At 68.3% G+C, this 55832-nt stretch carries 54 protein-coding genes, 1 tRNA gene and 3 pseudogenes (2 of these 58 running past the window's edge); 23 read left to right on the forward strand and 35 right to left on the reverse strand.

Features of this window, described 5'->3' with window-relative positions; translation table 11 throughout:
* The 5 genes in view from ACYVI5_RS12805 to ACYVI5_RS12825 are tightly spaced (at most 44 nt apart) and all read right to left on the reverse strand, a layout consistent with a single transcriptional unit that may run on beyond the window.
* Positions 1–292 carry the 5' portion of a PTS sugar transporter subunit IIA gene (locus tag ACYVI5_RS12805; protein WP_460532563.1) on the reverse strand. It extends 176 nt beyond the left edge of the window, so only the first 292 of its 468 coding nucleotides appear in the window; the start codon lies at positions 290–292; its stop codon lies off the left edge, out of view.
* A complete protein-coding gene (locus ACYVI5_RS12810; protein ID WP_460580497.1) occupies positions 289–1908 on the reverse strand; it encodes a PTS mannitol transporter subunit IICB in 1620 nt (539 codons plus the stop codon). Before ACYVI5_RS12810 ends, ACYVI5_RS12805 begins: the two co-directional genes overlap by 4 nt.
* 44 nt (positions 1909–1952) lie before the next feature.
* The gene (ptsP, locus tag ACYVI5_RS12815) at positions 1953–3686 is read right to left on the reverse strand and encodes a phosphoenolpyruvate--protein phosphotransferase (protein ID WP_460580498.1); all 1734 of its coding nucleotides are present in this window, start codon (positions 3684–3686) and stop codon (positions 1953–1955) included.
* Entirely contained in the window at positions 3673–3942 is a 270-nt protein-coding gene (locus ACYVI5_RS12820) for an HPr family phosphocarrier protein (RefSeq protein ID WP_460580499.1), read from the reverse strand. Before ACYVI5_RS12820 ends, ptsP begins: the two co-directional genes overlap by 14 nt.
* Positions 3943–3979: 37 nt before the next feature.
* Positions 3980–4348, reverse strand: a complete 369-nt coding sequence (locus tag ACYVI5_RS12825) for a PTS sugar transporter subunit IIB (protein ID WP_460580500.1) — start codon at positions 4346–4348, stop codon at positions 3980–3982.
* 232 nt (positions 4349–4580) lie between these two features.
* On the opposite strand from ACYVI5_RS12825, the gene ACYVI5_RS12830 reads away from it, so the two are divergent.
* Complete coding sequence (locus ACYVI5_RS12830; protein ID WP_460580501.1) at positions 4581–6500, forward strand: BglG family transcription antiterminator; 1920 nt, start codon at positions 4581–4583, stop codon at positions 6498–6500.
* Positions 6501–6642: 142 nt separating this feature from the next.
* Here ACYVI5_RS12830 and ACYVI5_RS12835 read toward each other — a convergent pair whose 3' ends face one another.
* The 10 genes from ACYVI5_RS12835 to galU all read right to left on the reverse strand — a co-directional run bounded on the left by ACYVI5_RS12835 (position 6643) and on the right by galU (position 15775).
* Entirely contained in the window at positions 6643–6966 is a 324-nt protein-coding gene (locus ACYVI5_RS12835; protein WP_460580502.1) for a carboxymuconolactone decarboxylase family protein, read from the reverse strand.
* 19 nt (positions 6967–6985) lie between these two features.
* Positions 6986–7405 (reverse strand): cupin domain-containing protein, encoded by a 420-nt coding sequence (locus ACYVI5_RS12840; protein WP_460580503.1) that lies wholly within the window; start codon positions 7403–7405, stop codon positions 6986–6988.
* Between the two features lie 221 nt (positions 7406–7626).
* Positions 7627–7702: transfer RNA gene (locus ACYVI5_RS12845), tRNA-Ala, on the reverse strand.
* Positions 7703–7854: 152 nt separating this feature from the next.
* Positions 7855–10053, reverse strand: coding sequence for a hypothetical protein (locus ACYVI5_RS12850; RefSeq protein WP_460580504.1), 2199 nt, complete (start codon positions 10051–10053; stop codon positions 7855–7857).
* Between the two features lie 43 nt (positions 10054–10096).
* Positions 10097–10807, reverse strand: coding sequence for an AMP-binding protein (locus ACYVI5_RS12855; protein ID WP_460580505.1), 711 nt, complete (start codon positions 10805–10807; stop codon positions 10097–10099).
* 23 nt (positions 10808–10830) lie between these two features.
* Positions 10831–11448, reverse strand: coding sequence for a hypothetical protein (locus tag ACYVI5_RS12860; RefSeq protein WP_460580506.1), 618 nt, complete (start codon positions 11446–11448; stop codon positions 10831–10833).
* Positions 11448–12626, reverse strand: coding sequence for an OmpA family protein (locus ACYVI5_RS12865; RefSeq protein WP_460580507.1), 1179 nt, complete (start codon positions 12624–12626; stop codon positions 11448–11450). The genes ACYVI5_RS12860 and ACYVI5_RS12865 overlap by 1 nt, the downstream gene beginning before the upstream one ends.
* Before the next feature lie 184 nt (positions 12627–12810).
* Positions 12811–13932, reverse strand: a complete 1122-nt coding sequence (locus ACYVI5_RS12870; RefSeq protein WP_460580508.1) for a hypothetical protein — start codon at positions 13930–13932, stop codon at positions 12811–12813.
* A gap of 140 nt (positions 13933–14072) precedes the next feature.
* Positions 14073–14726 (reverse strand): GNAT family N-acetyltransferase, encoded by a 654-nt coding sequence (locus tag ACYVI5_RS12875; protein WP_460532527.1) that lies wholly within the window; start codon positions 14724–14726, stop codon positions 14073–14075.
* A 101-nt stretch (positions 14727–14827) separates the two neighbouring features.
* Positions 14828–15775: a UTP--glucose-1-phosphate uridylyltransferase gene (gene galU, locus ACYVI5_RS12880; protein WP_460580509.1), complete on the reverse strand. Its 948-nt coding sequence runs from the start codon at positions 15773–15775 to the stop codon at positions 14828–14830.
* Positions 15776–15854: 79 nt separating this feature from the next.
* On the opposite strand from galU, the gene ACYVI5_RS12885 reads away from it, so the two are divergent.
* From ACYVI5_RS12885 to mscL, 3 genes are all read left to right on the forward strand, one after another.
* Positions 15855–16436 (forward strand): 5-formyltetrahydrofolate cyclo-ligase, encoded by a 582-nt coding sequence (locus tag ACYVI5_RS12885; RefSeq protein WP_460580510.1) that lies wholly within the window; start codon positions 15855–15857, stop codon positions 16434–16436.
* A gap of 9 nt (positions 16437–16445) precedes the next feature.
* Positions 16446–16763, forward strand: a complete 318-nt coding sequence (locus tag ACYVI5_RS12890) for an FmdB family zinc ribbon protein (protein WP_460580511.1) — start codon at positions 16446–16448, stop codon at positions 16761–16763.
* A 69-nt stretch (positions 16764–16832) separates the two neighbouring features.
* Entirely contained in the window at positions 16833–17327 is a 495-nt protein-coding gene (gene mscL / locus ACYVI5_RS12895; RefSeq protein ID WP_460580512.1) for an MscL family protein, read from the forward strand.
* 125 nt (positions 17328–17452) lie between these two features.
* Here the strand turns inward: mscL and ACYVI5_RS12900 are convergent, their stop codons facing one another.
* Positions 17453–17671, reverse strand: coding sequence for a hypothetical protein (locus ACYVI5_RS12900; protein WP_460580513.1), 219 nt, complete (start codon positions 17669–17671; stop codon positions 17453–17455).
* A 22-nt stretch (positions 17672–17693) separates the two neighbouring features.
* Positions 17694–21434 (reverse strand): AAA family ATPase, encoded by a 3741-nt coding sequence (locus ACYVI5_RS12905; protein ID WP_460580514.1) that lies wholly within the window; start codon positions 21432–21434, stop codon positions 17694–17696.
* A gap of 246 nt (positions 21435–21680) precedes the next feature.
* Here ACYVI5_RS12905 and ACYVI5_RS12910 point away from each other — a divergent pair, with 246 nt between their 5' ends.
* Complete coding sequence (locus tag ACYVI5_RS12910; protein WP_460580515.1) at positions 21681–21935, forward strand: hypothetical protein; 255 nt, start codon at positions 21681–21683, stop codon at positions 21933–21935.
* Between the two features lie 4 nt (positions 21936–21939).
* Here ACYVI5_RS12910 and hutI read toward each other — a convergent pair whose 3' ends face one another.
* The 3 genes from hutI to hutH form a co-directional block, all read right to left on the reverse strand.
* A complete protein-coding gene (gene hutI / locus ACYVI5_RS12915; RefSeq protein WP_460580516.1) occupies positions 21940–23151 on the reverse strand; it encodes an amidohydrolase family protein in 1212 nt (403 codons plus the stop codon).
* A gap of 40 nt (positions 23152–23191) precedes the next feature.
* On the reverse strand, positions 23192–24877 hold the full coding sequence (locus ACYVI5_RS12920; protein WP_460580517.1) for a urocanate hydratase: 1686 nt from the start codon (positions 24875–24877) through the stop codon (positions 23192–23194).
* 169 nt (positions 24878–25046) lie between these two features.
* Entirely contained in the window at positions 25047–26609 is a 1563-nt protein-coding gene (gene hutH / locus ACYVI5_RS12925) for a histidine ammonia-lyase (RefSeq protein WP_460580518.1), read from the reverse strand.
* A gap of 101 nt (positions 26610–26710) precedes the next feature.
* Here hutH and ACYVI5_RS12930 point away from each other — a divergent pair, with 101 nt between their 5' ends.
* Positions 26711–27487 carry an IclR family transcriptional regulator gene (locus ACYVI5_RS12930; protein ID WP_460580519.1) on the forward strand — a complete coding sequence of 259 codons (777 nt, stop codon included), beginning with the start codon at positions 26711–26713 and terminating at the stop codon, positions 27485–27487.
* Positions 27488–27606: 119 nt separating this feature from the next.
* Here ACYVI5_RS12930 and ACYVI5_RS12935 read toward each other — a convergent pair whose 3' ends face one another.
* Positions 27607–28539 (reverse strand): arginase family protein, encoded by a 933-nt coding sequence (locus ACYVI5_RS12935; protein ID WP_460580520.1) that lies wholly within the window; start codon positions 28537–28539, stop codon positions 27607–27609.
* Positions 28540–28695: 156 nt separating this feature from the next.
* On the opposite strand from ACYVI5_RS12935, the gene ACYVI5_RS12940 reads away from it, so the two are divergent.
* Entirely contained in the window at positions 28696–29088 is a 393-nt protein-coding gene (locus ACYVI5_RS12940) for an ArsR/SmtB family transcription factor (RefSeq protein WP_460580521.1), read from the forward strand.
* A gap of 34 nt (positions 29089–29122) precedes the next feature.
* The gene (locus tag ACYVI5_RS12945) at positions 29123–29596 is read left to right on the forward strand and encodes an SRPBCC family protein (protein ID WP_460580522.1); all 474 of its coding nucleotides are present in this window, start codon (positions 29123–29125) and stop codon (positions 29594–29596) included.
* A gap of 55 nt (positions 29597–29651) precedes the next feature.
* On the opposite strand, the gene ACYVI5_RS12950 is transcribed toward ACYVI5_RS12945, so the two are convergent.
* The gene (locus ACYVI5_RS12950; RefSeq protein ID WP_460580523.1) at positions 29652–30311 is read right to left on the reverse strand and encodes a helix-turn-helix transcriptional regulator; all 660 of its coding nucleotides are present in this window, start codon (positions 30309–30311) and stop codon (positions 29652–29654) included.
* Between the two features lie 68 nt (positions 30312–30379).
* Between ACYVI5_RS12950 and folE the strand changes: the two genes are divergently transcribed.
* Complete coding sequence (folE, locus tag ACYVI5_RS12955) at positions 30380–31123, forward strand: GTP cyclohydrolase I (RefSeq protein ID WP_460580524.1); 744 nt, start codon at positions 30380–30382, stop codon at positions 31121–31123.
* Between the two features lie 42 nt (positions 31124–31165).
* On the forward strand, positions 31166–32395 hold the full coding sequence (locus ACYVI5_RS12960) for an NAD(P)/FAD-dependent oxidoreductase (RefSeq protein ID WP_460580525.1): 1230 nt from the start codon (positions 31166–31168) through the stop codon (positions 32393–32395).
* Between the two features lie 11 nt (positions 32396–32406).
* Here the strand turns inward: ACYVI5_RS12960 and ACYVI5_RS12965 are convergent, their stop codons facing one another.
* Both ACYVI5_RS12965 and ACYVI5_RS12970 read right to left on the reverse strand, forming a co-directional pair.
* Complete coding sequence (locus ACYVI5_RS12965) at positions 32407–33528, reverse strand: M24 family metallopeptidase (RefSeq protein ID WP_460580526.1); 1122 nt, start codon at positions 33526–33528, stop codon at positions 32407–32409.
* A 56-nt stretch (positions 33529–33584) separates the two neighbouring features.
* Complete coding sequence (locus ACYVI5_RS12970; protein WP_460580527.1) at positions 33585–34514, reverse strand: EamA family transporter; 930 nt, start codon at positions 34512–34514, stop codon at positions 33585–33587.
* Between the two features lie 313 nt (positions 34515–34827).
* Here ACYVI5_RS12970 and ACYVI5_RS12975 point away from each other — a divergent pair, with 313 nt between their 5' ends.
* Together ACYVI5_RS12975 and ACYVI5_RS12980 are read left to right on the forward strand one after the other, a co-directional pair.
* The gene (locus ACYVI5_RS12975; RefSeq protein ID WP_460580528.1) at positions 34828–35481 is read left to right on the forward strand and encodes a hypothetical protein; all 654 of its coding nucleotides are present in this window, start codon (positions 34828–34830) and stop codon (positions 35479–35481) included.
* Between the two features lie 391 nt (positions 35482–35872).
* Positions 35873–37252, forward strand: coding sequence for a glycosyltransferase 87 family protein (locus ACYVI5_RS12980; RefSeq protein ID WP_460580529.1), 1380 nt, complete (start codon positions 35873–35875; stop codon positions 37250–37252).
* Positions 37253–37337: 85 nt separating this feature from the next.
* Here the strand turns inward: ACYVI5_RS12980 and ACYVI5_RS12985 are convergent, their stop codons facing one another.
* A complete protein-coding gene (locus ACYVI5_RS12985) occupies positions 37338–38435 on the reverse strand; it encodes an NAD(P)H-dependent flavin oxidoreductase (protein WP_460580530.1) in 1098 nt (365 codons plus the stop codon).
* Positions 38436–38544: 109 nt separating this feature from the next.
* Between ACYVI5_RS12985 and ACYVI5_RS12990 the strand changes: the two genes are divergently transcribed.
* Positions 38545–38979, forward strand: coding sequence for a hypothetical protein (locus ACYVI5_RS12990; protein ID WP_460532461.1), 435 nt, complete (start codon positions 38545–38547; stop codon positions 38977–38979).
* 26 nt (positions 38980–39005) lie between these two features.
* Here ACYVI5_RS12990 and ACYVI5_RS12995 read toward each other — a convergent pair whose 3' ends face one another.
* The 5 genes and pseudogenes from ACYVI5_RS12995 to ACYVI5_RS13015 all read right to left on the reverse strand — a co-directional run bounded on the left by ACYVI5_RS12995 (position 39006) and on the right by ACYVI5_RS13015 (position 42738).
* On the reverse strand, positions 39006–39773 hold the full coding sequence (locus tag ACYVI5_RS12995; protein ID WP_460580531.1) for a helix-turn-helix transcriptional regulator: 768 nt from the start codon (positions 39771–39773) through the stop codon (positions 39006–39008).
* On the reverse strand, positions 39770–40309 hold the full coding sequence (locus ACYVI5_RS13000; protein WP_460580532.1) for a group III truncated hemoglobin: 540 nt from the start codon (positions 40307–40309) through the stop codon (positions 39770–39772). Before ACYVI5_RS13000 ends, ACYVI5_RS12995 begins: the two co-directional genes overlap by 4 nt.
* 38 nt (positions 40310–40347) lie before the next feature.
* Positions 40348–41043 (reverse strand): annotated as a pseudogene (locus ACYVI5_RS13005) (RraA family protein); the annotation flags it as partial.
* A 94-nt stretch (positions 41044–41137) separates the two neighbouring features.
* Positions 41138–41959, reverse strand: coding sequence for an HpcH/HpaI aldolase family protein (locus tag ACYVI5_RS13010; RefSeq protein ID WP_460580533.1), 822 nt, complete (start codon positions 41957–41959; stop codon positions 41138–41140).
* Complete coding sequence (locus ACYVI5_RS13015; RefSeq protein WP_460580534.1) at positions 41944–42738, reverse strand: 2-keto-4-pentenoate hydratase; 795 nt, start codon at positions 42736–42738, stop codon at positions 41944–41946. The genes ACYVI5_RS13010 and ACYVI5_RS13015 overlap by 16 nt, the downstream gene beginning before the upstream one ends.
* 177 nt (positions 42739–42915) lie before the next feature.
* On the opposite strand from ACYVI5_RS13015, the gene ACYVI5_RS13020 reads away from it, so the two are divergent.
* Positions 42916–43686 carry a GntR family transcriptional regulator gene (locus tag ACYVI5_RS13020; protein WP_460532411.1) on the forward strand — a complete coding sequence of 257 codons (771 nt, stop codon included), beginning with the start codon at positions 42916–42918 and terminating at the stop codon, positions 43684–43686.
* A gap of 36 nt (positions 43687–43722) precedes the next feature.
* On the opposite strand, the gene ACYVI5_RS13025 is transcribed toward ACYVI5_RS13020, so the two are convergent.
* From ACYVI5_RS13025 to ACYVI5_RS13035, 3 genes are read right to left on the reverse strand one after another with little or no spacing between them, the layout of a single operon-like run.
* On the reverse strand, positions 43723–43875 hold the full coding sequence (locus tag ACYVI5_RS13025; protein ID WP_460580535.1) for a hypothetical protein: 153 nt from the start codon (positions 43873–43875) through the stop codon (positions 43723–43725).
* A 9-nt stretch (positions 43876–43884) separates the two neighbouring features.
* Positions 43885–44253, reverse strand: coding sequence for a DUF5615 family PIN-like protein (locus tag ACYVI5_RS13030; protein ID WP_460580536.1), 369 nt, complete (start codon positions 44251–44253; stop codon positions 43885–43887).
* Positions 44250–44474 (reverse strand): DUF433 domain-containing protein, encoded by a 225-nt coding sequence (locus ACYVI5_RS13035; protein ID WP_460580537.1) that lies wholly within the window; start codon positions 44472–44474, stop codon positions 44250–44252. Before ACYVI5_RS13035 ends, ACYVI5_RS13030 begins: the two co-directional genes overlap by 4 nt.
* Before the next feature lie 111 nt (positions 44475–44585).
* On the opposite strand from ACYVI5_RS13035, the gene ACYVI5_RS13040 reads away from it, so the two are divergent.
* The 5 genes and pseudogenes from ACYVI5_RS13040 (at position 44586) to ACYVI5_RS13060 (ending at position 51166) form a co-directional block, all read left to right on the forward strand.
* Positions 44586–46016, forward strand: coding sequence for a DUF3375 domain-containing protein (locus ACYVI5_RS13040; RefSeq protein ID WP_460580538.1), 1431 nt, complete (start codon positions 44586–44588; stop codon positions 46014–46016).
* A complete protein-coding gene (locus ACYVI5_RS13045; RefSeq protein WP_460580539.1) occupies positions 46013–46648 on the forward strand; it encodes a DUF4194 domain-containing protein in 636 nt (211 codons plus the stop codon). The genes ACYVI5_RS13040 and ACYVI5_RS13045 overlap by 4 nt, the downstream gene beginning before the upstream one ends.
* Positions 46641–50009, forward strand: coding sequence for an ATP-binding protein (locus tag ACYVI5_RS13050; protein WP_460580540.1), 3369 nt, complete (start codon positions 46641–46643; stop codon positions 50007–50009). Before ACYVI5_RS13045 ends, ACYVI5_RS13050 begins: the two co-directional genes overlap by 8 nt.
* Before the next feature lie 44 nt (positions 50010–50053).
* Positions 50054–50569 (forward strand): annotated as a pseudogene (locus ACYVI5_RS13055) (DUF3322 domain-containing protein); the annotation flags it as partial.
* Between the two features lie 6 nt (positions 50570–50575).
* On the forward strand, positions 50576–51166 hold the full coding sequence (locus ACYVI5_RS13060; RefSeq protein ID WP_460580604.1) for a Wadjet anti-phage system protein JetD domain-containing protein: 591 nt from the start codon (positions 50576–50578) through the stop codon (positions 51164–51166).
* Positions 51167–51177: 11 nt separating this feature from the next.
* Here ACYVI5_RS13060 and ACYVI5_RS13065 read toward each other — a convergent pair whose 3' ends face one another.
* Positions 51178–52638 (reverse strand): sugar porter family MFS transporter, encoded by a 1461-nt coding sequence (locus tag ACYVI5_RS13065; RefSeq protein ID WP_460580541.1) that lies wholly within the window; start codon positions 52636–52638, stop codon positions 51178–51180.
* Between the two features lie 141 nt (positions 52639–52779).
* On the opposite strand from ACYVI5_RS13065, the gene ACYVI5_RS13070 reads away from it, so the two are divergent.
* The 4 genes and pseudogenes from ACYVI5_RS13070 (at position 52780) to ACYVI5_RS13085 (ending at position 55640) form a co-directional block, all read left to right on the forward strand.
* The gene (locus ACYVI5_RS13070; RefSeq protein ID WP_460580542.1) at positions 52780–53985 is read left to right on the forward strand and encodes a Gfo/Idh/MocA family protein; all 1206 of its coding nucleotides are present in this window, start codon (positions 52780–52782) and stop codon (positions 53983–53985) included.
* A pseudogene (locus ACYVI5_RS13075) lies at positions 53982–54988 on the forward strand (sugar phosphate isomerase/epimerase family protein). Before ACYVI5_RS13070 ends, ACYVI5_RS13075 begins: the two are co-directional and overlap by 4 nt.
* Before the next feature lie 32 nt (positions 54989–55020).
* On the forward strand, positions 55021–55251 hold the full coding sequence (locus ACYVI5_RS13080) for a type II toxin-antitoxin system Phd/YefM family antitoxin (RefSeq protein WP_460580543.1): 231 nt from the start codon (positions 55021–55023) through the stop codon (positions 55249–55251).
* Complete coding sequence (locus tag ACYVI5_RS13085) at positions 55251–55640, forward strand: type II toxin-antitoxin system VapC family toxin (RefSeq protein ID WP_460580544.1); 390 nt, start codon at positions 55251–55253, stop codon at positions 55638–55640. The genes ACYVI5_RS13080 and ACYVI5_RS13085 overlap by 1 nt, the downstream gene beginning before the upstream one ends.
* A 9-nt stretch (positions 55641–55649) precedes the next feature.
* Here ACYVI5_RS13085 and ACYVI5_RS13090 read toward each other — a convergent pair whose 3' ends face one another.
* Positions 55650–55832, reverse strand: partial view of a Gfo/Idh/MocA family protein gene (locus tag ACYVI5_RS13090; protein WP_460580545.1) — the final stretch only. The gene runs 972 nt beyond the window's last position; the window shows 183 of its 1155 coding nt (coding positions 973–1155); its start codon lies beyond the right edge, outside the window — the gene reads right to left on this strand; it ends in the stop codon at positions 55650–55652.

A 55832-nucleotide genomic window follows, 5' to 3' on the forward strand; every position in this document is an offset into this window, starting at 1 on the left:
CGAGCGCGAAGCGCACGTCGTCGCCGCCCCAGTCGATCGGATGCTCGTACCTCACGAACGCGAGCGCGGAGCGCACGATCTCGCCCTTCGCGTCGTTCGTGCCGTGCGGAATGGCCAGCAGGTTGCCCATGTACGTCGAGACGGTCTGCTCCCGCTGGAGCATGGCATCCAGGTATCCCTCGTGCACGGCGCCCGCCTGAACCAGCAGTCGGCCCACCTCACGTACAGCTTCGTCCCTAGTCGTCGCCGACCCGGCCGCCACGACGCTCTCCCGCGTCAGGATGTCGCTCATCGCTTCGCCGGCTCCATCTCGTCATCGTTCGGGGTGGATCCGCCCTCGGCGGCCGCCTGACTCTCGGCAACAAGCTGCACGACCTCGTCGTAGCGCGGGCTGTTCATGAAGTTGTCCACCGACACGTGGATCGAGCCGGGTGACTTCTCCCTGGCGCGATCGGTGAGCTCGCGCTGCGTGACCACGAGGTCCGCGTCGCCCTCCAGGTTGGCGATCGCCTCGTTGCGCACCCGCACATCGGTGATGCCGGCCTTCTTGAACTTGCTGCGCAGCACGGATGCGCCCATCGCGCTCGAACCCATGCCGGCGTCGCACGCGAACACGATGTTGCGCACCAGTCGCCTCGTCGCGTCGCCCTGAGCGTCGCCGGTGTCGGTCTCCGCCTCGTTGACGAGCGAGCCGAGCACGGAGCTCTTCTTGCCCTTGTTCGCCTCGGTCTGCGCGACCGCGGACGCGAAGGCATCCTCGTTGCCAGCGGCGAGGTCGCGCTTGCGCGTCGCCCGCAGCACCACGGAGGAGATCAGGAACGACACGGCGGTCGCGCCGAGCACGGCGAGCGTGACGCCGATCCAGTCGCCTCGTGCGGTCTGGATGAGGATGGCGATGATGCTTCCCGGCGATGCCGGCGCGACGAGTCCCGTGTGGAAGGCGACGTTGATCGCGACGCCGGTCATCCCGCCACCGATCGCGGCGAGCACGAGGATGGGCTTCATCAGCACGTAAGGGAAGTAGATCTCGTGGATGCCGCCCACGAACTCGATGAGGATGGCTCCCGGCGCGCTGGCCCGCGCGATGCCGAGGCCGAAGATCGAGTACGCGATGAGGATGCCGAGGCCCGGTCCCGGGTTCGTCTCCAGCAGGAACAGGATCGACTTGCCCGTGTCGTGCGCCTGCTGGATGCCCAGCGGGTCGAGCACGCCGTGGTTGATGGCGTTGTTGAGGAACAGCACCTTGCCCGGCTCGATGAGGATGCTCACCAGCGGCAGCAGATGCGCACCGACCAGCCAGTTCACTCCGGCGCCGAGCAGGTCGCTGAGCCACTCCACAAGCGGTGCGATGCCGAAGAACCCGGCGATCGCGAGCGCACCGCCGACGATGCCTGCGGAGAAGTTGTTCACCAGCATCTCGAACCCGGCCTTGATCTTGCCGTCCCAGATGCGGTCGAGGTGCTTCATCACGAAGGCACCGAGCGGGCCCATGATCATGGCGCCGATGAACATCGGGATGTTCGTACCCACGATCACGCCCATGGTTGCGATGGTGCCGACCACACCGCCGCGCACGCCGTAGACCATGCGGCCTCCGGTGTTGGCGATGAGTAGCGGCAGCAGGTAGGTGATCATCGGACCCACGAGGCCGACGTACTGCGTGAAGGTGTGGCCGTTGGCATCCTGCGCCAGCTGTGTCGCCGCGCCCTGCCAGCCGATGTCGGCCGCATTTCCGAAGCCGCCGAGTATGCCGCTGGGCGCCCAGCCGGTGGCGATGAAGAACGCCGTGATGAGTCCCCAGGCGATGAACGCCGGAATGTTCGGCATCACCATCCCGGAGAGGAAGGTGCCGAAGCGCTGCACGCGTACGCGGGCGCCCCTCGGTTTCGCGACTGACGTCGTCGTCATGATGGATTACTCCGATTCTTCAGGTGCTGCGGGGGCTTATGGCGTCAGGGTGCGATGGCGCGGACGGCGTCGCGCACTGCGCTCCTGGCGGAGTCTGCTGAGTCGGCGGCGAGCGCGAGCCCGGCCAGCCGCTGTGTCTGCTCGGACGTGAAGCGCCGCAAGGATGCCCGCACATCGGCGAGCGCCGTCGGCGCCATGGAGAGCGTGGTGACGCCGAGTCCGGTGAGCACCGCGGCGAGCATCGGGTCGGCGGCGGCCTCGCCGCACACACCGACCGGCTTGCCTGCCGTTCGTCCGGCTGAGCCGACCTCGCCGATGAGGCGCAAGACGGCGGGATGCCAGGGGCTCTGCAGCGCCGACACCGCGCCGAGCATCCGGTCGGCGGCGAGCGTGTACTGCGTGAGGTCGTTCGTGCCGATCGAGACGAAGTCGCACTCGGCGAGGATGCGATCGGCGATGAGCGCAGCGGACGGCACCTCGACCATGACTCCGGCCGTCTTCAGCCCGTGCTCGCGGGCCATGCGCGTGAAGTACGCGGCCTCCTCGGTCGTGGCGACCATGGGCGCCATCACCCAGAGGTCGGCGCCGGTCTGCGCTTGGGCGGCGGCGAGGGCCGCCAGCTGGTCGTGCAGCACGTTCTCGCGTGCTCGGAGCGCGCGAATGCCGCGTACGCCGAGCGCCGGGTTCTCTTCCGCGGTTTCGTTCAGGAACGGGAGGGGCTTGTCGGCGCCGGCATCCAGAACCCGTACCACGACCTTGGGCGATGCCGCGTCGCCGGAACGCTGCGCCGTGAACGCGCTCAGCAGCTTCACGTACTCGTCGCGCTGCTCGGCCACGCTCGGCGCCTGTTCGCGGCCGAGGAACAGGAACTCGGTGCGGAACAGTCCGACGCCCTCGGCACCGGCGGCGATCGCAGCGGCCGCGTCGCCGGAACCGAGGTTCACGAGCAACGGAACCGGCGTGCCGTCGGCGAGGCGACCCGGACCGGATGCCGCGGTGCGGGCATCCTGCAGCCGCTCCGCTCGTTGGCTCGCTGCTGCGCGCTCCGCAGTGTTCGGCTCCCGCACGACCGTGCCCGCCTCCGCGTCGACGATGACTGTGTCGCCGTCGGCGAGCTCCGTCGCGCCGGCGCAGCCGACGACCGCGACGATGCCCTTGTCCCTGGCGAGGATGGCGGTGTGCGAGGTGGGACCGCCGTCACTCGTCACGAGGGCGAGCACTCGGTCGAGGTCGAGTTCAGCCGTGTCGGCCGGCGAGAGGTCGCGGGCGACGAGCACGAACGGCTCGTCTGCGTCGGGGAGGCCGGGCACCTGAACGCCGAGCAGCTCGGCGATGAGCCGCTGAGCGAGGTCGTCGAGGTCGCCCGCACGTTCGGCGAAGTATCCGCCGAGCTCGATGAGCCGTGCCCGCAGTTCGTGGCACGCCTCGAACACGGCGCGCTCGGCGGCGAGCCCGCTCCGGATGCGCCGCTCGAGTTCGGCATCCAGGGTCTCGTCGCGCACGATCATGGCCTGCGCCTCGAGCACGTCGCCCGCGAGACCGCCGAGCTGCTCGGCACGGTCGTCGAGGTAGTCCGCGACGACCGTGACGGCTTCACGTGCGCGGCGCAGCTCGTCGTCTGCGGGAGCATCGGCCGGCTGCGGCAGGGGTTCGGCGATGGGGTCCGCGGCGCGAAGCACTCGGCCGACGACCACAGCCTGGCCGATGCCGACGCCCTGGAGCACACGCCCCGGCGTCGTGCTGGCATCCGGTCGGGTCGCGAGTTCAGGCGTTGTCATGGTCGAACACCAGAACTTCGGAGAGCGAGTCCAGCACGGCGGATGACTCCGGATGATCGCAGCTGAGCGTCACCGTGTCGCCGTGGTCGATGCCCAGCGCGATGACGGCGAAGATGCTCGACGCGTTCACCGGTTCCCCTGTGCCTTTCGCGATGCGTACCGGCATCCCGCTCGCCTCGACGGCCTTGACGAAGAGCTTCGCCGGCCGGGCGTGCAGCCCGTGCTGCGACCCGACCTGCACCGTGCGTTGCGCCATGTTCGTCTCTCTCCCCGTCGTGTTCGACTTGCTGTTCCTACTCGACCCGACTCGTGTCATCCGCGGCGGCCAGAGCGATATCCAGTGCTGCGTCGCCGGACCTGTCGCGGATCACCGACTCCGGCAGCAGCGCCGCCGCCACCCGAATCCGTGCCAGCTCTTCCGCGATGGCGTCGTACTGGTCGGCCAGGTGAGGTCCGACCAGCACGACGTCGGCGCCGACCGCGTCGTCGGCGAGCGCCGAGGTGCTCGATGCGGTCACGATGACGCGATGTCCGCGAGCGGCGGCGGCGGCACGCATCCACAGCGACACGAAGGTGCTCGATGCCCCCGCACCACAAATGACCAGCACCCTCAGCGGCTCCGTAATCTGCGTCGGCTCGCCGTCGCCCGACCTCGTCGTCATGACCCCATGCTCGCCCGGTCGCGGTCGCGGCGCCAGGATGCTTGCTTCCGCACTCCCGGAAGGTCGCGTCTTGTTTCCGCACCCCCGGAAATCCTCGTCCCGGTCGCGCACGCGCGAGCCCTGGCGTGCTTGACTCGGCGTCAGGTCCCGTGCGCTGCTTCGCCCGTTCGTCGATGTGCGCCGCCCCGAGGGATGCATCCGAAGTCCGTGCGATGGCGCGTGGAGGTGAGCCGTGATCAGCAGCAGGCAGGCGAAGCTGCTCGACTACCTCGCCCGTGTGGGCGACTGGGTGACGGCCGCAGAGCTCGCCGATCACGTCGGCGTCACGCCGCGTAGCATTCGCAGCTACGTCGGTGAGCTGAAGGACTCCCCCGACTCTCGCGATGTGGTCAGTTCGTCGGCGCAGGGCTACCGACTCAACACGGATGCCTACGCCGCCTACCGAGCGCGGCTCACGGGGGCCGATCGCGCGTCCGATACGCCGTCCGCTCGGGTGCGCCGGCTTCTTCGACGCCTGCTCGACGACGTCGACGGTCTCGATGTCTACTCCGAGGCAGAGGCAGCGTTCGTGAGCGAGTCGACCGTGGAGTCGGACCTCTCGCGTGTGCGCCGGGTGCTCGACGACAGCGGACTCTCCCTCTCGCGCCACGGAAGCGCCGTCGTGCTGCAGGGATCCGAGCTGGACCGGCGTCGCATGCTGAGCCGGCTCATCCGTCAGGAGTCCGACGAGGTGATCGTGAGCCTGACCCGCATCGAGAGCGAGTTCGGCCTGGCCGGCCTCTCCGGCTTCAAGCGCGACCTCTCCCGCGAGCTCGACCACCGCGGATACTTCGTCAACGAGTACGGCATCAACGACGTGCTCCTGCACGTCGCCATCGCCGTCCACCGGTCCTCCCGCGGCGGGAACCTGCCGCAGCGCGACGCCGTCGTCGACCCGGAGATCTCGGCCACCGCGGCGACGTTGGGACGGCTCGTCCCCCAGTACTTCGAGACCGAGCTCGACGACGAGGAGTACGACCAGCTCGCGATCCTGCTCGCGACTCGCGTGCTAGCGCCGGGCAACGACCGCAACGAGGCAGCCGTCGAAAGCTACCTGCGACCGGACGTGGTGAACACGGTGAGCACGATCCTTGCCGAGGCATCCGACCGCTACGCCATCGACCTGCGCGACGGTCCGTTCACCATGCGCCTCGCCCTGCACGTGCAGAACCTGCTGGCCAGGGCGAGCGAGCGCAACTACTCGCGCAACCCGCTCACCCGGTCGATCAAGACCACGTACGCGCTCATCTACGAGGTGGCCGTGTACGTCGCGTCGAAGTTGCAGCAGAGTGCCGGCATCCAGGTTACCGATGACGAGATCGCCTACATCGCCATGCACGTCGGAGCGCATCTCGAACAGCAGTCCAGGCGCACGGATGCCGTCACCTGCGCACTCATCTGCCCTGGCTACTACGACATCCACCGGCTCTTGCGAGAGCGCATCGAACGGGAGCTGGGCGACGACATCCTTGTGACCACCGTGGCGACCGGCGCCGACCCGGATTGGGAGTCACTCGGTACCGACCTCGTGCTCACGACCATTCCGCCGTCGACGCCGCGGAACGACGTCATCGTGATCGGCCCGTTCCTCACCCGTGCCGACGCGGATGCCGTGCGTGCGGCAGTCGCACGCATCCGCCGGCACCGCAGACGCGCCGGCATCAAGCGGGAGCTGCTCGAGTACTTCGACGAGTCCCTGTTCTTCCGCAACCTGTACGCCCCCGACGAGTTCGCCATGATCCGCCTGCTCGGCGAGCGGATGCGTGCCAAGGGCCTCGTCGACGACGCCTACGTCGAGGGCGCCGTGGAGCGCGAGCGGATGTCGTCAACCGCGTTCACCGACACCCTCGCGATCCCGCACGCGATGGCGATGACCGCGCCGGAGACCGCGATCGCGATCGTGGTCAACGACCAGGCGATGGACTGGGGCGATGCCAGGGTGAACGTGATCGCCTTCATCGCGTTCAACGCTCTGGAAAGGAGCGGGTTCCAGGCGGTGTTCGATCAGTTCGTCGAGGTGTTCAGCGACCGCGACGCGGTGCTGGCGATCACCCGCCGCTCGACCACGTTCGGCGCGTTCATCGACGAACTGGTGCACGTGTTCGACAGCTGACTTACGCACTGATCAGCGTGACGAGGTGCTCCAGACCAATGAAGTCATAGCCGAGTTCGGCCCACGATGGTGAGGAGACGGCGACCTCGTATCCCGGATGCGACAACGGCTCGGTGACCAGCAGATTCGGTCACCGGCATCCTTACGCGCCGGAGACGTCCTTGGCCATCCTGAACGCAGCCCACGCCTTGGGCCAGCCGGCGTAGAACGCCGCATGCGTCAGCACTTCGGCCATCTCCTCGGCGGTGACGCCGTTGCCCTTCGCGCGTTCGATGTGGTGCTGCAGCGAGCTGTCGAGCACACCGCTGGACATCAGCGCGGTTACCGTGACGATGCTGCGGATGCGCGGGGAGAGCTGCTCCTCGCGAGACCACACCTGTCCGAAGAGCACATCGTCGTTGAGGGCGGCGAACGTCGGGGCGAAGTCGCCGAGCGCGTCCCTGCCCGCTGTGACCTTTTCAGCCATGTGAAAGTTCTCCTCTCGCTTATCGCGGCAAAGTGCCGTACACCTCGTCGGTGACGGGCTCGAGCCATTCGTTGCTGACGCCGTCGCCAGGCGTGATGAACGCGAGGTGGGAGAACCACGAACCGGCCTTCGCGCCGTGCCAGTGCTTGGTGCCGGCGGGAACCCGGATCACCGATCCGGGCTCCATGCTGACGGGCTCTTCGCCCTCGGCCTGGTACCAGCCGCTGCCGGCGGTGCACAGCAGGATCTGGTCGCCGCCTCCGTCAGTGCCGTGATGGATGTGCCAGTTGTTGCGGCACCCGGGCTCGAACGACACGTTGCTCACCGGGACGCTCCCCGAAGCCAGCGGTGCCAGGTAGCTCTGCCCGACGAAGTACTTCGCGTAGGCGTCGTTCTTCTCCCCGAGCGGGAAGATCTGGTCGAAATTCGTGTCGCTCATGGCTTCAACGGTAGGTCGGTCTTCGCCGGCAGAGGGAGTCCCTGGCGGTACCACCATCGATCACGTGGTGAGTGATGAAGGCTGTATGGGTTGCGGCCGCTCGTGCCAGGGTTCGCCAACGACGGAGCAAGAGCCTCGGCGGGCGGATGAAACGTCAACCTAGGAACGGCACTACGAACAGCCGTTGACGTAAGACACGCTCGTCGGACTCGGTAAGTCTTTGGTGGAGCTACGGGGATTCGAACCCCGGACCTTCTCATTGCGAACGAGACGCGCTACCAACTGCGCCATAGCCCCTTGTGCGTATGAGACTTTAGCACGGAGCGACGACCCCGTCGGAATCGATCAGGGCCTTCGCAAGTGGGACCCGCGTGTCTCAGAACCTGCGGAGTTGGGCCCGAAGACGCACGCGTTGTGTGACACGGCCGGGACTCGCTGTGACGACTGAGTCAACCGAAAAGCTGCCAGGCCGCGAGGTGCACCGCCTGGGCGTCGTTCTCCTTGCCGTTACTCCCCGGCGCGGCCGATCCCAGCTCATCGGGCTGGCCACCGTAGCTCGCCTTCGTCACGGTCAGCTCCACTGTGCCGGCCGGGATGTCGACCTGCTCCAGCCACGCGAAGGGACCGGTCCAGTACGTCGTGTAGAGGCAGGCATCCGAACTGTTCTGCGACGACGGCGACGGGATGGGCAAGGTGGCCGCTGAGGCGCATTCGTAGGAGTAGACCTTCTTGCCATCTACTGAGATGTCGAACGCGACGAGCGAGCCGCCCGCGGTCTGCCACGCAGGTCCTCCGGTGAAAAGGGCGAACCCCTTTGCCGGCTTGCTCGTCTTCATCGCGAACGTCGCAGGCAGAGTCGTGGCGACGTACGGCTGAGCCGCCACCGGCACGGTTCCGCCCTGCAGGTTGGCACCGAACGTGCCTTTGGTGAGCACGGCGGCATCGCCGGACGGCGCGCGCACCTTCTTGCCCCGCGCTATATCGGTGAGCTGCGACCACCACCCCGGCTCGACGTCGACCGTGCTCCCGGAGGGGAGGAAGACGTAGGTGAGCAGGTCATCCAGTTGGATCCGCGCGATGCCGCCGTTGACCTGCACACTCGTGGGCACGCCCATCCCGTCCCAGACCTGGACGGTCCCCGATGCCGAGACCCGCAAGTCGACCGCCGCACGCTCCATACCATTGGTCGCCAGCACCACGACGTCGCGCTCTCGCCCTCGATAGTGCAGTCCCGCGAAGAGGCTGTCGCCCACTCCCCCCGTCGGGCCGAAGCTGAGCTTCGCCGGCGGATGCTCGCGAGTGCACGTGGTCCCGTGCAGCGCCTCCGACATGACGTGGAGGGCGTACCCGCCCGCACGGATGTTCCCCGTCGAGCCACCGTTGACCGAGTCGATCATGTAGGTGCTCAGGCCGGATCCGAAAGCGTCGAAGACGCGGAAGTCGTAGCTCTGCTCCTTCGGCCAGCCGTACGACTCGAACACGAGCCGGAGCACAGTGCGCTGCCGGGCATCCCTTCGCGGCTGGAGCACGCTGTACCCGCCGCCGTTGATGCCGGTTTCGGTGAGCCACAGGTCGAGCCCCGGCCTGCCCGAGGCCGCGAACTCACGGTCAAGCGCTCCGAACAGCTGCCGAAGGGCGACGATGTTCGACAGGTTCTTGTGCGAGTCCTCCAAGTGGTCGGTGACGGCATCCACGGGGCATGCGGCGAGGAACTGGCCGAGATCGCTCAGCGAGCTGGATGCCATGATTCCGGCCGAGTCGAATCCCATCACGTGCGCGGTCGGGTCGGCCTTCAGGATGGCCTGCCGGCACCGCGTCCAGTACGAGATAACCTCGGGCAGCTTCCAGCCGCCGTTTTCCGGCTCGTTGGTCGGGCACTCGTAATAGGCCCCGGAGTGACCGGCCGCTTTCAGCGTCGCGGCCAGATCGCCCCACTCCTGCGCGGTAGGGCTGGCCGTCGGGGCCTGCGCCTGCGGCTGCGGTGCGACCCAGACCCGGCGGGGACGCGCGGGATCCTGCGGTGATGCGAAGTACGGATCGCCTTTCAGCGCCGCGACAATGTCTGCCGACTTGCCCGGCTGGAACGAGTAGAGGTCGCGGTCGGGTGCGACGGCGAGCCAGGCGCCGATCTCCGGCGGGCTGGTCGGCATGGAGAGCTTCGTGGGCGGACACAGAACCAAGCTGCCGGTGGCGACACCGTGCCGCCCTGCGTTCGTGAGAACGGTGTAGTGTCCGGGCACGGCCTCGGCGCCACCCTTCCACACGCCGCCCCGGCAGACGGTGATCGACTTTTCGCCTGCCGACATGGATCCGTGAGCGACGCGAGCACCGTGAGCATCCAGTACCTGCCAGCTCGTCGCCCCGATCGGCTGGTCGAGCTTGAACGTGTTCATCTGGGTCGTGGACCCCGACAGCTTGATCGTCGGCTTGACGTAGTAGATGCCGCAGAACGCGGTCGCCTGAAGCGTCACGCCGGGACGCGAGGATGTTCCCTGCCGCACCGGCAGCGGATCCGCGGCGGGCGTCGCACCGTCGCCACGTGTCAACTGCGTCACCGTGAAGGCGGCCGCACCGACCACGATCACACCGCCCGCGCCGATCAGTGCCTGTCTGCGCGTGATCCGTCCGCGTTCGTCGTCGCCCGCCACTGTGGCATCCTCCCCTCAGAAGCTCCACGCGACCCGAACGCAGTCAGAACATGAGAATTACTCGAGCATACGCTGCACCAGCGGATACTTCTGGATCTTGCCCGCCGAGGGCGTGGCCCGTCGTGCCCGAGGTGAAGACGATGTCGGCGACATCGTCGGCACGGATGTCTGCGACGACGGCTTCCAGCCGGGCATCGTCCGCCTCCCGGGAGAGGCCGGGAACGGTCAGCGCGCCCGATCGCCATCCGTGCTCCGCGAGCACGATCGTGCGCAGCGCGGGTGCCTCCGTGCTGCGCACGCCGCTCTCCCATCCGGGGAAGCGTTCGTCGAAGACAGCGAGGAAGTTCGTCGCCACCGACGCGTCGATGCTGATGAGCACGCTCGCGCCGGACTGCCGCAGCCGTTGCACGATCTCGTCGCCCTTGTACGAGTAGTTCAGTGCGACCGCGATGGCCCCGGCGCGTGCGATCGCGAGCTTGACCACCGGGTAGTCCAGGCGGGTGTCCATCAGCATGGCGACGCGGTCGCCGAGTTGCACGCCGAGTTCGAGGAGGCCGACGGCAAGGCGGCGGGAGCGCTCCGCGACCTCCGCGTAGGTGAGGGTGCGGGCATCCGTGATCACATACGGACGGTGTGGATGCCTGCCTGCCGCCTCGTCGAACGCCGCAGGGAGCGAGCGGGGAACCCACAGGCCGAGCGAGCGTTCCAGTGCGTCACGTCGCCGAGCCACGTCATCCACGGTGATGGTGCCCATGGGCGCCAGGCTACGCCGGCCTGCTACTTCGAGCGCCCGACCTTGATGCCCTTGATGTCGGCGAATCCGGGCAGTGTGAGATCGACCGACTTCACCGAGCTCGGCAGCGGAGGCACTACGGCGTAGAGCAGCTCGCCTTCGCCATCGACCTGGCTCGGAAGGTCACTGCACAGGCAGGAGTTGTCTTCGCCGTTCCCCTGAATGGGCACATAGGTGTATGGCCGGTAGGTGATCTTCGCCCTCGGGTCGACCACGCCGAGCAACCGGGTGTCGAACAGCGGTGGATGCGAGAGCTGGATCGAGGTCGTGCTCACGGTCTGATGCGTCGCGCTCCCCAACCGCCACACGACGAGCGTCGCGTCCGACGTCGCACTCACCTGCAGCACCTGAGCGACGACCTTCGCCGGCTGATCGCCGGGGCCGTTGATCGTGCCGTTCGACGTGCCCAGCACGGGCAGGTCCTTGCCGTTCGCCATGATCTTCGCGATGGCATCCTTCACCGGCAGTTCTGTCGCGCCCGCGCTCGGCGTTGCTGACGTCGTGGACGACGGATGCGTGGGACCGGTGCACCCGCACAAGGCCAGAACCAACGCGGCGGCCGCTGCCACGACGACGACAGGACGTCGCTTCGACTGCTCCATCACTTGCCTGCCTTCGTGAACGTGATCGTGACGCGACGGTTCAGCTGCCGGCCCTCCGGAGTGCTGTTGTCGGCGACCGGATCCTGCTCGCCCATGCCGGAGGCCGTGAACGTGATCCCCGGCTTGGTGACGAGTTTCGACAGCGCCGTGAGCACGGACTGCGCCCGCGCCTGCGACAGGGTCAGGTTGGCGGCGTCGTCTCCGATGTCATCCGTGTATCCCACGATCGAGACGGTGCCCGTGCCTGCCTTCTGGAGCTTGGCCGCGACATCCGCCAGCAAGCTGTTCGCCTGCGGTGTGAGCGTCGACTCGTTGAAGGCGAAGAGCACGTTGGAGTCGACGGAGATCGACGAGATGTCGGGTGTCTCCTTCGTCGCCTTCTGCGGATTCGCGGTGTTCTGTACGAGCGATCGGATCGACTGTGCGGGATCCGCTGTCTTGATCGCGGATGTCGGCGGAAGCTTCGGCCATCCCTTTCCGAGCTGGATCTCCGTCGTGTCGAGACCGTGCTCCGGCCATCCAGAGGCGACCGTGGGCTGTGGTGGCTGCGTAGTCACGGGCACGTCGGGAATGAGCGTGCCGAAACCGAACTGGATCGTGACGTGGGTGAGGCTCTTCGGGAGAGGCGGCAGCACCGCCCATCCCACGAGGGGCGTCTTGGTCCCGGAGAGATCGGAGATGTCGCCGACCCGGCTGCACAGGCAGTCCCCTTGCCGGCGCGACAGCGGCATGTAGTACTTCAGGCCCTTCGTGTCCACGATGCCGACTGCCCAGGCCGCGAACGGGTCGTACGGCGTATGCAGGCCAACGCTCGGCATCACAGCGCCCGAGGTGTCGGCGGGACCGCCGACGCTGTAGAAGACGGCGGTACCTCCCGGCATGCGCACCACCGCGTGGATGGCGCCGTGAATGATGCCCTGCGTCGGATCGTGCGACGCGTGGTACTGGAACACGGCCTCGACCGGGACGGTCTTGGACGTGGCAGTGTCGCTCGCGGCCGCCCTCTCCGGGGTCGCCTCCGCGGGGGCGAGCATCATGGACACGCCGAGCACAACCGCGATCACCCCGGAGAGCAGCGCGGATGCCCGCGCCAGCATGGGGCCCGCCCGTCCCCTCGACCGGTCCGGACAGCGCGCGGCACGCTCCTGCCCCTCGGTGCGGTGTTCCCCCCTGGCCATGCCTTCGAGCCTAGGAACGGACGTGCGGTGCCCGGAATGGGGACCACTCCCCATGGCGCCGCGTCCGCGCACCTCTGCGGCGGCCGGACTCCTTCGCGCTACACCTATCGGCACCCGCTACACGAAAAAGCTGGCGCGGATGCCGATAGGTGTAGCGCCAGCGATGTCTCCGGCCGGGAGTGGCTCAGCCCACCGCGCGACGGCGCCGCAGCGCCTCGTCGAGATCAATGTGCTCGCTCTGCACGTCGTCGAGCACCCCCATGCGGGCGTACCGGCTCGGACCCGCCGGCTTCACGGATGCCTGTGCAGCTTCGTCGACGGATGCCGGCTCGCTGGTCCGAGGCTCCTGCACCGGCTCGGGGACGGGAAGCGTCGGAACGTGCGCCGCCGCGATCCGCGCCGCGCGCGCCTCGAGCTCGGCCCTGGCTGCGGCTCGGCGCAACGCGACGGCCGCATCCAGCGACGCCATCGCGGTCGCCGCACGCGATCCAGGCGACTGATACATCGGCTTCGGCAGCGGCTGCGGTGCCCAGCTCGCGTCGCGTTCCTCGACCGGCCCCGGCGCGACATCCGTCTCGACGTAGAGCGCGTGGTCGTAAAGCTCGGGGTTCTGGCGCACGACGGGCAGGTGCGAGCGTCGGGCCGCCTGATGGGCGGCCACCTGCTGCCCCAGCCGGCGCAGCACGGCGACGGCGCAGACCAGCAGCGCGGACGATGCCGCCAGGAGCCACCACGACTCCGCCGTCACCATCGAGTAGGCGCCGAATCCGATGCCGACCAGCGACGCGATCACCACGCCCGTGGTGGCCAGGCGCGTGCGACGCACGGCATGCGCGAACGCGCGCTCGCGCTCCTCGCGCGTCTGCTGCGCCGTGCGAGTCCGCGTTGAGGTGTGCGGACGGGCGACGGCCTTGCCCGCCGAACCAGCGGAGCCGCCACGCGATCCGAGGGAGGAGTCCCGCGCGGACGCCGTTCGCGACGGCTTCTCCGGCGCGATCGTGGCGGCCGACGCGGCCGCACGCGCTTCGGATGCCGCGTGGGCGCGGGCTGCGGCATCCGCTTTCGCGCGCACCTTCTTCAGAAGCTTCTGCTGGCGGGCGACCTCGCGGGCCGTGGCCTCGACGCGCACCTCCTCAGGCGCCTCGGCCGTTTCGGCCAGGATGCGCAGGGTCTGCTGCAGGCGCACGGCGTTGCGCTCGGCGTTGAGGTAGTCACGACGGCGGAGCCAGGTGGGCAGCAGGTAGGCGAGCCAGAGGGTCGCCGCAAGGGCGATCACGACCCCGCCGCTGAGCGTTCCGCCGTTCACGAGCTCGCTCCGCATGCCAGTGCCGACCCGCCCATGGGGCGGCCCTGTCCACGATCCCCCGGGTGCATGTGACTACGGTAGGCGTGCGACGGCATCCCTGGCCGTCGCGGCGGCCGTGTGTCCGCGAACTTGCCCGCGATTCAGTGGCCGCGGCCGACGAGGGGATGCGTCGCCGCCTCGAGATCCGCGGGTGGAATGGTGGCGGCATCCTGCGGCGCCTCCCCCGACTTCCAGCGCCGGAGAACGCCCTGCGGTATCTCCTCCACGACGAGCGCGAAGCAGAAGTGGTCGCGCCAGTCGCCGTTGATGTGGATGTACCTCCGGCGCAGCCCCTCGTACCGGAAGCCGAGCTTCTGCACGACGCGAAGAGACGGCGCGTTCTCCGGACGGATGCAGATCTCCATGCGGTGCAGCCCGAGCTGGAAGAAGCAGTAATCGGTCGCCAGTGCAACGCTCGTGGGCGTCACGCCCTTGCCCGCGAACCGCTGCGCGACCCAGTACCCGATGGTGGCCGAGGCAAGTGACCCGTAGGTGATCGACGACACGTTCAATTGGCCGGCCAGCTCACCGTCGTACTCCATGACGAACGGCAGCCCGTGACCGGCGCGAGACGACGCCTGCAGGGAACGGATGCTCGCCCGCGTGTCGAACACCGCCGGCCCGTGCGGGCTGGTGGCCTCCCACTGCCTCAGCCAGGTGCGGTTGTCGAGCAGTTCCTTCTCCAGCGCGCGCGAATCGCGCAGCCGGATCGGGCGGATGCCCACAGCACCCTCGCTGAGGCTGGGCACGTACACGGATGGTCGCCTTCGGTTCTCTCGCAGCCGAGTTCCCCGTTACAGCGGAGTCTCTCGACGGCTGGGCTTCGTCAGCTGAGCTTATTCGTTCGCGGGGCCGATCAAGCGCGGGAGGCGCGCTCGCCCACGCCGGGTTCCTCAAGCGTGTCGCCGTCGGCGGGCTCGTCGGCGAGCCCGGACGCGAACTCGCGCAGCCACGGGCGCAGCTTCGGGCCCAAGTCCTCACGGTCCACAGCAAGCTGCACGATGGACTTCAGGTAGTCGAGGCGGTCGCCCGTGTCGTAACGGCGACCACGGAACACGACACCGAACACGCCGGGACCGTCGGGTTCCGCCGCCAGCTCTTGCAGGGCATCCGTCAGCTGGATCTCGCCGCCCTTGCCCGGCTCAGTGTGCTCCAGCACGTCGAACACCTCCGGCTGCAGCACGTACCGGCCGATGATGGCGAGGTTCGATGGGGCATCCTCTGCGGAGGGCTTCTCCACCAGGCCGCGCACGCGCACCACGTCGTCTTCGTCCGTGGCGTCGACCGCAGCCGCACCGTAAAGGTGGATCTGCGACGGGTCCACCTCGAGCAGTGCGACGACAGTCGCCCCGCGCTGCTCTGCCACCTCGATCATGCGGGTGAGCAGAACGTCGCGGCTGTCGATGATGTCATCGCCCAGCAGCACCGCGAACGCCTGGCGGCCGACGTGCTTCTCTGCACGCAGCACCGCGTGCCCGAGCCCCTTCGGGTCGCCCTGCCGCACGTAGTGCATGTCGGCAAGCTCGGTCGAGTACATCACCCGGCGCAGCTTCTCCATGTCGCCCTTGGCCTGGAGCGTCGACTCGATCTCGGTCGCACGGTCGAAATGGTTCTCCAAGGGCGACTTGTTACGGCCCGTGACGAGCAGAACGTCGTTCAGTCCGGCCTCGACGGCCTCTTCCACCACGTACTGGATGGCGGGCTTGTCGACGACGGGCAGCATCTCCTTCGGCATCGCCTTGGTGGCCGGCAGGAACCGGGTGCCGAGACCGGCAGCGGGGATGACAGCTTTGGTGATGGCCATCTGCTCAGGGTATCTGCTGACTTCTGGCTGGGAAGAATCGTCAGCGTGCAGAACGATCCGGACCGTTAAGATGCCCGGTATGGCCTCCGACCCGAGCAGCGCCAAGCGCGCGCTCCGCGCCGACCTGCGGGAACGCCGGCAGAACCTCACCACCACGGAGCGCGAGAAGGCGGATGCCGGCGTCACGGCGAACCTGCAGCACCTCGTCGAGGAGTACGACACCAGCTCGCTCTCCTGCTACCTGTCCGGGCAGAACGAGCCGAACACGCGGCCATTCCTGAACTGGGCGTTCGCCGAGCACCTGCGCGTGCTGCTGCCGATCAGCCGCGAAGACGGCCTGCTGGACTGGACCGTCGACGACGGCGAATCCGAGACGCTGGGCATCCACGGCTGGCCTGAGGCCGTCGGCGAACTGCTCGGGCCGATAGCGATCAACGACGTCGATCTCATCATCGTGCCCGCCGCCGCAGTGGATGCCAGTGGCATGCGCATGGGCTGGGGCAAGGGCTACTTCGACAAAACCCTGGGCAGCATGGAAAAATGTCCCCCGGTGTATGCCGTGGTGTTCGACGGCGAGGTGCTCGACGAAGTGCCTCGCGAACGGCACGACGAACCGGTGACGGGCGCGGTCACCCCCACCCGCATCATCCGCTTTCGCTGAAAGAGATCCATGCCCACCTACTCGTACAAGTGCTCCGCATGCGGGCACACCTTCGACATCCACCAGTCGTTCAGCGACTCGGCCCTGACGACCTGCCCCGAGTGCGGCGGAGAGCTGCGCAAGGTCTTCGGATCGGTCGGCGTCACGTTCAAGGGCTCGGGCTTCTACCGAACCGATTCGCGGTCGGGCGCCTCGCAGTCCTCGCCGGCGAAGAAGGATGCCGGCGCGGACTCGAAACCCGCCACCTCAGAGAAGAAGAGCGACTCCAAGAGCTCCGAGAAGAAGAGCACCACGGCTAGCGCGCCGAGCGCAGGATCTGCGACCTGATCGGGCCCGAACCCCATACGATCTAACCGAATAGCGAGAGCCGGCCGACGACCCGAACGCCGGCGCACCATGGGGGGATCCAGCGTGCTCAAGGGCTTCAAAGAGTTCATCATGCGCGGCAATGTCATCGACCTTGCTGTCGCAGTCGTCATCGGTGCCGCGTTCACCGCAGTGGTGAACGCGATCGTCGCGGGGCTGATCAACCCGCTGGTCAGCGCGATCTTCAACTCGAAGTCGCTGGACAACGCGCTGAAGGTGGGAATACCGACTCTGTCGGGTGGCACGTCGTGGCTGACGTTCGGCGCGATCATCGGTGCGCTGATTCAGTTCCTCGCCGTCGCCGTCGTCGTGTACTTCGTGTTCGTCGTGCCGATGAACCACTTCCGCAAACTCGCGGAGTCCCGCCGCGGAGTGACCCCTGCAGAGGAGGAGAAGCTTCCCGCCGATGTGGAGCTGCTCACGCAGATCCGCGACCTGCTGGCAGCGCAGGCTGATGCCCAACTGGCCGCACCGAGGGCCGACGGCGGCACGGGCGGCCGCCACGCCAACGGCGCGACGGAGTAGCGACTCCGGGCCGGGCGGGCGCCTCGACGGCCAGGCAAGGAAGTTCCTGTCTCAGAGTGTCGTAGGGCCCCGCGATAACGACACATCGGGACAGGCAGTCGGCTCTACGTGCAGGTCGGCCGGCTTCAGCCGCGCGATCCGCCCGCGCCCCAGTGGGGCGGCAGGTCCTGTTTCAGCCTGTCGTCATTGGAGTCGGAGCGGTCACCCCATGCGCGGTCCGTGTCTTCGGACGCCCGCACCGGAGCATCCGCTCCCCCGCTGGCACGCGGCCCGGACTGCGGTGCCGGGTCGGCGCCGGGCGCGCCAGGACGCTGCACCCGTCGTCCCGTTCTGCGCTCAGTCACCCTTCCAGGGTAGGCGTTTCGCTCAGGCCTTCTCGTCGGGCTCGATCGCGCCGAGCAGTCGGCCGATGCGCTGCGCGACGGCCTCCGGATCGGCGAAGAGCTCGAAGCTGTGCACGCGCACGTAGTGCCAGCCAAGGCGTCGAAGCACCTCGGGCCGCAGCCGGAGCGATTCGCGCAGGCTGGCCGTGCCGAGCACGCGGTCCGTCTCGACCACGACGGCCTTGCCGCTGTACGACGCGGCGAGCGGCAGCGCTCCGCGGTGGCCGAGCTGCACGTTCATGCCGAGCCTCTCGAGCCGTGTAGCGAGGTCGATGAGCAGCGGCTCCGAGTCATCCGGAACGTCGTCGGCCGACGCCTCGATCTCCGCCGCCTCCTCGAGCACTTGCGCGAGCGCGACGATGCCGTGGCGCATACGCGACGGGTCGATGTCTTCGGGGCGGAAACACGAAACGATGTCCATCGCGCGCCGGGCGCGGGTCAGGCCGACGGCGAGCATCCGCTCGCCTCCCGGCTCGCCGAGCGCACCGAACGACGACAGCAGCCGGCCGTGCGGAGTGCGCCCGTAGCCGATCGAGAAGATGACGCGGTCGCGGCTCTGCGCCACCGCCTCCTCCAGAGTGACGACGGTGAACGGCTCGGGCCGGTCGCCGAGGATGAAGTCGGCCAGTTCCTGGCGCTTGGCGGATGCCGCCAGCACGGCGTGCTGCACCCGCACCGCATGCTTCGGGCTGGCCGTCACCACCATGAGCGACTCGCGCGAACGGTTCAGTGCGTGGTCCAGCACGAGCTCGGCCACGCGAGCGACCTCGGCGTCGACGCTTTCCACGGTTCCGGTGTCGCCGTCCGGCATGCCGTGGCCGCCGCGCACGTAGCTGAGGGTGAGGCTGGCGTGTCCGAGATAGCTGCCGGCCCACGGCAAGGACTCGATCTGCCCGCCGTAGAAGCGGCGGTTCACGAGCTCGGCGAGGTCATCGCCCACCGACCGGTAGCTGCGCGTCAGCGTGTACACCGGTAGCAGGTCGGCTAGCCGGGCCAGCGCAGACGAATCGTGCCAGGCATCCACGTCACGAGGTTCGGGTTCGACGGCGACCGGCTGGCCGGCATCCGTCACGGCGATGCGGAACGGCGACGGCGTCTGGGTCACCGGGTCGCCGAACGCCACGACCTGGCGGGCGCGACGAAGAGCGCCGATGTTCTCGGCGAGGGTGCAGGCTCCGGCATCCACCAGCACGACGGTGTCGAACGCCATCGACGGCGGCAGGGATGCCACGTCGTACGGTGAAGCGAGCCACACCGGCGCCAGCACGCGCCCGAGTTGCGGTGCCCGCTCGGCCAGCACGGCAGGGGTGACGGATCCGTTCTTCAGCATGCGGCGCAGGGCATCGGCCTGCTCCGCGTTGTCGGCCAGCGCGATCTTCCACTGCACTGCCAGCTGCGCGGCGAGCAGCTGGCCGGTCGCGGAGGCATGTGCCTGGTCGACGAGCCGGAAGTCCGCCTCGAGACGGTCCAGCACACGCGTGTTGGCACCCAGCAGTGCGCGGTCGTCGGCGAGCAGGGTCTCGAGCACGGACTGCCACCACGCCAGCTCGAGCTCGGCAGCCACGTTCTCGCTCGTGATGTGCCGGGCGGACATGTCCGAGAGCAGCGGGTCGAGCCTCAGCTCGCGCAGCCGGGTGAGGAGCGCGGTGCGCTCCTGCAGGTTGACCAGCACCTCGGACTCCACCGCGAGGCCGCCCAGCATCTGCGTGAGCTCTCCGAGCGGCATCAACGTGAGCGAGTCCTTCGTGCGCGCCCTGCCGAGCGGAACATCCAGGCTCATCAGGTCTTCCGAGACCTTCTGGTACGCGACCTGCACGTCGGCGACGCCGACCGGCACGCGGGGCGGGGCTCCGGCATCCGCGAATCGGTTCCACAGCTTGCGCTGCTGCTGGATGCGCCGCAGTGACTCGTTCAGGTCGGCTACGTGACCGCCGGGTCGCACGTACTCCAACGCGAGCTTGCGCAGGCGGCGCCTGGTCGCGCCCGACATCGTGGGGCTGTCGCGCCGGTTCGACGTTGCGGTGATCAGTTCGTCGAGCGGGCGATCGAAGACGGCGGGCAGGAACCGGTCGAGCGTCTCGCGCAGGTCGGCCAGCAGCCGCAGATAGATGCCGAGCTCGGCGATGTTCTCGAACGGCCGCAGCCTGGTGCCCTCGATGAGCGCGGTCGAGCGGTCGATGAGTCTCGGCACCTCGATGCTGCTCAGCCGTTTCGCGAGGGTATGTGCCGCCGTCGCCTCGGCGGTCGAATGGAAGTCTGCGCCGTACCACGGCGAATCGTTGGGCCCGTACCTGAACTCACCGAGCGCCGCCGCCTTGCGCAGGATCGTGGCCGCTTCTGTGCGGTCATGCGCGAGCGCGACGATGGATGCCCGATCGAGCCGTGCCTTCGTGCGCGGCGGCGAGGGCAGCAGAGCCAGCCGGGCGAGCTCGCCGAGCGCGTCCAGCACGCTGACGCCGAACGCCGGATCGGGTGACGTCAGCGCACCCCGGTAGTCCAGCAACACCCGACGCAGGCGCACGAGCGCGTCGTCCACCTCGGCGACGTTGGGCTTCGTGGTCTTCTCGTTGCGGGTGATGGACCGGATCAGGTCGCGGCGAACGGAACGGGTCGCCACGGCGGCGCCGCCCAGTCCGACCTGGTCGAGACGGTGGGCGATGGCATCCAGGCTGGACCGACGCGGACCGACCACGAGCACCCGGCGGTTGCGGGAGACGAGCGCGCCGATGGCATCCACGATCGTCTGCGTCGCGCCGGTGCCCGGCAGGGTCTTCACCACGATGGAGTTGCCGCTGGCCACCTGAGCGACGACGCCCTCCTGCTCGGGGTCGGCATCCAGCAGAAGGGTGTCGATCGAGGGTGGACGGTTGTCCTGGGGAACGACCTCAGCGGGAGAGAACGCCGACTCCACGCGGTCTTTCGCCGCGGGGTTGCCTGCGAGTGCGAGCAGTACGTCGTGCTCGAAGTCGCCGAGGTCTTCGGTCATGCTGTGCGCGACGTCGGCGAAAGACGACACGACCAGCCGCGGCTGCACCGTGAACGACTCGACGTGGCTGGTCAGCGAGCGCAGCCGGTCGATCACCGGCTGCGGCTTGAACACGCCGTTCGTCTCAGCGAGGGCGACGAAGGCCTCGGCGTCGAGCACGATGCGGAACTGGTCGTGCAGAGCGCGCTTCAGCTCCGGGTTGAGGAACGTCTTGCCCCGCAGCTTGAGCTCGAAGTCGCGGCCGTAGCGCCGGATGGCGACCGGCCGCAGCAGCACGGGCGCGTTGTACTCGTCTGCTCCGTTGCGCCAGCGTGCCAGACCGATACCGAGGTGTACGGCGTCGATGCCGCGCACGGCGCGCAGCTCGATGCCCTTCGCGGTGATCGCGCCGGCCGCGGCCTTCGCGGTGCGCAGCGCGATGTCGTCGCGGATGAGGCTGGAGAGCAGCGTGCGATCGCCCGTGATGAACTGCGGGAGTCCGCCCGGATGCGTGGAACTCAGTTCGATGCGCGTGCGGGGCGTGTCGACGAAGTGCAGCAGCGGCGACGGGCCGCCGATCGCCGCCACCTCGTCGCGCCATTGCGCCCATACGGGCTCGGCGATGTTGCCGGGAGACACGTTCGGATCGCCGAGCGTCACCGTGTACGGACCCGTCGCGCTACGCGGGTCGAGAGCGTCGTCTTCCAACGCCTCCAGCGACGTGTAGTCCACGTCGCGTCGCTTCTCGGGTCTCCGCACACCGGAAACCCTATGCGGCGCATGGTCGGATGCGGGTGAGGCAAGGCCGTTTCTGCGGCATCCGGCGGGGTGCGTCGCGGGCGGCGGCAGTTCGCAGGCTGCGCACGGCGTCCCCGCGTCAAGGGCCTGTACCGGCCGATTCCGCCGACGTAGGCTCCACTCATTCGAAGCGGCGCCACTCGGCGTCGCGGGTGCGTCGGAGTTCTGATGTGCCCGACACCTTTCGACGTGCGATGAGGAGCAGTCATGAGCAAGCGCAACGAGATCGTCGAACTCGCCAGCAGCAATCCGATCAAGATGCTGAACGGATGGGGCATCCGCAGCGAGCACGCCTACATCGCGGCGTTCGTCTCGCTCGGCCTCGTGTTCCTGAGCTGGATCCTCTCGCGCGTCAAGAAGGACGAGCGCTCGCAGTCCGACCGCTGGGGCATCTTCATCGGCGAGTGGGTGGCGACGCTGTTCGCGCTGGGTGTCGCGCTGCGCCACGAAGAAAACGACTGACGCGCTACGCGACCCGGAGCTCCACGCCGTGCTTCCACACCCGGCGCACGAGCGGCACGCCCGGGCGATACGCGAAGTGGACGTGGCTCGGCGCGTCCAGCAGCACGAGGTCGGCACTGGCTCCGGGCGTGAGCCGGCCCACGTCGACACGGCGCAGAGCTTTCGCGCCGCCGGCCGTCGCGGCCCAGAGCGCCTCGTCGGGCGTCATCCCCAGCTCCCGCACTGCCAGCGCGATCACGAACGGCATCGACGAGGTGAAGCAGGAGCCGGGGTTGCAGTCGCTGGCCAGCGCGAGGGTGACGCCGGCCGCGAGCAGGGCACGGGCATCCGGGTAGGGATGCCGCGTGCTGAACTCCACACCGGGCAGCAGCGTGCAGACCGTCTCGGAGCCGGCGAGCGCGGCCACATCGTCGGGTGAGAGGTAGGTGGCGTGATCGACACTCGCAGCATCCGCCTCCACCGCGACGCGAACTCCGTCGCCGACGCCGAGCTGGCCAGCGTGGATGCGCGTTCCTAGGCCTCGGGCGCGGCCGGCGGCGAGGATGCGCGCCGCCTCGTGCGCCGTGAACGCGCCCTCCTCGCAGAAGACGTCGATCCAGCGCGCGTACGGGGCGCAGGCATCCAGCATGTCTCCGACGACGAGGTCGACGTAGGCGCCGCGGTCGTCCGCGAACTCCGGCGGCACGACATGCGCGCCGAGGAACGTGACCTCCTCGGTCACCTCGGCGGCCAGGCGGGCCAGTCGCTCCTCGTTCTCCACATCGAGGCCGTAACCGGTCTTCACCTCGAACGTGGTCGTGCCCTGCGACGCCAGCTCGCGCTCGAACCGAAGCAGGGTGGCGCGCAGCTGCTCGTCGGAGGCGGCACGTGTCGCCGCCATCGTGCTGCGGATGCCGCCTGCCGCGTACCGCTCCCCCGCCATGCGGGCGACGAACTCCGCGGACCGGTCGCCCGCGAACGCGAGGTGGGTGTGGCTGTCGACAAAACCGGGGATGACCGCGCGACCACCGGCATCCACCCGCTCTACGTCGCCCTGGAGCAGGCGCGCGACCTGCGGGGCGGCGTCGGCCTGCGGACCGGCCCACACGACTTCACCGTCGCGCGCGATCAGCGCGGCGTCGGGCACGGCACCCAGCGCGTCGCCCTCACGTGCCCCGCGGGCGTGCGGGTCGTTCGTCACGAGCAGGCCGATGCCGTGCAGGAAGAGCGTGCTCATCGGTGCGGTTTCGACAGGCTCAACCGGCGGGAAGTGGTGCTCACCCCTCAAGCATGGGGATGCGCAGTCCGCGTTCGCGTGCAACCTCGGCGGCGCGTTCGTAACCCGCGTCGACATGGCGCATCACACCCGTTCCCGGGTCGTTCGTGAGCACCCGCTCGATCTTCTGCGCGGCGAGGTCCGTACCGTCGGCGACGACCACCTGCCCCGCGTGGATCGAGCGACCGATGCCCACGCCGCCACCGTGGTGGATCGACACCCAGGTGGCGCCCGATGCGGTGTTCAGCAGCGCGTTCAGCAGCGGCCAGTCGGCGATGGCATCCGAGCCGTCTTTCATGCCCTCCGTCTCGCGGTACGGAGAGGCCACCGAACCGGAGTCGAGGTGGTCGCGGCCGATCACGATCGGCGCCGAGATCTCACCGGATGCCACGAGCTCGTTGAACCGCAGGCCCGCCAGGTGGCGTTCCTTGTAGCCGAGCCAGCAGATGCGTGCGGCCAGCCCCTCGAAGTGCACCTTTTCGGATGCCTTGGTGATCCACCTGCGCAGCTTCTCGTCGTTCGGGAACAGCTCGAGGATCGCCCGGTCGGTGACGGCGATGTCGGCCGGGTCTCCGGAAAGCGCCGCCCAGCGGAACGGGCCCTTGCCCTCCTCGAACAGCGGGCGGATGTGCGCGGGCACGAACCCGGGGAACGCGAATGCCCGATCGTAGCCGCCCAGCTGAGCCTCCGCGCGGATCGAGTTGCCGTAGTCGAAGACCTCCGCGCCGGCATCCAGGAATCCGACCATCGCCTCGACCTGCTTCGCCATGGATGCCCGCGCCTTTGCGGTGAACCCCTCGGGGTCGGCTTCGGCGGCGGCGTGCCACTGGTCGACGGAGACGCCCTCCGGCAGGTAGCTGAGCGGGTCGTGCGCGCTGGTCTGGTCGGTGACGATGTCGATCGGCACGCCGCGGCGCAGCAGCTCGGGGAACACCGTGGCTGCGTTCGCGACGAGTCCGACCGAGAGCGGGCGGCGCTCGTTCTTCGCGGCGGTGACGCGCGCGATCGCGTCGTCGAGGTCATCCGTGAGTTCGTCGAGGTAGCCGTGGTCGACGCGGCGCTGCAGGCGCGCGCGGTCCACGTCGACGATGAGCACGACGCCCTCGTTCATCGTGACCGCCAGGGGTTGGGCGCCGCCCATGCCGCCGCATCCGCCGGTCAGAGTGAGCGTGCCGGCCAGCGTTCCGTTACTCTGCTCATTTCCCCCGCCCTTGCGGGCGGCGATCTTGTCGGCGGCTGCCGCGAACGTCTCGTACGTGCCCTGCAGGATGCCCTGGCTCCCGATGTAGATCCAGCTGCCTGCGGTCATCTGGCCGTACATAGTCAGCCCGGCGGATTCCAGCTTGCGGAACTCGGGCCACGTCGCCCAGTCCGGAACGAGGTTGGAGTTGGCGATGAGCACGCGGGGTGCCCACTCGTGCGTGCGGAACACGCCGACCGGCTTGCCGGACTGCACGAGCAGCGTCTCGTCGGCATCCAGCGTCTCCAGCGTGCGCACGATCGCGTCGAACGCTTCCCAGCTGCGGGCAGCGCGGCCGGTACCGCCGTACACGACGAGGTCCTCGGGACGCTCGGCGACCTCGGGGTCGAGGTTGTTCATGAGCATGCGCAGTGGCGCCTCGGTCTGCCACGACTTGGCGCGCAGCGTCGTGCCGCGCGGGGCGTGGATGGGCAGACGGTCGTTCATGGTGTTCTCCTTCGGTTGCATCCGCTGAAACCAGGCAGATCTCGGCGGAACAGGCACATGTGGCCTGTTCTCGTGCGGAGAGCGCGACCATGCCTGTTTTCCGGATGCCGATGGTCGAGTGGTCGGGGCGGCGAGAGCTGCCGAGACGGCGCTGGGGATGAGGTGGGTGTCATCGGAGAGGGCCCGTCACGGATTCGACCGCGGTGAGGATGCGACCGCCGGCCACGAGCGCGACGGCCGCCTCGATCTCGGCCGACAGCATCCGGTCGGGGCCCGGTCCTGCGACATGGGTCCGCAACGCTTCTCGAGCTGCCGCGGTCGCCGCGCCCGGCTGCAATGGCGCTCGCAGGTCGAGCGAACGGGCGGCCGTCAGCAGCTCGATGGCGAGCACCCGCGTGAGCCCGTCGATGGCGCGCCGCAGCTTGCGGGCGGCCGCCCAGCCCATCGAGACGTGATCCTCCTGCATGGCGCTGGACGGGATCGAATCGACGGATGCCGGTGCCGCCAGCCGCTTGAGCTCGCTCACGATCCCCGCGGCGGTGTACTGCGCGATCATCAGTCCGGAGTCGACGCCGGCGCGGTCCGCAAGGAATGCCGGCAGGCCCTTGTTGCGCGAGACATCCAGGTGCCGGTCGATGCGGCGCTCGGCGATGCTCGCTGCATCCGCGACGGCGATCGCCAGAAAGTCGAGCACGTACGCGACCGGCGCACCGTGGAAGTTGCCGTTCGACACCACCCGGCCGTCGAGCGTGACCACCGGGTTGTCGACGGCGGATGCGAGCTCGCGGTCGGCGACCGCACGGGCGTGCGCGATCGTGTCCCGCCCGGCACCGGCCACCTGCGGGCTGCAGCGCAGCGAGTAGGCATCCTGAACCGTGGGGTCCTCGGGATCGGCGTGGCTCTTCACGATCGGCGATCCGGCGAGGATGGCGCGCAGGTTCGCGGCCGAATCCGCCTGGCCCACCTGCGGGCGCAGGGCCTGCAGGTCGGCGGCGAACACGGCATCCGTGCCGAGAAGCGCCTCCACGCTCATCGCGGCGGTGAGATCGGCGACCTTGTACAGCGCCTCGAGATCGGTGATCGCGAGCGTGAGCATCCCGAGCATCCCGTCCGTGCCGTTGATGAGGGCGAGGCCCTCCTTCTCCGCCAGCACGATCGGACGGATGCCCGCCTCGGCCAGCGCTTCCGCCGAGGGGACCACATTGCCGGCGGCGTCACGCACCTCGCCCTCGCCGATCAGCGCGAGCGCACAGTGCGCGAGCGGGGCCAGATCTCCCGAGCAGCCGAGCGAGCCGTACTCGCGCACGATCGGCGTGATGCCGGCGTTGAGCATGCCGGCGTATGCCCGCACGGTGGCCTCGCGAACACCGGTGCGTCCGGTCATCAGCGTCGAAAGACGCAGCAGCATGAGCGCACGGACGACCTCGCGCTCCACCTCGGGGCCGGACCCCGCCGCGTGCGAGCGGATCAGGCTGAGCTGCAGCTGCTCGCGGTCGGAGCGCTGGATGTACGTGGTGGCGAGCGCGCCGAAACCGGTCGAGATGCCGTAGTGCGGCTTGGGGTCGTCGGCGAGCGCCTCGACCACGCGACGGGTCTCGGCGACGGCGGCGACGGCATCCGCATCGAGCACGACCCGGGCGTCGTGGCGCGCCACCGCGACGACGTCGGCGATGGAGAGGGGGCCGATTCCGACGGTCACCTCGCGAGTGAGAACGGGTGCTTCGGTGCTCATGAATCCATTGCACGACAGGCAGGCTCTTCGGCGAGCGTTCGAAGGACGATCCACGTCCGGTATACCGGACTTGACCGTCGACTTCGGCGTATTATGGCGGGATGCCGGGCAAAGCTCCCGCCGCCGACGCCACGTTGCGCATCCTGCGGCTGATGAGTGAACAACGTGGTCCCGTCGCTGCTGCGACACTCGCGCGCACCCTCGCGCTGCCCCGCTCGACCGTCTATCAGCTGCTCGCGACGCTGACGGAGCACGGGTTCGTCATCCCGATCCCCGAGCTGAAGAAGTACGGCCTCGGAGTGGCCGCGTTCGAGCTCTCCAGCGGCTTCAACCGGCAGCAGCCGCTCACCCGCGTCGGGGCCCCCGTACTGGCCAGGCTGGTCGACGATCTCGGGCTGAGCGGGCACCTCACCGTGCTGCTCGGGCGCGACGTGGTCTACCTCGTGGAGGAGCGGGCACCGCACGGCCCGTACCTCGTGACGGATGTCGGCGTGCGGCTTCCCGCGCACCTCACGGCGTCGGGCCTCGCCATGCTCGCGGGGCTGCCCGCCGCGCAAGTCCGTGCGCTCTATCCGGACCGTGGAGCGTTCACCACACGCACCGGCTCGGGCGTCGCCACCTACCGGGAGCTGAGCGCCGAGCTGCGCGCGATCCGCGAGCGTGGCTATGCGCTCGAGGACTCCTCGGTGACGGAGGGGCTGCGATCGATGGCCGTCGCCGTGCCCGACCACGTGGGGTGGCCTGCGGCATCGGTCGCCGTGACGTTCTCCGCGGAACGCGACATCGACATGGAGGCCACCGCCGCACGGATCGCGCGGGCCGCAGCGGAACTCGGCCGCCGCATCGGGGGCGGAGCCGCCGTGAGCGCACGTTCATAACTCCTGCAAACTGCCGACGAATCGGCCGACTGCCCGGTCATGGTCGTGGTCGTATGCCGCGTTCACGACGAACTGCAGGAGTTGTGAACGGATGGGAGCGCGCAGGACGGCTCCACGTCTCAGCGCTGCGCAAAGCCCGCGATCGCCTCCAGCACGACGAGGGCGGCGAGGCGCACCGTGCGGCCGTCCTCGGCGTCTCGCGTCGCATCCACCTCTGCGATGTCGAGTGAGGTCACGCGCGGGTCGCGGGCGAGCAGGCGCACCGTGCGGCGCAACTGGTACGCGGAGAGCCCGCCTGGGATGGAGGCGGGGCAGGCGGGCGCGACTGCTCGGTCGCAGGCATCCACGTCGACGTCCACGTGGATCGGACCCCCTGCCGCCCCCGCTGTCTCGAGCGCCTCTGCGACGATCGTCTCCAGCGGCCGCTCCTCGAACTCGTCGCGTCGCACGACACGGATGCCCGCCTCTCGCGCCCTCGTGTCGTAGAACTGTGAGTTGGCGAAGTCGGCGATGCCGAGCTGCACCGCACGATTCCCGTCGAGGCCGGCTTCCAGCAGTCGCCGCACGGGTGACCCGTTGGAGACGCCGTCGCGCAGGTCGTGATGCGCGTCGATGGTGATGAGGCCGGCATCCTGTACACGGCTCTGCCCGGGGGCCGAGTCGCCTTCGCTCGGCGCCGTCCACGCCCCGAGCGCGACGCTGTACGTGAGCGCGTTGTCGCCGCCGAGCGCGATGACGAGCGAGCTGCGAGCGGATGCCCGCCGCACCGCCTCGATCGCCTCCGCCTCGCCGTCGCCGTCCGGCTCGGCCACGTCGCCGAAGTCGGCCACCGAGGGCCAGTCGACTCCCGCCGCGAACGTTCCGTAGCGCTGGATCGCGGCCCGGATCGATGCCGGCGTGGCGTTCGCACCCGTCGCCGAGAGCGAGGTGCGCCAGGTAGGAACGCCGATGATCCCCACGTCGACGCGGTCGGATGCCTCGAGCGAGTCGGCCATCGGCCATCGTCCTGCCCGCGGCCAGTGGGGGTCTTCGAAGAGCGTGGTCTCGGTCATGGGCTCACGCTATGCCTGAGAAGGCCGAGCACGTCGAGCCGCGGAAGAGGCCGTGTCCATCCGACCGGACACGGCGTTTTTTCCCGGAACTCTTGACTTTGGGCGCATCCGGGGTAGTGTATTCAACATGTTCGTTGATAAAGGATATTGTTGAGAATGCAGCGGCCGACTTCCGGTGCCGCGCAGGACGAGGAGCGCCTTGACCGGGCGTTCCACGCGCTCGGCGACGCCGTGCGGCGCGCCATCATCGCGCGGCTGAGCCGTGGCCCTGCGACGGTGAACGAGCTCGCCGAGCCGTTCGGCATCACCGTGCAGGCGGTCTCGCGGCACATCCACGTGCTCGAAGGAGCCGGACTGGTCACCCGCACACGCGATGCGCAACGGCGTCCTGTGCACCTCAATCCCGGCGCGCTCGAAGAGCTCACGGCGTGGATCGACGGCTACCGGCTCGCGCACGAGCGTTCGTTCCGAGCTCTCGACAGCGTGCTGGCCGGCCTGCAGAACCCTTCTCGACGAACCGGCAACCACACAGAAGAGAACAAGCGCTGAGAGAACCGGCGCTCGATACAGAAGGAGAACCATCATGAGCAAGGAACTGACCATCGAGGCGCCCGAGGGCGTGCCGTTCATCGAGTTCACGAGGGAGTTCGATGCGCCGGTCGAGCGGGTGTTCCAGGCGCACGCCGACCCCGAGCTGGTCAAGCAGTGGAACGGCCCGCGGGGCTACGAGATGGATATCGCGGAGTACGACTTCACCACCGGTGGGCGGTACCGCTACGTTCACCGCGACACGCAGGGCAACGAGTACGAGTTCCGTGGTGTCTTCCACACCGTGCGCGAGAACGAGTTCGCCATCCAGACGTTCGAGTTCGGCGGAGTCCCCGACGTCGTGAGCATCGAATCGCTCGCATTCGAGTCGCTGCCCGATGGTCGCACCCGCCTGACCGGGCACGCGGTCTACCCGAGCCTCGAAGCCCGCGACGGCATGGTGTCATCCGGCATGGAGCACGGGATGCGCGACGGCTACGACAAGCTCGAGGCGCTCGTCGCCGCCTGATCGGGTCGTGTGACGACGGAGGATGCACCCTCCGTCGTCACACGACTCTGCAGTCTCACTCGTCGGGGTGGATCACTACGCAGCATCGTCCCGGGCACGGCGCCAGTTCGGCACGGTCGGGGTCGTCTCCCGTCCCGCTCAGAATGCCGCGGACCAGCGCGTGGTTCATGCCGCAGACCAGCTCGGTCTGACGCTGAGCCACCTGGTGGAACGGGCAGTTGCGCAGCACGATGTCCCCATCGTCATCGACGGCGGGCTCGTAGCCGCTCTCGCGCAGGCATCCGATCAGCTCTCCCCCACGACGCCCGGCCTCGACGCCCTCATCGACGGCTGCGCGGTTCAGCGCGGTACCGACGACGCCCGTCTCGTCGGCCTCGGCGGCGGTTGCGAGCAGCCTGGCCAGAAGCCCGAAGTCCCGCGGCGGCACGGTCACGGAGACCTCGCTCTCGGACCGCGCGTACTGTTTCGCCGGCCTGCCGGCGCCCGGCCCGGTGCGGTCGTTCTGCCTGGCATAGCTCACCTCGAGCAGCCCGACTTCGGCGAGCCGATCGAGGTGGTAGGCGGCGAGCGTTCGGCTGATGCCCGCCGACTCGGCCGCAGCGTCTCGGCCAACGGGCGCATCCCGACTCGCCACGAACTCGTAGAGCCGCTGCCTCACCGGATCGGCGAGCGCACTGATCCTCGTCAGCGACTCCGGGGGCTGCTGCGTGTCCATGCCACCATTCTATTGATAATCATCCTTGACAAAAGGTCTTCGTCGGACGAATCTAAAACCAGCGGATATTGGCAGTAGAGCCGGAGCGCCGACAGTTCGAGGAGGACGACCATGTGCGATGGGGCGGGACGACGATGAGCGGCGCGGCGATGCGACGGGTGCCCGACCCGCTCACCGACGACCGCGATGGCAGCGCGCTCCACGATTCGGAGCGCCCGGCCAAGGTGGCCCCGTTGCGGGTCGTGACCGCCGCGGACGAGCCGGATCTCGAGCGCGCAGAACTGGCGGCGAAGGAGTTCCTGCTGGCACTCGGCGTCTCGCTCGAGTCCGAGCACCTCCGTGCGACACCTGGTCGCATGGCCAGAGCGTGGTCCGAGATGTTCACACCTCGCCCGTTCGATCTCACGACGTTCCCGAACGAGGAGGGTTACGACGAGCTCGTGCTCGTACGGGACATTCCGGTCCGTTCCGTGTGCGAGCATCACCTGCTGCCCTTCACGGGCCGCGCCAGCGTTGCCTACCTGCCAGGCGAGCGCATAGTCGGCCTCTCCAAGCTCGCGCGCGTCGTCGAGTACTTCGCGTGCCGCCCCCAGACGCAGGAGCGGCTGACGAAGCAGGTCGCGCAGTGGCTCGACGAGCACCTGTACCCGCAAGCGGTCGGCGTCGTCGTCTCGGCCGAGCACAGCTGCATGACGCTCCGCGGGGCACTCGCCACGGGAACGAGCACCGTAACCTCTGCGCTGCTCGGGCGGCTGCGCGACGACCCGCGCTCCAGGCAGGAGTTCCTGTCGCTCTGCGGCATAGCCGCCTGACACACCACCAGCCAACGCACCAGCCGCCGAAGGAGACGGACCATGAGCACACCAGAGCACGTCATCATCGCAGGCGGCGGCCTCGCCGGAGCGAAGACCGCCGAAGCGCTCCGCGAGCACGGCTATCGCGGGGAGCTGACGCTCATCGCCGGAGAGAACCACCTTCCCTACGAGCGCCCACCGATGTCGAAGGACTACCTGGCGGGCAGGTCAACACTCGAGGACGCCACGGTGCATCCCGTGGACTGGTATGCGAGCAATGACGTGACGCTGCTCACCGGCACCCGCGTCACGGATGTCGACGCGTCAGCACACGAGGTGCGTCTCGACGACGGCCGCTCGCTCGGGTACGACAAGCTGGTGCTCGCCACGGGGTCCGTTCCACGCCGGCTTCCCATCCCCGGCGCGGACGCGAAGGGCGTGCACATGCTGCGCACGGTCGATGACTCCGACGCGATCCGCGCCGTGTTCGGCGAAGGCCGCAGACTGGTCATCATCGGCGGCGGCTGGATCGGACTGGAGGTTGCCGCGGCCGCTCGGTCTGCGGGCACCGACGTCACCATCATTGAGGCTCTGGAGCTTCCCCTGCTTAATGTGCTCGGTCCCGAGGCTGCGACGGTGTTCGCAGACCTGCACAGGGCGAATGGCGTCGACCTTCGGCTCGGCGCGCGCCTCGTCGCGATCACGACCGACGGTGCAAGCGCGACGGGCGTCGAACTGGAGGGCGGCGAGACGATCGCGGCAGACGCTGTCGTGATCGGCGTGGGAGTCGCCCCCGACCTGGCCCTGGCGGAGTCGGCCGGCCTCGACATCGACAACGGTGTGCTCGTCGACGCCACGCTGCGCACCAGCGACGCCGACATCTACGCAGTCGGCGACATCGCCAACCACGAGCATCCGGTGCTCCGTCGTCGTGTGCGCGTGGAGCACTGGGCCAACGCGCTGAATCAGCCGGCCGCCGCGGCGGCATCGCTGCTCGGAGACGAGACCGCGTTCACCGAGCTGCCCTACTTCTACAGCGACCAGTACGACCTCGGCATGGAGTACATCGGGCACGCGCCGAGGGGCGCATACGACCGGGTACTCGTTCGCGGTGACCTGAAGGCGCGCGAGTTCGTGGCGTTCTGGGTCGGCCCTGACGACCGCATCCTTGCCGCGATGAACGTGAACGTGTGGGACGTGGTCGATCAGGTCAAGCCGCTCATCGCCGAGGGGCGGCGTGTGGATCCAGCCAGGCTCGTGAACCCGGAGGTGCCGTTCGCCGAGCTCTGAGGCGTCGCCGGTTACACCTCTGCGAGCACGTGCGGGCGTCGGTTGAGCGGCTCGACGCCGTCATCGGTCACGACCACGATGTCTTCGATGCGCGCACCCCACTCGCCCGGGAAATACACGCCGGGCTCGATGCTGAACGCCATGCCGGGCTCGAGAACGGTGGGGTTGCCGGCGACGATGTAAGGCTCCTCATGCACCGAGAGGCCGATGCCGTGCCCGGTGCGGTGGATGAAGCGGTCGGCGAGGCCGGCATCCTGCAGCACGCGGCGAGCGGCCGCGTCCACACTCTCGGCCGTGACACCCGGACGCACAGCGTCGACGGCCGCCTGCTGCGCACGCTGGAGGGCGGCATAGGCATCCCGGATGCCCGCAGTCACCTCGCCCGTCGCATAAGTTCGCGTGCTGTCGGAGTTGTAACCCAGTGCCGTAGGTCCGCCGATGTCGACGACGACGGTCTCGCCCTCACCGATCACACGGTCGGACACTTCGTGGTGCGGATCGGCACCGTTCGGGCCGGACCCCACGATCACGAAGTCCGCCTCCGCGTGCCCCTCCCCCACGATCGCCGCGGCGATGTCGGCAGCGACCTCGCGCTCGGTGCGTCCCGGTCGCAGCCACTCGCCGACGCGGGCGTGCACTCGATCGATGGCGCTGCCCGCCTCACGAAGGGCTTCGATCTCCGCGGCATCCTTGACCATGCGCAGGCGGCGCAGCACCGGCGTCGCGAGCTCGGGCGAGGCATCCGCCGTCGAGGTCAGTGGAATCGAGTGCAGCGCGGGGGTCGCCTCGGAGAGTCCGAACCGGCGCACGACGCCGAGGCTCTTCAGAGCCAGCGCGTACGGGTCATCGCCATCGACCCAGTCGCGCACCTCGATCTCGAGGTCGCCGAGCGCCGACGCGCGCAGGGCGGCCAGCTCCATGCGCGGTGCGACGACGAACGGGGTTGCGGATGCCGGAATCACGAGCGCAGTGAGCCGCTCGAACGTGCTGGCGCGCGAGCCGATCAGGTACTGCAGATCGGGCCCGGGTGTCACGATGACGGCGTCGAGGCCGGCGTCGGCGGCGAGCGCTGCCGCGCGATCCAGCCGGGAGGCGTAGACGGATGCGGCGAATCTCTGCCCGGGCTCTGCCATGATCCGAGCCTAGGAGGTCGTGCCGGATCCCGTTCACTTGGGCGACGGCCGCGACGCTAGGACAATGCGACCGCCGCGACGGATGCCGCCGACAGCACGAGTCCGGCCGCCTGTATCCGGCTCCATCGTTCCCCGAGCACGAAACGGGCGAGCAGCACCGTCACGGCCGGGTACATCGAGGTCAGCACCGCGACGATGACGAGCTCGCCGAGCCCGGTAGCGGAGAGGTAGCTGAACGCGGCGAGCCCGCCGAGAACACCGGCGATCGCGGGGAGGCGCAGGGCGGGGAGCATCGCCGTGGCGGGCGCCCTGCCGCGGTGCATCCTGAACAGAACGACGGGCACGATGGCCAGGCATGCCAGAAGCTGTCCACTGGCGACCGGCCACACACCCGACGACGTGCCGGAGCGCTCCAGGGCGATGAACAGCAGCGCGAAGGATGCCCCGGCCAGCGCTCCGTAACCCGCTCCACCCGTGCGTGGCCGGCCGTCGCCCGTGCCCGCTGAGGGAACGCTCGTACTGAGTCGGGTGTCGCTCGTCATGGCCCGGGCACCCTTGGAACGACGCCGGAACGGGAGCCCACTGGTCCAGGACACCAGGGCGACGGCGACGACCGCGGCCAGCACGCCGGCCAGGCCGAGCACCGTGAGCCGGTTACCGATCGCCACGCCCACCACGGCCGGAATCACCACCGTGAGCACCCCGGAGACGGTGGCGACGATGCTCATCGAGCCGACCGCGAAGCCTTGATAGAGGGCCAGTGTTCCGGCCGCGCTGCCGACACCGCTCAACGCACCCCACAGAACGGCGGACGCGGTGGGCCCGCTGCCGTGCACGAACGCGAGAACGACGAGCGCGAGCAGGAACTCCGTCACGAGCGTGACGGCGGTGACGAGCATCACGGGTGTGCGACGGCTGGCGATGCCGGCCACGAAGTCGGAGGCGCCATACGCGATCGCGGCGATCAGGCCGAGTACAGCAGCCATGGCATCCAGCCGTTCGCGATACGCCAGATGGTCTTGTGAAGTTCGGCGCGCTGCGCCTCCTTCGTCGTCGGGGTCACGGATGCCAACCTATCGGCGGCAAGCGGCGCCGCGCGTCAGCGATGTGGCAGGGCCGGATCAGGAGCCTCACGTTCGTTCGTGACCGCCGCTCGCGCGCATCGCCTGCAGCGCCACTTCGAGCTCACCCGGGCGCCTTTCCGTCCCCAGGTGGTGGGGTTGTGGGGTTATCAACATCCCTGATCAGGAGCGGTTTCCGGGTCGCGGGAGTGTCGGTGGTGTGGTGTCGGGTTGAAGCATGGACGAGATCACCGAACACCTGGCAGCAGCCCTTGCTGCCGCCCGGGCTACGGCGACCGCCGATGAGATTCCTGCCCTGTCGGATGAGCGGCTGCTGTCGACGATGGCGCAGGTGGAGGAGCTCGGTCGGAGCGTGGATGCGTTGCGGGTTGCGGTGGCGGCGGAGGTCGGAGAACGCTCCCGCCGCACCCTGGGCACCAACCGGTTGTCCGCGAAGAAGGGGTGCCGCACCCCGTACGAGTTGATCGCCCGGATCACCCAGGTGTCGGAGCGGACCGCAGTGAAACGATGGACCCTCGGTGAGGTGCTGCGACGCTGGGACACGATCACCGGGGAGATCCTGCCGCCGAAACTGCCGGTAGTGGCCTCCGCGGTCGCGGAAGGCCGGCTCGGCATGGACACGGCGACCGTGATCGCCGCTGCAGTCACGGCGGTGGCCGGCCGTGCCGAACCGGGCATGCTCGCCAACGCGGAGGAGGCCCTCGCCGCGTCGGCGCTCGGGGTGGATCAGGCCACCGGGGAGCAGACGGCACCATTCACCGCGGATCAGACCAGGATCGCCGCGATCCAATGGCAGGTCGCCCTCGACCCGGACGGTGCCGAGCCGCGAGAGCAACGGGCCATGGTCGAGCGCGGGTTCGCCAAGGTCTGACAACGGCGTTTTGATTTGCTGGTTCCACAGGACCCTGGAGACCTCCGGCTGGGAGATCACCATGCGCGACGGCGTCCCATACCTGCGACCACCTTCCTGGATCGACCCCCACCAGGTGTGGCGACGCGCAGGCAAGACACGAACCCAACGACGACCGCACAAGACCGCGAGAGCACCCGACCGATAGATCGATGTTGCCGCGAACGTGGCGCGGCGCTCATCCCTGATATCGCGTGAAGACCTTCACAGAACGAGACCCGCGCTGCTTGCCGGTGTTCGCGAGGCGACGACCGGGCACCGCGGCCGGCCCGGCTTCGACGCGAGCGAAATCACGCCGTGCCCGAACGCACAATGGGAGGCTGCTGGGAACACGGATGCGTACCATCCGAGTGTGCTGCTCCCCAGGGACACCGCGTCGGCCGGCATTGCCCGGACCGACACTGCGCCGGCCGGCGCTGCGACGCGTATGACGACGGCCGAGACCGCGCTCGATCGTGCCCGCTCCTGGCTGAGCCGGGCACGGGCATCCCACCTCTGGCTGTGGCTCGCGTTCGCCTTCGTGCACGTCGCGATCACCGCGACCGTGCTCTCGCTCGACCAGCACAAGTACCTCGGCGACGTGCACACCATGTACCTTCCGTGGGCGCACCACGTGTTCGCCGGTCACGGAATCGTAGGCATCGACTCGCGCTGGGTGTATCCGATCGCCGCCCTCGTTCCGGTGCTGGCGCCCATGCTGTTCGGCGCGCACGCCTACGGCTTCGCCTGGATGGTGATGGTGACAGGGCTGGACGCCGCCGTCATCGCGATGCTCACGCATCGCCCGAGCCGCCGCCGCTGGAACGCCGCCTGGTGGTGGCTGGCGTTCCTGCTGCTGCTCGGCCCCATCGCGCTGACCCGCATCGACTCCGTCTCGGTGCCGATCGCGATCGTCGGGCTCCTCTGGCTGAGTACGAGGCCGCGCGTCGCCGTCGTGCTGCTGACGATCGCGACCTGGATCAAGGTATGGCCCGTCGCGCTGCTGGCATCGTTGCTTCTGGATGCCCGCCACCGTCTCCGCACCATCGTGATCGCCCTCGCGACGACGGCCGCGATCGTCGCGGTCCCGCTGGCGTTGGGCGCCGGAACCCGGCTCTTCAGCTTCATCGGCACGCAAGACGCCCGCGGCCTGCAGATCGAGTCGCCCGTGGCATCCGGATGGCTGTGGGCGGCCGCGCTGCGCGTGCATCCGTCCCGCGTGTTCTACAGTCGCGCGCTCAACACGTTCGAGGTGTCGGGACCGGGCAGCCAGATCGCCGTGCACCTCATGACGCCGCTGCTGCTCGTCGCGCTGGTGGCCGTGATGGCGCTCGGACTCTTCGCGGCCGTGCACCGCGACGCGAAGGCCCTTCCCGCACTGATGCTCGCGATGGTGCTCGCGCTCATGCTGTTCGACAAGGTGCTCTCGCCGCAGTATGTCACCTGGCTGGCGGCGCCCATCGTCTACGGACTCGTTCAACAGCCGCGGCGCTTTCGCTTTCCCGCGCTCGTCGGCCTCGCGGTCGCTGCGCTCACGCAGGCGTTCTACCCGTGGATCTACGACCTCGTCATCGACGCGAACCCAGCGGCGCTCGCGCTGCTGACCGCGCGCAACATCGCCCTCGGCGCGCTGTTCGTGTGGGCGATCGCGCGGCTCTGCCGGGCGCGTTCACGCACCGCGGATGCCGCCCGGCGCCGCCTGCTCAACGCTCGCGCTACACGTATCGGCATCCGCGCCACGATAAAGCAGTAGCGGATGCCGGTACGTGTAGCGCAAGGACGTCACGGGACCATCCAGCCGCGCAGCAGACCACCCGTTCGATACGCAGCTTCGCCGTTCAGTCGGCGATGGCCGGCAGCCCCGCAGCGAGCTCCGCGAAGACCGCGTCCGCGGAGTCGAGCGTCGCGAGAGGGCTCGCCTGGCCCAGCCACAGCGACTGCAGCTCGCCGTTGCCCTGCGCGCCGGCCGCTGCGCGGAAGCGCCCGGTGAGCCAGTTCTGAGCGGGAAACGGTGCGATGGCATCCGCCTGCTCGATCGTGCGCACGGCGAGATTCGACGCCCCACGGGAGAGCCGGCCGCTCATCGCCCTCGTGAGCACGCTGGCGTGCGCAGGCGTCGACTCGATCGCGGCCCGGTGCGCGTCGTTCGCGGCTGACTCCCTCGTGTGCAGGAACGCGGTTCCGACCTGCACACCGTCGGCGCCCAGCGCGAACGCCGCCCGCACACCACGCCGATCCGCGATGCCTCCCGCGGCGATCACCGGGACATCCACGGCGTCACGAACCTGAGGTACCAGGGCGACGAGTCCCACGAGCGAGCGCTCCGCCGGCTCGAGGAACGCCACCTTGTGCCCGGCGGCCTCTGCGCCGGTCGCCACGATCGCGTCGACACCGCCATGCTCCAGCGCCACCGCCTCGTCGACCGTCGTGGCTGAGCCGATGACCGCGATCCCGCGCTCGTGCGCCGCTTCCAGGATGTCGCGCCCGGGCACGCCGAACACGAAACTGAGTGCAGCGGGACGGGCATCCAGCGCCGCCTGCAGTTGCTCCTCGAACGGCGGCAGGTAGCGCGCAGGGGCATCCGGAACCTCGAGCCCGACCTCGGCGAACAGCGGTCGCACCGCTTCGGCCGCCCGGGCGTATTCGGCAGGGTCCGGGTCGCGCTCGGTTCCCGTCGGCAGCCACAGGTTGAACGAGAACGGGCGCGAGGTCGCCGCGCGCAACTCGTCGGCGGTGTGCAGGATGCGATCGGCGTCGTATCCGTACAGTCCGTACGACCCGAGGCCGCCGAGCTCGCTCACTCGTGCGGTGAGCTCGACCGATGAGAGCCCGCCGAACGGCGCGAGCACAATCGGCGCCTCGATGCCCAGCCGTCGGGTGAGGGTGTTCGAGGGCTTCGCGTTCGAGGCCAGAGAATCGATGGTCGGCGAGTTCATGAGTCGGCTCCTCGGTCTAGACGTTCCGCTGCGATCGTACGACCGGCGCGGGGCGTGCTCTTCTGATAAAAAGGATATTGTTCCGCTTTAACCCGATGGGCAGGCATCCGTGAATCCCGCACTCGCCACGCAGGTCGCCGTGACGTTCACCTGGCTGGGCCTCGTGCTCGGCATCTCATTCCTCGAGGCGCCACTCAAGTTCCGGGCCCCCGGCCTGTCGATCGAGGTCGGCGTCGGCATCGGCCGCCTCGTGTTCCGGGCACTGAATACGGTCGAGGGCGTTGCCGGAGTGGTGCTCTTGATCGTCGTACTGCTTCAGGGAGCGACCGCTGTGCCGGTCTCCCTGACCCTCGTGATCGCCGTGCTCGTGGTGCTCGTTCTCGGCGCGCTGGTGTTGCGGCCGCTCATGGACCGGCGTGTGACCACCGGACGCACAGCGGAACGGATGCCCCGCCACACCATGCACTTCACGTACATCGCGCTCGAAGCGCTGAAGGTCGCTCTTCTGGTGGCCATAGGAGTGGTGGGGCTGGCGACGGCATAGCACCGCGTCATCGCGAACGGCACAGCTCACGCCGAACGGCCGAGGCGAACCACGCAGAGGTCCGGCTGCACGAACGGCAGCAGAGTCGCGGTTCGCGGCACGGTGCTGCCGCCCGGGTCAGATCCCCGTTCACCCTCTGCGGGACCGGCGGCGAGCATCCGTTCGACCAGCCCCTGGTGTACGGCGCACACCACATCGGGTCGCTCGCGGGCGGCCGCCCGGAACGGGCACTCGTGCATGAGGATGTCGCCACCCACCGCCTCTGGCGCGAACCCGAGGGAGTCGAGCGTATCGACGAGCTCATCGACGGAATCTCCGTGCATCCCGCCACGGCCTTCCCCGGCCGATTCACCGTTCGCCACCGAGCCGCCACTCGCCCCGGATGCCCTCGCACGCTGCTCCATCGCGTCGGCCCATCGCTCACCCGCCGCCACGGCGGCAGAACGCCCGCGCCGACGCGCATGCCCAACGGCAGGCGCCGGGTCGGCCAACGCGTTCGCGAGCACCTCGATGAGCTGCTCACGGGCATCCGCCGCACGAAGCGACGCGCTCAAGGCGTAGACCACCCGGGGTCTGCCCGGCCGGTTCTCTCTTGCCGTGCGGCGCTGCACGAGCCCCGCTGTCTCGAGTTGATCGAGATGGAACCGCGCGGTCGTGATGTGCACGCCGAGCGTGTCGGCGATCGCCTTCGCGTCCAACGGATGCCGCGATCGGGCGAGCACGTCCAGAACGCGTCGCCGCGCGGCCGGCTCCGTCGAGCCGGCGACGAGTTCTGCCGCGCTGTCGCCCGTCATCTCTCCGCCACTGCTCCGTCCGGATGCACACCACGACGGTACTCGATGGCGTCCGGAGCCTCGCGACGCCCGATGCTCTCGAACTGGCTCCCCGAGCGGCCGTCGAGCCGCCGATGGATCGATCCGGCGATGCGGGTGGCCTGCAGCTTCGCCCGTTCGGCGACGGGTCCGGCGAAGAGGTCGTCGACGGTCGAGGTCCACAGCGCGAGCCAACGATCGAAGTGCTCCTCGTTCAGCGGATGCTTCGCGTGCAGCACGTAGTGCAACTGCAGTGCATTACGCCGGTAGAGGCCCGCGTTGAAGAGCACGGTCTGCCAGAAGTCGCACATGATCGGCAGGTGGTGGTCGAGATCCATGTGGGCGACGTCGGTGAAGATGTGGCCGATGAGATCGTCCTGGAACGCCCGCGTGTAGAACGTGCGAACAAGGGTCGCGATGTCGTCCCGATCGGCGAGGTCGCGGCGCGCAACGCTCGCAGGCTCAGCCTCGCCAGGCCGCGCGTCGCCGGGCGCAGTGTCGCGAGGTACGGTCGTCATGCCCCCAGGCTACGCCATTGAACGGATGCTCGTGCTTTTTATTCTCCCGCGCCCGTCTCACGCTCGTACCGCTCGCGCCACGTCGCGTTCATCGGGAAGAGCCCATCGAGGCTCTCCCCCTCGGCAACGCGGTGGGCGACCCAGGCATCCCGTCGTTCCTGCTCGGCGGCCTGCGCGGCCACCTCATCGGCCAGCTGCCGCGGGATCACGATGACGCCGTCGCCATCGCCCACGATCACGTCGCCCGGGCGCACCGCCGCCCCGCCGCAGGTGACGACCACGTCGGACTCCCATGGCACGTGCCTGCGCCCGAGCACTGAGGGGTGCGCGCCTTTCGCGAAAGTGGGGATGTCGAAGGATGCCACCTGCTCGGCATCGCGCACTCCCCCGTCGGTGACGATGCCCGCGGCACCGCGACTCTGAGCCCGCAGAGCGAGCACGTCGCCGACGGTGCCGGTTCCGCGCTCGCCACGTGCCTCGATCACGATGACCTCACCCGAGTTCACCGTGTCGAACACCCGCTTCTGCGCATTGAACCCGCCGCCGTGCTCCGCGAACAGGTCGGGCCGGAACGCCACGAACCGCAGCGTGCGGGCCACGCCGACCATGCGAGCTCCTGGTCGAAGCGGCAGCGCGCCCTCGATGAAGATGTCCGTGTAGCCGCGGCTCCGGAGAGCGGCGCTGAGGGTGGCGACCGCGGCGTCGTTCAATGTGGCGAGCAGCTCGACGGAAAGCGGCTCGATCGTGGTGTCTTCGGTGCTCATGGCTTTCCTCCGTGGAGAGCGTCGGTGGCGGATGCCAGTGGTGCAGCAGCGCGGGTGCCCGGCGTCAGTAGCTCGCTCGCGGTGTCGTGCCACCGGCATCCGGTTCCGTCGCACAGAACCGGTCGGCCAGTGCCTCGGATGCCCTGGCAAGCAACGCGACATCGGCGGCGACGAACACGAAGCGGGCACCGGCATCCAGATAGTGCTGCGCCATGTCGAGGTCGAACGCGTTGACGCCGACGGGACGCCCTGCTGCCGAACCCGCACGGATCACGTGCTCGACGGCCGCGACGACGTCGGCGTGGGTCTGCTGTCCGAGCAGGCCCATGGACGCGGAGAGGTCGCTCGGGCCGACGAACAGCGCATCCACGCCATCCACGCCGACGATGCCCTCGACGTTCTCCACCGCCCTCGTCGACTCGATCTGCACGGTCAGCGACACGTGCTCGGCGGCGTTTCCGAGGTATCCCTCGACGCGGTTCCACCTGGCACTGCGTGCGAGCGAACTTCCGACGCCCCGAACGCCACGCGGCGGATAGTGCACTGCGCGCACGACCTCGGCCGCCTGCTCGGCGCTGTCGACCATGGGCACGATGAGGTTCTGCGCACCGAGGTCGAGGTACTGCTTGATCAGCACCGTGTCACCGAACGGCACCCGCACCATCGGTGTGATCGGGTACGCGGCCGTGGCCTGGAGCTGCAGCTGGATGCTCGCCAGCGTGTTCGCGGAGTGCTCGCCGTCGATGAGCAGAAGGTCGAGCCCGCTGCCGGCCGCGATCTCCGCGATCAAGGGGCTCGCCGACACGACCCACATGCCCGCCAGCGGACGCGGAGCCTGCGCCAGCACCTGCGGCAGCGTGGAGGCAAGCGTCATTCGAACCGGCATGTCACCTCTCCCATCCCGCGCTCCCCCGCGCGATACCGTGCGCGCACGAGGTCGCCGCGTCTCACCCACATCGGTCTGGTGAATGACCCGGCGAGCACGAGTTCGCCGGCGGCCAGTCCCGCACCGTGCTGCGCGAGCTTGCCGGCCAGCCAGGCGACTCCGAGAGCCGGATGCCCGAGCACGCCGGCCGCGACGCCGGTCTCCTCGATCTCACCGCTCCGGTCGAGCACCGCCGCGACCCACGGCAGGTCGATCTCGCCCGGTGCCACCCGCACGTCGCCGACGACCATCGCACCCAGCGCGGCGTTGTCCGCGATCGTGTCGACGATGGTGCGACCCTCCAGCTCGAGATGCGAGTTGAGGATCTCCAGGGCCGGCACGACGTATTCCGTCGCGTCGAGAACGTCGTCCACGGTGCATCCGTCACCCGACAACGGCTTGTTCAGCGCGAACGCCAGCTCCACCTCGATGCGCACGTTCGAGAACGCGTCGAACTCGACCGTCGATCCGGATGCGTACACCTGGTCGTCGAAGATCACACCGTAGTCGGGCTCGGTGATGCCTGTCGCCGCCTGCATCGCCTTCGACGTCAGACCGATCTTGTGACCGGCGACGGTGCGACCGGCGTCGATGCGACGCTGCGCCCATAGGCTCTGGATCGCGTAGGAATCCTCGACCGTCATGTCCGGGTTGCGCGCCGTCAGCCGCGGCAGGATGCTCCTAGCTTGGTGCGCCGCGAACAGTTCGTCGGCGATCGCCTCGCGTCGGTCGGAATCCATCGCAGCTCCACATCCTCGTCGGCCGTGTGCTCCACAATCGTATACGATCCGGTCGCCGCGGGCCGGTGGTCCTCCTCCTTTTGGATGCCGCGCCCCTCCATATGACGTAAACTCCTGACAAATGGCGGACTTTGTCACGTGCCCGTGACAGGACGCCGTGCGTCAGAGGGAGTTCAGATGCCGGACACGATCGCCGAGCAGACCACCCTGCCGTCCGAGCTGTTCATGGACATCGACCGGTCGGGTCCGATCCCGATGTATTTCCAGATCGCCACGAAGATCGAGCAGGCGATCGCGGACGGAACCCTCGCACCCGGCGCGCGCCTGGAGAACGAGATCGCGCTCGGCGAGCGACTGGGCCTGTCGCGACCGACCGTGCGGCGGGCCATCCAGGAACTCGTCGGCAAGGGACTCCTTGTTCGCCGACGCGGCATCGGCACACAGGTGGTGCAGCGACCGCTCACCCGCAAGGTGGAGCTCACCAGCCTGTACGACGATCTGGAGCGCGGGAGCAAGCATCCGGGAACCACGTTGCTCACGCGTGAGGTGATCGAGGCTGACGACACCATCGCCGAGATGCTGTCGCTGCCCAAGGGATCGCCGGTGCTGCACGTGCGGCGAGTGCGGTCATCCGATGGGGTTGCCCTGGCAGTGCTGGAGAACTTTCTGCCGCAGGAGTTCGCGGACATCTCCGAGGACGATCTCAGGGCACGCGGCCTCTACCAGCTGATGCGCGCCCGGGGAACGCTGATCAGCGTGGCGCACCAGCGCATCGGAGCCCGGGCGGCGACCCACGAGGAGAGCGAGTTGCTCGACCTGAAGCCGCACGGCCCGGTGCTCACCATGGACCGCACCGCCTACAACAACAACGGCAAGGCGGTGGAGTTCGGCCGGCATTGCTACCGCCCCGATCTCTACGCGTTCGAGATCACGCTCGTCAACAACTGAGGCAGAGCGTCGACCGCCACGAACGGTCCCGCGTTGTCACCGGTCGCGCTCGTCGGCAAGGATCTCATCGACGCTCTTGGCCATGCGTAAATCGCGCTTCGGCAACTCGGCAAGCCGAGAGCCGGCGGCACGGGCACGCGGCATCAGTCGCAATGCAGTGCCTTCCTCTTTCATTGTCCTGTCGTCCACGATCGTGCTCTACTTCAGCGGAAGCCGCCGAACACGGACATGGCCATGAACAATCGACACGACCGCGCCGTCCGTAAGCTCCGTCAGGACGGACGGAAGATTGGCGATCAAGATCGCGGCTTGGCTAAGGGGCGGAAGGTGGTCGGCTGAGCGCAGGAGAACGAGCGACGGCGCCACTTCCCCGCTCAACGCAAGCAATGTCGCGAAATCGCTGTCCGCGGAGATGACGACTGCGTTCGCCTTGACTGCGGATGCCGTTATCTCCGAGTCAGAAGCCGTGACGAGACCCAGTTCGCGAACGTGGCTGGATTCATAACCGGCCTCCGTCAGCGCTGTTGCTACGACCGGCGAGAGGTTCGCGTCGACGAGGAATTTCATGCCGCGATAAAGGGCACCTCGCGCTGGACTGTTTCGGCAGCAAAAGCCAACACGGCAAGTACGTCGTCGCGCTCGAGATACGGGTAGTCAGCAAGAATCTCTTCGACGGTCCGCCCAGCGGCAAGTTGCCCGAGTACCGCGCTCACAGTGACGCGTGTATCGCGCACGGTTGGAACTCCGGCCATACGTGCCGGGTCGACGCGAATGCGGTCGAATGGCATGACCACAGCCTACGTGCTTCGGAGGGGCCCCGCGCAGATTGTGATGAGAAGGTCTTGGAGAATATCAGCGCACGAGCGATGTCGGCGGGTCCGCCTACGCTGGTTGGCGACATGGAACTCGATGAACTCGATCGCCTGTGGGAGCGGCATCCGGCATGGCGTCTGCTGCGTGCCCGGAACGTGCCCCTCGTGCTGTCGTTCCTCGGCGGATGGTTCATCGAGGAGAACCGAGGTGCCGTTCCCTTGATGCAGCTGGTGGCCGCCCTCGACGACGTGCTGTACGACATCCACCGCACCGATCCCGAACGCTATCCGTCAGAGCCGGCGTCGTACATCGATGACTGGTCGGGCCCGGATGCCGCCCTGCTGCGCCGCTTCTATCCCGTCGGCTCCGAAGAGGTTCACGTCGAGGCGACCCCCGCGCTGGAGAAGGCGTACCGCTGGGTCGAAGGTCTGCGCACCCGCGAATTCGTCGGCACGGAATCGCGGCTGCAGACCCTCATCGACCTGCTCCGGCAGATCGTGCACGGCTCGGAAACCGATCCCGACGCGCGGGTCGCGGAGCTCGAACGCCGACGCGACGAGCTCGAGTCTGAACTCGCGGCCGCTCGCGCGGGCGAGTTCGACGTGCTCGATGAGACCAGGGTGCGCGACAGATACCAGCAGTTCGCCGCCACCGCCCGTGAACTGCTCAGCGACTTCCGTGAGGTCGAGGAGAACTTCCGCGCGCTCGACCGCACCGCGCGAGAGAAGATCGCCGGATGGGACGCCGGCAAGGGTGCCCTGCTGGCCGACCTCATCGAGAGCCGCACCGACATCGCATCTTCCGATCAGGGTCGCAGCTTTCAGTCGTTCTACGACTTCCTGCTTTCCGAAGGCCGGCAGGACGAATTGTCCGATCTGCTCGCCGCCGTTCAGACCATGCCGCAGATCTCCGCCGACCGGCGCTTGCGTCGCATCCATCACGATTGGGCGGATGCCGCCGAGCGCACCCAGCAGACGGTCCGCAACCTCTCCGAGCAACTGCGCCGGTTCCTGGAAGACGCCGTCTGGGTCGAGAACCGCCGCGTACGCGACCTCGTGCGCGGCATCGAGGCAGCCGCGCTCGCCACACGCGAGACCCCGCCGCGCGCCGACGCGCTCGGTCTCGTGGTCGATGAGCCGGGCGTCCCGGTCGTACTCCCGTTCGAGCGGCCGCTCTACGACCCCCAGCCTGATGTCGTCATCGAGAACATGCCGGCGCCGCAGCGCGTGGACGACCTCGACCTGGACAGCCTCTTCGGTCAGCGCTTCGTCGACACGGCACGCCTGGCCGGAAACATCAGAACCGTCGTGCCCCGCGGAAGCAGTGCGCTGCTCAGCGACATCGTCGAGCTCTACCCGATCATGGACGGTGTCGCCGAGCTCCTCGGCTATCTCGCCCTCGGCGACGACGACATCGACGTCATCGCGGGCGACGGCGAGGCGACGATCGACTACACGGATGCCGGTGGCACCCGTCGCCGAGTCCAGATGCCAGAGGTGACGGTGACCCGACGATGAGAACACCCGATGAGCAGGCCGTCGCCGAGGCCATCATCATCCTCATGCGCGAGGTCGTCTATCGCGAGAGCCACGAACCGGTGTGGCGAACACTCGAGCACCATCGCGCGGCCGTCGGCGACCACTTCGCGCGCATCGGCATCGACGTGATCGTGGACGACACCGAGGGTTACGCCTACCTGCGCATCCGCGAACCCGAGGACGGCGAAGAGCCGCTCCCTCGGCTGGTGCGCCGACGCAGCCTCACCTACAACGTCAGCCTCTTGCTCGTTCTGCTCCGCGGACGCATGGTCGAGTTCGAAGCCGGGGGCGACGACGGAAAACTGGTGCTGACCCGGGACCAGCTCGTCGACATGTTGCGGGTGTTCCAGGCATCCAGCACCAATGAGGCCCGCATCGTCGATCAGGCTGATCGCACCATCGCCCAGGCCGCGGAACTCGGTTTCCTCCGGGAGTTGCGGGGTCAGCCGGGGGCGTGGGAGGTTCGCCGGATCCTCAAGTCGTATGTCGATGCGCAGACCCTCGCGGACTTCTCGGCCCGGCTGACCGCCTACGCGGGCAGGAACGGCCTCACAGACGCTGACCCGGTCGGCGCCGTCGCCGGCGAACTACCGGAGGGCGCACATGACTGACACGCTGATCTCCGCTCTCGACCTCGATGACGGATCGGCCAGCCGTACGGGATATCGGCTGCACGCGGTCGAGGTATACAACTGGGGTACGTTCGATAAGAGTGTGTGGACCATCCGGCCCGACGGGAACACCTCCCTTCTTACCGGCGACATCGGCAGCGGCAAGTCCACTCTTGTCGACGCGATCACCACGCTCCTGCTGCCGGCCCATCGCATCGCATACAACAAGGCGGCGGGAGCGGATGTCAAAGAACGTACGCTGCGCAGCTACGTAGAGGGTCACTACAAGTCCGAGCGCAACGAAGCCACAGGCGCCTCCCGCCCGGTGGGACTGCGCGATCACCGCTCCTATTCGGTCGTCCTTGGCCGGTTCGCCAACGAGGGGTACGACGAGGTCGTCACGATCGCACAGGTCTTCCACCAGAAAGACCGCGCCGGCCAGCCCGACCGGTTCTTCGTCACTGCACAGGCTGCGCTGTCGATCGACCCGGACTTCATCGGATTCGGCTCCGACCTGAAAGCGCTGCGCGCCCGCTTGCGGGAACGCGGCGCAGACATCGACAACTCGTTCCCCGACTACCATCGCCGCCTGCGACGCCTGCTCGGCATTCGATCCGAGCAGGCGATGGAGCTGTTCCACCAGACCGTTTCGATGAAGTCCGTTGGCAACCTCAATGACTTCGTGCGCGACCACATGCTCGAACCCGTGGATGCCTCGGGCAAGGTGCGTGACATCGTCGACCATTTCGACAACTTGGTCAAGGCTCACGAGGCCGTCAGGACGGCAACCGATCAATTGGCAGTGCTCGATCCGCTCGTCTCGTCAGCTGACAAGTACGAGTCGGCGCTGTCCCGGCACTCTGATTTGAGCGCAGAGCGCACAGCGGTCGTGCCGTTCATCGCGGAGCGAGTCGCCAACCTGCTGATCGATGCTGTGGCGAAGACCCGGGCACGGATCGAGGCCGCGGACGCCGAACGCGCCGCAATCTCCGCAGAGCGACGGTCACTCGTGCCCGAACGGGAACGGCTGGTGCTGGAACGGGCAGGCGTCGGCGGCGACCGGCTCGCGTCACTCGACCGTGAGATCCCGGATGCCGCCCGCGTCCGCGACGAACGCGCGGACGCATTCCGCCGGTTCAGCACACACCTGGAGGCAGCCGGACTCGACCCGGTCGTGTCGGAGCAGGAGTACCGAGCGCGGATGGCCGAGGTCGATGCACTGCGTGAGCGCACCGACGAGGAACGGCGCTTGCTCCGCAGCCGTCAAGAACCGCTGTTCGAGCGCCGCGTCGACGTGCGCCGAGCCCGGCAGGCGGTTGTCGACGAGATCGAAAGCCTGGCCGCGCGCCGAAACAGCCTGCCCGCCGATCTCGATGCCGTACGTCGACGCCTGTGCGCTGACCTCAGCCTCGACGAAGGCGACGTTCCGTTCGCCGGAGAACTGCTCGACGTGCGCGAGAACTATGCGGAGTGGCGTGGTGCCGCGGAGCGCGTCCTGCGCGGTCTCGCACTGTCGCTGCTGGTGCCGCAGCGGCTGTACGCCGACGCGTCGCGGTGGGTGAATGACAACCGACTGAATGCCCGTCTCGTCTACCTGCGCGTGGCGGACCGCCGCGTGCGAACAGTGGCGGCTTCTTCGGACCAGCCGCGCCTACTCGATGCGGTCCAGGCCGAACCGGGCCCCTTCGAAGAGTTTCTGATCACCGAGCTCGCCCGTCGTGCCGATCACGTGCTCGCCGAAGACGTCGGCCAGCTGCAACACGAAGACCGCGCGGTCACGCGCCAAGGACTGATCCGCGACCGCGATCGTCACGAGAAAGATGACCGGCGCGACGCATCCGACCCTCGCGAATGGGTTCTCGGACGCAGCAGTGCACAAAAGATTGCAGCGCTCGAAGCCGAACGTGCCCAGCACCAGGAATCACTGAAGCAGACCGAGCGCGATCTTGCCGCGCTCGACGACGAGCAGTCCGGCATCTCTGCTCGCGCGCAGGCGTTGGCAGCGCTCGCGCAATACCCGAACTGGACCGCCCTCGACGTGACCGAGGCGTCCGAACGCCTGCAACGACTGGAGGCGGAGCGCGAAGCCGTCACAGCCGGATCGACGCGACTGGCCGACATCGACCGACGGCTAGCCAATCTCGACGAGCGCGCTGCGGAACTGGATTCTCGGGCCAGCGGTGTGGACGGCCGGCTCGGCGCGTTGCGGCAGGAGCTGTCGGGGCTGACCGCACGGCAGGAGCGCGAGTCTGCCGCCTTGGCGGCAATGGGACCGGATGTGCTCGCGCAGGCGCGCACGCTGTATGCAGCGCTCGGCGCCCGGGTGCGCACCGGCGAGAGCGATTCCATTGAGGCGTGCGACCAACTGCATGGAACGCTCATCGAGGGTCTCACCACAGCGATAGAGGCTACGCAGCGTGAGATGAACGGCTACACGACGAGCATCCAGCAGCAGATGGGCGAGTTCTTGCGGCGATGGCCCGAGCACCAGCGCGACATGGATGCCAGCATCCACTCGATCGCCGAGTTCCGCACCCTGCATGAGCGGGTGAAACGCGACGACCTTCCGCAGTTCGAGCAGGAGTTCAGGTATCAGCTGAACACGAACGCACTGCGTGAGCTCGTGCAATTCCACGCCTGGCTGCGTCGTCAGGCCGATGAGATCCGACGCAGGGTCGAGGTGATCAACGAGGCTCTCGCCGCCATCGACTACAACCCGGGACGGGTCATCGTGCTGGTCGCCGAACCGACGATCAATCAGGAGGTGCGCCTCTTCCGATCGGAGCTTCGCGACGCCACGAGCGACGCGCTCTCGTCCGAGGAATCCGATGCCGAAGCACGATTCGAGCAGATCCGCGGCATCATCGAACGGTTCAAGGGACGCCCGGCGCACACCGACGGCGACAAGGCCTGGACGAGACGCGTCACCGATGTGCGCAACTGGTTCACGTTCGCGGCCAGTGAGCAGGACCGCGCGACCGGCGAGGAGTTCGAGCACTACACCGACTCCGACGGCAAGTCTGGAGGGCAGAAGGAGAAGCTGGCATACACCATCCTTGCCGCGTCTCTCACGTACCAGTTCGGTCTCGAGTGGGGCGTGCAGAAGTCGCGCGACTTCCGGTTCGCGGTGATCGACGAGGCGTTCGGTCGCGGGTCGGATGCCTCGACCAGGTACGCGCTCGAGCTGTTCGCGAAGCTCGGACTGCAGCTCCTGATCGTCACGCCACTGCAGAAGGTGCACGTGATCGAGCCGTATGTGAACGCGATCGGGTTCGTCGACAACCCGACCGGCGCGGCTTCCCGAGTGCACACGCTGACGATCGAGGAGTTCCGGGAACGGCAGCGCCGGGACGCCACGTGACCGAACCGTCACGCTGGACGAATGCCTCCGGTATCGCCGGTGCGGTGCGCCGACGGTGGGACGACGGCTCGCTGCTGCGCGCGTGGGTGGCTCGCGAGCCGTTCCCGGTCATCGAGATTCCGCTCCGCGGCCCGAGTGCTCGTGACCTCGGCGAGCACTTCGAAGCTGCACGGCGGTGGGTCGAAGGTGTCACGCGTGACGCTCGCGACGGCCGGGCGTACGACCTGGTCCACGGTCGCATCGGCGGCAGGCTGACCGGAACGACCAAGGTTCCGGTGCGCGCGGTGATCAGGGACTACGCGCAAGCGTGACGTCTGCTTGGTGTGGCAGACGGTGTGGAGGCGTTCCAGCTCCTGATATCCAGCTCCGCCGAGGTTCCCGCCGCTCAACGCTGGGCCCTCGCCAACCCGCATCGTGCGATTCCGCTCGCCGATCGATGGATGACTGTGCTCTCCGCATGCCGGTGGCTTGAAGCGCATCGCGGATCGGGCCTCTATCTGCGGCAGCTCGATGCGCCAGGCGTGGACACCAAGTTCATCGAACAGCACCGAGGCGTCCTGGCATCCATGCTGGGGGTCTCCGCCGGCGCCGCATCATTCACGCGCGAGCTCGGTCTTGCGGCCAAGCCCGCGACGGTACGGCTGCGCTTCGACCCCGCCGTGTTCGGAATGCCCCATGAGCTGAGCGAGGCGTCCTTCCGGATCGACGAGCTGAACACCATGCGTGTGCGGCCCGAGCGGGTACTCATCGTCGAGAACGAGATCACCTACCTGAGCGTTCCGGTGCCACCTGGCGGTGCGGTGCTCTGGGGCAAGGGCTACGACGCCGACCGTCCTGCGTCGCTGTCCTGGCTCGCAGATGTGCCCGTGCACTACTGGGGTGACCTCGACACTCACGGGTTCGCGATCCTGAACCGCGTGCGAGCGTGGCTTCCGCGCACCGTGTCGATCTTGATGGATCGCAATACCCTTCTCGCACACCGGGAGCGGTGGGTGATCGAGCCCGCACCATCCGATGCGGCGCTGTCTCGACTCACGCCGACGGAGCATTCCCTGTATGAGGACCTCGTTTCCGATCGCTTCGGCGCATCGGTACGACTGGAGCAAGAACGCGTCGGTTGGGAGTGGGCGCTGGAGCGCCTGACACGACTGGGCTGATCGGGCGGGGCCTACGCGTTCTTCTTCTCTGGCAGGTAGATCGCGCCGGTCGTGACGTCCTCCTCGAGCTCCTCGAGCGTGCGGCCGCGGGTCTCCGGCACCTGCGTGTACACGAAGATCAGCGACAGGATGCCCAGGCCCGCGAAGATGAAGAACGATCCGGTGATCCCGACTCCGGCGATGAGCGACGGGAAGTAGAGCCCGAGGAACGCGTTGGCGATCCACAGCATGAACACCGAGACGCCCATGCCGAACGCCCGCATCTTCAGCGGGAAGATCTCCGACAGCGTCACCCAGACGGCCACGTTCAGGAACGTCTGCATCGAGCCGACGAACGCGACCACGAGGAACAGGATCACGTACGGCCGCAGCGGATTGCCCGCCGGCAACAACATCGAGGCGATACCGATCAGGATGTGGCACAGCGTGGTCAGCGAGAAGCCGATGAGGAAGGTCTTGCGGCGGCTGAAGCGGTCCATCATCTGCAGTGCGATGATCGCGCCGATCACGGCGATGATGCCGGGCCCGAGGTTCGCGATCAGGGCGGCGGTCTTCGAGAAGCCGGACTCGATCAGCACGATCTGGCCGTAATACATGATCGAGTTGATGCCGGTGAACTGCTGAGCCACGCCGAGCCCGATGCCCACGAGCAGGATGCGGATCAGCCACTTGTTCTTCAGGATGCTGCGCCAATCCATCTGAACGCGCTCGGTCTCTTCCTTGACGACCGTCGTGATCTCACTCAACTCCGGTTCTGCCCGATTGACGGGCCGCAGCGTTTTCAAGACCTCCAGCGCTTGGTCGATGCGCCCCTTCTCGGCCAGCCAGCGCGGCGACTCGGGCATGCGAAGCATCCCGATGAAGAGCGCGGCGGCCGGGATGGCCTCGAACGCGAGCATGACGCGCCAGATCCAGCCGACGTCGTTCCAGATGCTGCCGATGATCGCGTTGACCACCAGCGCGGCGAGCTGACCGACGACGATCATCATCTCGTTCCGGCCGGCGAGAGACCCGCGGATCTCGAAGGGCGCGAGCTCTGCCAGGAACACGGGAACGACGGTCGACGCCGCCCCCACTGCCAGGCCGAGGATGACGCGACCCACGACCATGAACGCCAGGTCGGGTGTGAACACGCAGAACAGGGCGCCGACGAAGAAGAGCACCGACAGCAGGATGATCGTCTTGCGGCGACCCCAGGCATCCGAGAGCCGTCCGCCGGTGACGGCTCCGACGGCAGCTCCGAACAGCAGCGAACTCGTGACCACCCCCTCGGTGAACGCGGTGAGCCCCAGTTCGTGGCTCATCGGGTTCAGGGCGCCGTTGATGACGCTCGTGTCGTAGCCGAAGAGCAGTCCGCCGAACGTCGCGACGAGCGCGACGACGCCGAGACGCTTGCGGTACGGGCCGGGGGTCAGCGGTGGGAGCGTGGAACTGGGTCCGTCGCTCGCATTCGTGGTCGAGGGCTGGGACATCTGGACTCCTTCGTCGCATCGTTCGTCACGTCGCTTCTGACGTCCTGGTTCCAAGAACAGCACACGTCTTTATGTCCTGTCAAACATACATTCTTCGTGTTAGCGTGTTGATGTCCGACACAGACCTCGCGGGAGTCATCCATGAGCACAGACGACATCGGAGTCGCCGTCATCGGCGCAGGCATGGCCGGCAAGGCCCACGCCGCCGCCTACCGCGCCGCACCGACGCTGTATCGCAGCGCCTTGCCGCCCGTGCGTCTCGTCTCGATCGCCGACGCGTACGAACCGCTCGCGGTCGAGACGGCCGCGCGGTACGGCTTCGAACGCCACGACACCTCCTGGCAGGCGATCGCGGCGAACGACGACATCCAGGTCGTGAGCGTCGTCGTCGCGAACTCGCTGCACCGCGGGATCGTCGAGGGCCTGCTCGCCGCCGGCAAGCACGTGCTGTGCGAGAAGCCGCTGTCCGACACGATCGCAGACGCCGAGGCGATGTTGGCCGCGGCGGATGCCTCGGCAGCCCTAGCGCGGATCGGCCTCACATTCCGCCGGCAGCCGGGCTTCGCCTTCGTCAACGACCTCGTGCGATCCGGGCGGCTCGGCCGTGCGATGCACGTGAACGGCTACTACTTCACGGACTACGGCTGCGATCCACAGGCGCCGATCAGCTGGCGGTACAAGGGACCGGCCGGATCGGGCGCGCTCGCGGATGTCGGCAGTCACCTCAGCTATCTCGCCGAGTTCGCCGCGAACAGCGAGATCGTCGCGGTGCGAGGCGGTACCTTGAACACCGCCATCACCTCCCGCCCCAAGCCGTTGGGCGCCGTCGTCGGCCACGAGCACGTCGCGGTCGGCGAGGAGCGCGAGATGGTGGAGAACGACGACTTCGCCGCGTTCTCGGCGAGGTTCGCCAGCGACGCCACAGCGACCCTTCAGGTCTCACGGGTCTCGGCCGGCCACCCGAACACGCTCGGCGTCGAGGTGTTCTGCGAGAACGGGTCGGCCGCCTTCGACTTCCGCAACCCGGGCGAGGTGCGCGTCTTCGTGGCCGGCGGCGACCCAGCGACGAACGGATACCGCACCGTCATCCTCGGCCCCGAGCATCCGTACTGGCGCGGCGGTCTGGCGATGGATGCGCCGGGAGTCGCCATCGGCCAGAACGACGGGTTCGTGTTCCAGGCGCGGGCGTTCCTCGAGGAGGTCGCCGGCATCCCAGAATCCGAGTCGCTGCCGCGCAACGCCGGGTTCGCGGAGGGCCTGCACAACATGCGGATGCTCGTCGCGGTCGCCGAATCCGCAGCGAACGACGGACGCGAGGTCGAGATCGCGCAGGAGGACGGACGATGAGGCTCGGACTGTACAACGCGATCCTGCACGACCGCTCGCTGCCGGAAGCGATCGACGTCGTCGCCGGGCTCGGCCTCACCGGGCTGGAGATCAACACGGGCGGGTTCCTGCCCGCCGTGCATGTGCCCACGTTCGACGACATCCTCGTGAGCGACGCCGCTCGGGATGACTACCTCGGCCTGTTCGAGGGCACGGGAGTCTCGATCGCCGGGCTGAACTGCAACGGCAACCCGCTGCATCCGAATCCCTCGATCGGCCCGAAACACGCCGAGGATGTGCGCCGCTCGATCCGTCTTGCGGAGCGGTTGGGGCAGCATCGCGTCGTCACGATGTCGGGGCTCCCTGGCGGGGAGCCGGGCGCGTCACGCCCGAACTGGATCGTGAACGCGTGGAACTCCGCTGCCCTCGACGTGCTCGACCATCAATGGTCGATCGTCGCTGACATCTGGCGGGAGATCGACCGAATGGCTCGCGACCACGACGTCAAGGTCGCGCTGGAGCTGCACCCGCAGAACGTCGTGTTCAACGTGGCGAGCGTGCACAAGCTCATCGACCTGACGGGCGCGACGAACGTGGGCGTCGAGCTCGACGCATCCCACCTGTTCTGGCAGCAGATGGACCCGTCGCAGTGGTCCGCCATCTCGGCGAGCTGGTGTTCCATGCCGCCGCGAAAGACGTGCGCATCAACCCCGAGACGGCAGCGCTGAACGGAGTGCTGGACAACTCGTTCCGCCGCCTGTGCCCGGACGAGCCGCGCACCAACCTCGGCGGCGACGAATGGGCCAACGAATGGCCGAAGCCCTCATCGTGGGACTTCGTCGCGCTCGGCAAGGGGCACGACGTCGCCTACTGGACCGAGTTCCTGCGGGCGCTGCACGGCGTCGACCCCGACATGATGGTCAACATCGAGCACGAGGACACCGAGCTGGGACGCATCGAGGGCATTGAGGTCGCAGCGGATGTGCTCAAGGCGGCGGATGCCGCGTTGCGGTCCTCGCTGTAGACTTGACCTGATGGTCTAGTCAAGGAGCGATCATGAGTGACGTCGTGAATGTGTATGCCGCGAAAACGCAGCTCTCTCGACTGCTGGAGCGGGCGCACGACGGCGAGGAGATCATCCTCGCCAAGGCCGGCACCCCGTACGCGAGGCTGATGCCATTGGCACAGACCGAAGGCAAACGGACTCCTGGCGGCTTGGAGGGCAGAGTCGGCGACGAGTTCTTCGAACCGTTGCCTGACGACGAACTCGCGGCCTGGGAAGCGTGATGAGGGGCCTTCTGCTGGACACGCACGCCCTGCTGTGGTGGCTGACGAACGACGACCGTCTCTCGGCTACGGCACGGGAGGCCATCGAGGACCGATCCAACGACATCCATGTCAGCGCCGCGAGCGCCTGGGAGGTCGCGACGAAGTCCCGGCTCGGCAAACTCAACGATGTCCCAAAGGCGGCGGACTCGTTCGGTGAGCTCTCCACCGCTCACGGCTTCACGCATCTGCCTGTCACGTACCGCCATGGGCTGATAGCCGGGGGCTACACGGTCGCACACCGGGATCCTTTCGATCGGATGCTCGCCGCGCAGAGCGAACTTGAGGACCTTCCCCTGGTGACCCGTGATCGGGCGTTCGCGGAGTTCGGGATCACCACGCTCTGGTAACGCCGTGACTCACCCCACCGCCGTCCACCGCCGCGTCGTGCCCGAGCGTTCCGCCGCATCCGCCACGCACGCAGCGGCGAGGCCATCGGCCACGGACGGCCCATGCTGCACGCCCTCGGTCACGGAGCGCAGGAAGTGCACCGCCTCGATCGTCTTCAGGTCGTCGAAGCCCATGCCGGTGCCGCCGCCGGG

It is taken from the genome of Humibacter ginsengisoli, from assembly GCF_054780095.1.

Coding starts and splice junctions, on each gene's coding strand:
- ACYVI5_RS12810 (WP_460580497.1), bottom strand. CDS start 1,908: ATGACGACGACGTCAGTCGCGAAACCGAGGGGCGCCCGCGTACGCGTG.
- ptsP (WP_460580498.1), bottom strand. CDS start 3,686: ATGACAACGCCTGAACTCGCGACCCGACCGGATGCCAGCACGACGCCG.
- ACYVI5_RS12820 (WP_460580499.1), bottom strand. CDS start 3,942: ATGGCGCAACGCACGGTGCAGGTCGGGTCGCAGCACGGGCTGCACGCC.
- ACYVI5_RS12825 (WP_460580500.1), bottom strand. CDS start 4,348: ATGACGACGAGGTCGGGCGACGGCGAGCCGACGCAGATTACGGAGCCG.
- ACYVI5_RS12835 (WP_460580502.1), bottom strand. CDS start 6,966: ATGGCTGAAAAGGTCACAGCGGGCAGGGACGCGCTCGGCGACTTCGCC.
- ACYVI5_RS12840 (WP_460580503.1), bottom strand. CDS start 7,405: ATGAGCGACACGAATTTCGACCAGATCTTCCCGCTCGGGGAGAAGAAC.
- ACYVI5_RS12855 (WP_460580505.1), bottom strand. CDS start 10,807: ATGGGCACCATCACCGTGGATGACGTGGCTCGGCGACGTGACGCACTG.
- ACYVI5_RS12860 (WP_460580506.1), bottom strand. CDS start 11,448: ATGGAGCAGTCGAAGCGACGTCCTGTCGTCGTCGTGGCAGCGGCCGCC.
- ACYVI5_RS12865 (WP_460580507.1), bottom strand. CDS start 12,626: ATGGCCAGGGGGGAACACCGCACCGAGGGGCAGGAGCGTGCCGCGCGC.
- galU (WP_460580509.1), bottom strand. CDS start 15,775: ATGGCCATCACCAAAGCTGTCATCCCCGCTGCCGGTCTCGGCACCCGG.
- ACYVI5_RS12885 (WP_460580510.1), top strand. CDS start 15,855: ATGGCCTCCGACCCGAGCAGCGCCAAGCGCGCGCTCCGCGCCGACCTG.
- ACYVI5_RS12890 (WP_460580511.1), top strand. CDS start 16,446: ATGCCCACCTACTCGTACAAGTGCTCCGCATGCGGGCACACCTTCGAC.
- mscL (WP_460580512.1), top strand. CDS start 16,833: ATGGGGGGATCCAGCGTGCTCAAGGGCTTCAAAGAGTTCATCATGCGC.
- ACYVI5_RS12910 (WP_460580515.1), top strand. CDS start 21,681: ATGAGCAAGCGCAACGAGATCGTCGAACTCGCCAGCAGCAATCCGATC.
- hutI (WP_460580516.1), bottom strand. CDS start 23,151: ATGAGCACGCTCTTCCTGCACGGCATCGGCCTGCTCGTGACGAACGAC.
- ACYVI5_RS12920 (WP_460580517.1), bottom strand. CDS start 24,877: ATGAACGACCGTCTGCCCATCCACGCCCCGCGCGGCACGACGCTGCGC.
- hutH (WP_460580518.1), bottom strand. CDS start 26,609: ATGAGCACCGAAGCACCCGTTCTCACTCGCGAGGTGACCGTCGGAATC.
- ACYVI5_RS12930 (WP_460580519.1), top strand. CDS start 26,711: ATGCCGGGCAAAGCTCCCGCCGCCGACGCCACGTTGCGCATCCTGCGG.
- ACYVI5_RS12935 (WP_460580520.1), bottom strand. CDS start 28,539: ATGACCGAGACCACGCTCTTCGAAGACCCCCACTGGCCGCGGGCAGGA.
- ACYVI5_RS12940 (WP_460580521.1), top strand. CDS start 28,696: ATGCAGCGGCCGACTTCCGGTGCCGCGCAGGACGAGGAGCGCCTTGAC.
- ACYVI5_RS12945 (WP_460580522.1), top strand. CDS start 29,123: ATGAGCAAGGAACTGACCATCGAGGCGCCCGAGGGCGTGCCGTTCATC.
- ACYVI5_RS12950 (WP_460580523.1), bottom strand. CDS start 30,311: ATGGACACGCAGCAGCCCCCGGAGTCGCTGACGAGGATCAGTGCGCTC.
- ACYVI5_RS12960 (WP_460580525.1), top strand. CDS start 31,166: ATGAGCACACCAGAGCACGTCATCATCGCAGGCGGCGGCCTCGCCGGA.
- ACYVI5_RS12965 (WP_460580526.1), bottom strand. CDS start 33,528: ATGGCAGAGCCCGGGCAGAGATTCGCCGCATCCGTCTACGCCTCCCGG.
- ACYVI5_RS12970 (WP_460580527.1), bottom strand. CDS start 34,514: ATGGCTGCTGTACTCGGCCTGATCGCCGCGATCGCGTATGGCGCCTCC.
- ACYVI5_RS12975 (WP_460580528.1), top strand. CDS start 34,828: ATGGACGAGATCACCGAACACCTGGCAGCAGCCCTTGCTGCCGCCCGG.
- ACYVI5_RS12985 (WP_460580530.1), bottom strand. CDS start 38,435: ATGAACTCGCCGACCATCGATTCTCTGGCCTCGAACGCGAAGCCCTCG.
- ACYVI5_RS12995 (WP_460580531.1), bottom strand. CDS start 39,773: ATGACGGGCGACAGCGCGGCAGAACTCGTCGCCGGCTCGACGGAGCCG.
- ACYVI5_RS13000 (WP_460580532.1), bottom strand. CDS start 40,309: ATGACGACCGTACCTCGCGACACTGCGCCCGGCGACGCGCGGCCTGGC.
- ACYVI5_RS13010 (WP_460580533.1), bottom strand. CDS start 41,959: ATGCCGGTTCGAATGACGCTTGCCTCCACGCTGCCGCAGGTGCTGGCG.
- ACYVI5_RS13015 (WP_460580534.1), bottom strand. CDS start 42,738: ATGGATTCCGACCGACGCGAGGCGATCGCCGACGAACTGTTCGCGGCG.
- ACYVI5_RS13020 (WP_460532411.1), top strand. CDS start 42,916: ATGCCGGACACGATCGCCGAGCAGACCACCCTGCCGTCCGAGCTGTTC.
- ACYVI5_RS13030 (WP_460580536.1), bottom strand. CDS start 44,253: ATGAAATTCCTCGTCGACGCGAACCTCTCGCCGGTCGTAGCAACAGCG.
- ACYVI5_RS13035 (WP_460580537.1), bottom strand. CDS start 44,474: ATGCCATTCGACCGCATTCGCGTCGACCCGGCACGTATGGCCGGAGTT.
- ACYVI5_RS13040 (WP_460580538.1), top strand. CDS start 44,586: ATGGAACTCGATGAACTCGATCGCCTGTGGGAGCGGCATCCGGCATGG.
- ACYVI5_RS13045 (WP_460580539.1), top strand. CDS start 46,013: ATGAGAACACCCGATGAGCAGGCCGTCGCCGAGGCCATCATCATCCTC.
- ACYVI5_RS13050 (WP_460580540.1), top strand. CDS start 46,641: ATGACTGACACGCTGATCTCCGCTCTCGACCTCGATGACGGATCGGCC.
- ACYVI5_RS13060 (WP_460580604.1), top strand. CDS start 50,576: ATGCTGGGGGTCTCCGCCGGCGCCGCATCATTCACGCGCGAGCTCGGT.
- ACYVI5_RS13065 (WP_460580541.1), bottom strand. CDS start 52,638: ATGTCCCAGCCCTCGACCACGAATGCGAGCGACGGACCCAGTTCCACG.
- ACYVI5_RS13070 (WP_460580542.1), top strand. CDS start 52,780: ATGAGCACAGACGACATCGGAGTCGCCGTCATCGGCGCAGGCATGGCC.
- ACYVI5_RS13080 (WP_460580543.1), top strand. CDS start 55,021: ATGAGTGACGTCGTGAATGTGTATGCCGCGAAAACGCAGCTCTCTCGA.
- ACYVI5_RS13085 (WP_460580544.1), top strand. CDS start 55,251: ATGAGGGGCCTTCTGCTGGACACGCACGCCCTGCTGTGGTGGCTGACG.